Here is a 57,268-nt window from a genome sequence, read left to right as displayed (position 1 = left end):
CCTCGTCCAGCACGATCGACTCCAGGCTCGCCGCCGTCGTGGAGAGGCCGGCGAGCTGCTCGGACAACGCGAGCGCCAGTGCCAGGGAAGCCTGGAAGGTCTCCCCGCCGGAGAGCGTCCGCACCCCGCGCCGCAGGCCGGCGTCGTGGTGGTCGACCACGAAGAACTCACCCTTGTCGTGGACCAGGTCGTACTGCCCGCCGGAGAGTTCCCGCAGGATCCGGGACGCCCCGTCGACCAGCACGTCCAGCGCCTCCGCCAGCAGCCACCGCTCGAAGTTGTTGGCCCGCAGGTGACCGGCGAGCGCCCGGGCCACCCGGGTCTCCCGCTCGTGTCCGGCCCGCTGCTCCCGCAGCTCGGCGGCCTGCTCGCGGCGCTCCACCAGCCGCCGGTGGGCCGCCTCGGCGCGTTCCACCGCGACCGTGGCCGCCCGGACCGGGTCGTCGTCGGGGGGTAACCCGGCGACCGCGAAGATGCCGGCGATCCGGTCCTCCACCGCCTCGGCGGCGGCCTCCGCCGCCGTCACCGACGCCACCAGGTCCACCCGGTCCGCGCGCCGCCGGTCCGCCTCCCCGCCGGCCCAGCCGGCCAGACCCGTCCAGGCGGCGGCGACGTCGTCCCGGTCGGCGGCCGGCGGACCGAACCGGGCCAGCCGGTCCCGTACCGTGTCGAACTCCCGCCACGCGGCCCGCAGCCCCTCCTCGGCGGCCTCGAACGCGCCCCGGGCCCGCCGGGCGGCGTCCCGCCCCGCGCGCACCGCGCCCGCCGCCTCGTCCAGGGCCGTCCGCAGCCGGGCGTGCTCGGCCAGGTCGTGCCGCAGCGCCTCGGCGGTGGCGGCCCCGGCGAGCTGGGCGTCCACCTCGGCCAAGCGGTCCCGCAGCTGGTCGTGCTGGGCCCGGACGCGCACCAGCGCCCGTTCCCGCTCCCGGGCGGCGGTGTCGCACTCCTGCGCCCGCCGCTTCGCCGCGTCGCTGGCGGCCCGCGCGGCCTTCCCGGCGGCCACGGCCCGGGCCACCGCCGAGCCGGCCGGGACCGCCGGCACCCGGGGCACCACCTGCTCGCACACCGGGCAGCACGCCCCGTCGGTCAGCTGCGCCCGCAGCGCCACCGCCTGGTCGGCGGTCTTCGCGTCCTCGTGCGCCCGGAACGCCGCCTCCAGCTCGGTCTCGGCCCGTTCGGTCGCCGCCCGCGCCTCGGCCAGCGCCGCCATCGTCGCCTCGTGCTCCGCCTCGGCCGCGGCCACCGTCGCGGCCACCGACTCGACCTCGCCGGTCAGCCGGTCCCGGTCGGCGTGTGCCTTCAGCAGCAGCCGCAGGGCGCTCTCGTCACCCGCCCCGGCCAGCTCGCCGCGGAGCTTCTCCTCGCGTTCCTCGGCCAGCGCCACCGCCTTCGCGGCCTGGTCGACGCCGGCCCGTGCGCCCGCGACCGCCCGGGCCACCTCGGCCACCCCGGCCGGCGCGCGCACCGCGTCCAGCACCGCCAGGTCGGCGTCGAGGGCGGCCAGCGCCGCGTGTGCCTCCCGCGTCGCCGTCCGGGCCCGCTCCCGCTCCGGTACGGCGGCGGCGACCGCCCCGGCCAGCTCGTGCGCCCGGGTGACGGTGGACTCCGCCTCGGCCAGGGCCGCGTCGTCGACGTCGGTCAGGCCAGCGAGGATCCGGTCGACCTGCTCCAACCGCGCCTCGGCCTTCCCCGCCCGCTCGGTGGCCCGCTTCTGCACCTCCTCGTAGACGCCGAGGCCGAGCAGGTTGACCAGGATCTGCTGCCGGGTGGCCGGCTTGGCGTGCAGGAAGTCCGCGAACTGCCCCTGGGGCAGCACCACGCAGCTGGTGAACTGCTCGTACGGCAGCCCGACCGCCTCCAGGACCGCCGTCTCCATCTCGGCCGGGGTGCCGGCCAGCACCTCGCCGAGATCCTCCGGGCTGAGCCCGGTGTCCAGCTTGGTGACGTCGAAGCCGGGTGGCATGAGCTGCAACCCGGCGTTGGCGGTCTTGACGGTGCCCCGGCCGTCCCGGCGGACCACCCGGGTGGCGACGTAGCGGTCCCCGGCGGACTCGAACACCAGCCGCACCCGGGCCTCGGTGGCGGACGGGGCGAGCGCGTTGGCCAGCCCGCGCGCCCCGCCCCAACGGGGCACCGTGCCGTAGAGGGCGAAGCAGATGGCGTCCAGCACCGTCGACTTGCCCGACCCGGTCGGCCCGACCAGCGCGAAGAAGTCGGCGTCGGTGAAGTCGACCGTGGTCTCCTCGCGGAAGACGGTGAAGCCCGCCATGTCCAGCCGCATCGGGCGCATCAGCGGTCGACCTCCTCGAACAGCTCGTCGAACAGCTCCCGCACCCCGTCGTCGTCGTGCCCGCGACCGGCCAGGTAGTCGGCGAAGAGCTGCTGCGGCGACCGGCCGGCCCGCTGGGCGGTGCGCGCCCCGCCGCCCGGGGCCGGCACCAGCTCCGGGTCGATCCGGATCTCCAGCGCCCGGGGGAGCAGATCCTGGACCTCCTCGCGCAGCCCGGCGCGGGGCTGCTCCCGGACGAACACCCGCAGCCACCCCTCGGGCGGCTCCAGCTCGGCGAGCTGGGCCAGGGTGCCCCGGACGGTGCGCAGCGGCACCGCGGCGGAGACCGGCACCTCGCGGACCTGCGCGGCGGTGCGGGCGCTCACCTCGACCAGCGTCACCGAGCAGACGTTCTCCTGCTCGCCGAAGTCGATGGCGATCGGACTGCCGCTGTAGCGCACCGGGCAGGGCCCGTCGACCCGCTGGGCCCGGTGCAGGTGCCCGAGCGCCACGTAGTGGGCGGTGCCCGGGAAGACCGTGGCGGGGACGGCGTATCCCATGATGGTGTGCGCGTCCCGTTCGCCGCCGCCGGTGCTCGCGCCGACCACGGTCAGGTGCGCGGTGACCAGGTGCACCCGGTCGGGTTCGGCGAAGCCCTCGGTGAGCCGGGCGAGCACCCGCCCCAGGTGGTCGGCGTACGTCTGGGTGGCCTCGGCGGCGGTCAGCTCGTACATCTCCACCGCGCGGACGGCGTACCGGTGGGAGAGGAAGGGCAGCGCGGCGAGCTGCCAGCGCTCGCCGTCCCGGGTCGTCCCGTCGATCACCAGGTCGGCCGGGTTGGTGTCCCGGACGCTGCCGCGCAGCACGATCCCGGCGGCCTCGGCCCACGGGCGCAGCGCGTCCAGGGCCGGGCCGTTGTCGTGGTTGCCGCCGATGGCGACCACGTCCGCGCCGGTGCGGCGCAGCGCCGTCAACGCCCGGGTGACCAGGCGGGTGGCCTCCGGGGTGGGGGAGCCGGTGTCGTAGAGGTCACCGGCGACCACGACCAGGTCGGGCCGCTCCTGCCGGGCGATCTCGATGACCTGGGCGAGGACCTGCTTGTGCTCCTCGGCGCGGGACTGGCCCTTGAGGACCTTGCCGACGTGCCAGTCGGAGGTGTGCAGGATCTTCACGGGTGGTCCCCCTAGAACGGGATGTCGTCGTCGGCGCCACCGGAGCCGACCACGGCGAACGGGTCGGCGGCCTGGGTGATGGACCGGAGTGTCTCCGACGGGGCGTGACCGGCCTCGGAGACCCGGGTGGCCCAGGCCGGGAAGGGGAACTCCAGGCAGAGCGGCACCGGGATGTCCGGCTGGTTGACGAACATCGTGCCCGGCTTGGCCAGCAGCGCCCGCTGCCGCTGGGCCGGTGGGAGGAAGCCGTACTCCGGGCGGGACGCCTCGGCCGGGTCGAGCCGGCCGACCACCCGGATCGCCGAGTTGGTGACGATCCGCCGTTCCACCTCGCTCGCCGTCTGCTGCGCGCCGACCAGGATCACCCCGAGCGAGCGGCCCCGCTCGGCGATGTCGAGCAGCACCTCCTTGATCGGGGAGGAGCCCTCCCGGGGGGCGTACTTGTTCAGCTCGTCGAGGACGACGAAGAGCAGCGGCCGGGCGGTGCCGGCCTTCTCCTTGCGCTCGAACTCGCCGCGCAGCGTCACCCCGACCACGAACCGTTGCGCCCGGTCCGGCAGGTTGTGCAGGTCGACCACGGTGACCTGGGCGCTCTCGGCCGTGTTGATCGAGTGCGGACGGCGGGTGGCGAGGTCGCCGCGGATCAGCCGGCCCAGGTCCTTCTTGCTGCCGATCAGCCGCCGGGCGAAGGCGTTGACGGTGCCGATGCCGACCGCGCTGCCGGTCCAGTCGCTGCGGGTCTCGTCGTCGTTGAGCTGCTCGACGATGTGGTCGACCAGGTCGGTGTAGGAGCCCAGCCGGACGCCGTCGATGCTCACCCCGCCGTCGGCGGGCTGGGCGTACCGGGCCAGGTGGGCGGTGACCGCGTGCACCACCATCGTGTACTGCTGGCGTTCGTCGTCGGCGTCGGCGAAGACGTACGGCAGGAGCCGGTCGGCGCAGAACTCGCTCAGCGTCCAGTAGAAGCTGTCCACGCCGGTGAGCCGGCTGCTGACGTCCGGCGTGCCGGAGGAGTCGCCGACCCGGGGCGGGGCGTGCACGCGCACGTCGGGGAAGGCCCCGGCGGCCAGGCCGAGCTTCGCGTACGCCGCCCGGGTGGCGTCGTCGAGCCGGGTGTTCGGGTGGTCGAGGAAGAGGAGGTCCTCGCCCTTGACGTTGAAGATCAGCGCCTTGGCGTTGACCGCGTCGCCGCCGAGCACGCCGGAGCGGAACACCGAGTAGAGCAGGAAGGTGGCGAAGCTGGTCTTGGTGGCCACCCCGGAGATGCCGGAGATCGACACGTGCGCGCCCCGGCTGCCGTCGAGGAAGTCGGCGTTCAGGTAGACCGGCACCCCGTCGCGGCCCGTCCCCATCGGGATGCGTCGTTCCATCCGGTCGAAGTGCAGCGCCCGGGCCCGGGCGTCGCCCTCGGCGCGGCGCACCACCGCGCCCGGGGTGGGTGGGACGTACAGCTCCGGGTCGACCCGGGTGGTGGTGATCTCGGCGGCCTCCTGCACCTGGGCCGGGAGGGTGCCGTCGGCGATGGCGAAGACGTCCGAGTCGAACTGGGCGCCCTCGTGCCGGGCGCGGACCTGGGTCACCACCCCGGCGATGGTCACCGGCTCCCGGTCGGGCAGTTCGCGCCGGGTCACCACCACGTCGTCGAGCTGGAGGTAGCTGCCGTCGGAGACCGCCGTCCAGAACTGGAGCGGGGTGGCGTCGGCGGTGCCGAGGACCCGCCCCACCTCCTCGCCGGAGCCGTCGAACGCGTCGTCGGTCGTCACCGGGCTGTCGTCGGTCATCGCCGGGCTCCGCTGGTCAGTCGCATTCGCTCAGGGCACACGTGCTGCATCCTGCCCCAGCGGTACGACAGGTTGCCAGTTGCGACCCGGTCAGTCCCGGGCGTGGCGCAGCATCAGCACCCCGTCGTCGGTGGCGAGGACGTGCCGCAGCGGCAGGTCGCGCGCCGGTCCGGCCGCCCCGGCGGTGATCCGGCCCGCGCCCGGGCCGGCGAGCAGCGGCGCGACCGTCAGGCAGACCTCGTCGACCAGGTCGGCGGCGGTGAGCGCGCCGAACAGCTGCGGACCGCCCTCGCAGAGCAGGTGGTCGAGACCACGTCGACGCAGCTCGGCCAGGCCGGCGGCCAGGTCGACCCGGCCGGTCCCGCAGCGGACCAGGTCGGCGACCTCGGTGAGCCCGGCGGGGGCGGTGGCGTCGTCGGTGGTCAGGACGACCGGGCGGACCGGGGCGTCGGCGAGGGCGGCCTGCGCCGGGTCGAGGCGGAGCGAGCCGGAGACCACCACCAGCGTCGGGTACGCGGCCAGCCCGTGCGCCCGCCGCCAGGCCCGCCGGGTCTCGTCGAGGCGTACCGCCCGGTAGCCCTCGTGCCGCAGGGTGCCGGCGGCCACCACGAGCGCGTCGCAGAGCATCCGGAGCAGCCCGAACACCCGCTTGTCCGGCTCTCCGGACAGGCCGGCGGAGTAGTCGTCGAGGGCGACCGCGCCGTCGATGCTGGTCACGAAGTTGACCCGGAGGCGGGGGCGGTCGCCACGACCGTAGAGGGCGGCCAGGGTCTCGTCGTCCAGCGGCCCGGCGACCGGTCCCGGCCAGGCGCGGTGGATCGGAATCCGGACGTTCATTCGCTCGCCGGACCGGTGACCGGAGGGGTCGGCGCGGGGGTACGGTGCTGACAGTCGCACCAGTTCCGGCCCGGGCAGTCACCGTGCCGTTTCGCCCGGCACGCTCGGCAGATCATGCTGGCAGCCTATGCCGAGGGAGGATGGACAGCATGCCGCGTCAGATCTTCCAGTTGCGGATCTCCCTGGCCGGGGTCCGGCCACCGGTCTGGCGGCGGGTGCTGGTGCCCGGTGGGTACACCCTGGACCGACTGCACCGCGTGGTGCAGCACGCCATGGGTTGGCGGGACTGCCACCTGCACAGTTTCGAGATCGACGGGGTGCAGTACGGCACCCCAGACCCGGACGACGGGCTGGCGTTGCGCGACGAACTGGACACCCGGCTGGACACGGCGGTGGGCAAGGGGAGCCGGTTCCACTACACCTACGACTTCGGCGACTGGTGGGAGCACGACCTGGTGGTGGAGGACGTGCTGACCGCCGACCCGGACGGTCGGTACCCGGCCTGCCTGGACGGCGAGCGCGCCTGCCCGCCGGAGGACGTCGGCGGCCCGGCGGGCTACCTGCTGCTGCTCGAAGCCCTGGCCGACCCGGAGCACCCCGAGCACGACGCGATGCGCGACTGGCTGGGCCGGCCGTTCGACGCGTCGGCCTTCGACGCCGGCCGGGCCGGCACCCTGCTGCGCCGGTTCTGCTGACCCCGGCCTGACCCACTCCCCACCCCCGCCGGCCGGCGGGGTTTCCCGGTTGACCGACGCAGGATGCGGCATCCCGGGCTGTCCTGGACCTCGGACGGCCCGGGATGCCGCATCTGGAGTCGATCACCGATTCCGGTAACGATATGGGAACGCTCCCACGATCTATTGACACGTCCGTTACCCGCCGGCAATCTCATGGGAGCGCTCCCGGGCGCCCCCACCACACTCGAAAGCCTCACCGAAAAGAGGGGTCAGGATGAGCCTCACCTTCCGCCGTCGGCGGTTCGCGGCCCTCGCGCTCGCGTCCGTCGCGGCGCTCGCCAGCGTCGCGGCCTGCGGCAGCGACGACTCGGATACCGGCAGCTCCGGCGAGAAGATCACCCTCGTGGTCGACGTCTTCGGCGACCAGGGCTTCGGCTACGACGAGCTCTACAAGCAGTACGAGGCCGCGAACCCGAACGTGAAGATCCAGGAGCGGGGCAAGGGGCTCGGCCTGGGTGACTACAACACCCGACTGACCCAGCAGATCACCGCCGGCTCCGGCGCCGGTGACGTGGTCGCCCTCGAGGAGGGCACCATCGTCCAGTTCTACGCCCAGGCCGACAAGTTCGTGAACCTGGCCGACCACGGCGCGAACGACCTCAAGGGCAACTTCCTGCCGTGGAAGTGGGAGCAGGGCACCACCCCCGACGGCAAGGTGCTGGGCCTCGGCACCGACGTCGGCTCGATGGCGCTGTGCTACCGCAAGGACCTCTTCGAGGCCGCCAAGCTGCCCAGCGACCGGGAGCAGGTCGCCCAGCTCTGGCCCACCTGGGACGCCTTCATCGAGACCGGCAAGAAGTTCGCCGCCGCCGACGCCAAGCACAAGTTCGTCGACTCGGCGACCAACTTCTACAACGTGGTGCTGATGCAGGTTGCCGGCGCCGGCACCGGTTACACCTACTACGACAAGAGCAACAAGCTGGTCATCGGCGAGAACCCGGACGTCCGGACGGCGTACGACCTCACCACCAAGATGATCGACGCCAAGCTGTCGAACAACCTCCAGTCCTTCTCGAACGAGTGGAACGCCGGCTTCAAGAACGGCACCTTCGCCACCATCGCCTGCCCGGCCTGGATGACCGGTGTGATCAAGGGACAGGCCGGCGACGCGGCGGCCGGCAAGTGGGACATCGCCAAGGCTCCGGGCAGCGGCGGCAACTGGGGCGGCTCCTTCCTCGCCGTGCCGAAGTCCAGCAAGAACGCCGCCGAGGCGGCCAAGCTGGTCAAGTTCCTGACCGACGCGAAGGGCCACGTCGAGGCCTTCAAGAAGGTCGGCAACCTGCCGTCGTCCCCGCAGGGTCTGGCCGACCCGGCGGTCGCCGACTCCACCAACCCGTACTTCAGCGACGCCCCGGTCGGCAAGATCTTCGCCGCCGGCGCCTCCGAGCTGAAGCCGGTGTACCTCGGTCCGAAGAACAACGCGGTCCGGACCGCCGTGGAGAACACCCTGCGCGCGGTCGAGCAGGGCAAGTCCGCAGGTGAGCAGTGGCAGGCAGCGCTGAAGAACGGCGCGGCCGCCGGCAAGTGACCCTGGCCGAGCTGCCCGCGGGTGGCGTCGACGGCGGCAACGCCTCGACGCCACCCGCGGTGCCGCCCGACACCGCCGGTGCACGGGCGGTGTCGCCTGACGTGAAGGACCGCTGATGAGCCTCGACCTGCACGCCGAAGCGCCCCCCGACGGACGCCGGCCCCGCCCCGCCCCCGCCGAGCGGGGACGCCTCGCCGCACTGACCCGGCTGGACCTGAAGTACTCGCCCTACCTCTACGTCCTGCCGTTCTTCGTCATCTTCGCCGTCTTCAGCGCGTACCCGATCGGATACACGGTCTGGATCGCGCTCACCGACCGCTCCCCGCTGAACGCCACGATCAGCTTCGTCGGGCTGGACAACTTCGTCGAGCTCTTCACGAACGACCCGCAGTTCTGGAACGCGGTCTACAACACCTTCGGGATGTTCGTCCTCTCCACGGTGCCGCAGCTGCTGATCGCCCTGATGCTGGCGAACGCGCTCAACCGGCGGCTCCCCGCGCAGACGTTCTTCCGGATGGCCATCGCCATGCCGATCATCACCTCGACCGCCGTGGTCGCGCTCATCTTCTCGATGATCTACGCGCGCGAGTTCGGCCTGGTCAACTGGGCGCTCGACCTGGTGGGCATCGACCCGATCGACTGGCGGGCCAACCGGTACGCCTCCTGGTTCGCCATCTCCACCATGGTCGACTGGCGGTGGATCGGCTACAACGCCCTGATCTACCTCGCCGCCATGCAGTCGATCAGCAAGGACATGTACGAGGCGGCGTCCCTGGACGGCGCGTCCCGGCGTCGGCAGTTCTGGTCGATCACCGTTCCGCAGCTCCGCCCGACGATCATCTTCACGCTGATCATCTCGACCATCGGCGGGTTGCAGCTCTTCACCGAGCCGCTGCTGTTCACCAGCGGGTCCGGCGGCATCTCGGGCGGCTCCGAGGGGCAGTTCCAGACCATCACCATGTACCTGCTCGACGTGATGAACACCCGCTTCCGCTGGGGGTACGCCGGCGCGGTCGCGCTCGTGCTGTTCCTGCTGATCGCTCTCATGTCGGTCGTGAACTACCTGCTGGCCCGTCGGATCAGCTCGGACAAGTGAGGGTGCGCAGATGACGACCACGACGCTCCGTCCCCCCGTACGCCAGCCGTCGCCCCGTCGCGAGCGGGCCGGGCACAAGGCCGCCCAGCTCTGGAAGGCCAGCCCGCTCACCTGGGTCGGCCTGGTCCTCGGGGTGATCCTCTCCCTCTTCCCGTTCTACTGGATGATCGTCATCGCGTCCCGCACCAACGACGCGGCGAACTCCTGGCCGCCGCCGTTCCTGCCCGGCGGCAAGCTCGGCGAGAACATCGAGCGGGTGCTCGCCAACGGCGACGCGAACGTGCTCAAGGGTCTGATGAACTCGTTCCTGGTCTCCGGGACGATCACCGTCGCCACGGTCTTCTTCGGCTCGCTCGCCGGGTTCGCCTTCGCCAAGCTGAAGTTCAAGGGCAAGAACGCGCTGCTGCTGGTCATCCTCGCCTCGATGATGGTGCCGATCCAGCTCGGCGTCCTGCCGCTGTACATCCTCATGGCGAAGCTGGAGTGGCTGAACACGATGCCGTCGGTGACGGTGCCGTTCCTGATCGGCGGCTTCGGCATCTTCATGATGCGGCAGTACGCCGAACAGGCCGTGCCGAACGAGCTGATCGAGGCGGCCCGGGTGGACGGCTGCTCCACCTGGCGGATCTACTGGCACGTGGTCGCCCCGGCGCTGCGTCCGGCCGCCGCGGTGCTCGGCCTGCTCACCTTCATGGAGCAGTGGAACCAGTTCTTCTGGCCGTTCGTGGTCCTCGCCGACCCGGCGAACCCGACCGTGCAGATCTCGCTGCGCAGCCTGAACACGGCGTACTTCGCCGACAACTCGCAGATCTTCGCGGGAACGTTGATCGCCACCCTGCCGTTGTTCGTGATGTTCATCCTGTTCGGCCGCCAGATCATCGGCGGCATCATGGAAGGTGCGGTCAAGTCGTGAGCAACCCCGCCACCCCGCCCGGTGTCGACCTGCTGGACCAACGCCCGGAGCTGACCTTCCCGCCGGACTTCCTCTGGGGCGCGGCCACCGCCGCCTACCAGATCGAGGGAGCCGCGACCGAGGGCGGCCGGACCGCCTCGATCTGGGACACCTTCAGCCACACCGAGGGGCGTACGGTCGCTGGCCACACCGGCGACGTGGCCTGCGACCACTACCACCGGATGCCGGCCGACGTGCGGCTGATGGCGGAGCTGGGGCTCAGGTCGTACCGCTTCTCGGTCTCCTGGCCCCGGGTGCAGCCGGGCGGGTCCGGGCCGGCGAACCAGGAGGGCCTGGACTTCTACCGTCGGCTCGTCGACGAGCTGCACGCCCACGGCATCGAGCCCTGGGTGACCCTCTACCACTGGGACCTGCCCCAGGAGCTGGAGGACGCCGGAGGCTGGCCGGCGCGGGACACCGCCAGCCGGTTCGCCGACTACGCCGCGCTCGTGCACGACGCCCTCGGCGACCGGGTGCGGTACTGGACGACGCTGAACGAGCCCTGGTGCTCGGCCTTCCTCGGGTACGGCTCCGGGGCGCACGCCCCGGGTCGCTCGGCCGGCGTTGAGGCGGTCCGCGCCGGGCACCACCTGATGCTCGGGCACGGCCTGGCCACGCAGGCGCTGCGCGCCGGCCGGCACGCCGCCGAGGTGGGGGTGACGCTGAACCTCTACCCGGTCACCCCGGCCAGCGACTCGCCCGACGACGCCGACGCGGCCCGTCGGATCGACGGGTTGGCCAACCGGTTCTTCCTCGACCCGATCCTGCGCGGGCGGTACCCGGACGACCTGGTCGCCGACCTGCGCCTGGTCAGCGACTTCGGGCACGTCCGGGACGAGGACCTGGAGATCATTTCCAGCCCGCTGGACCTGGTCGGCGTCAACTACTACAGCCGGCACGTGGTCGCCGCGCCGGTCGAGGGCACGGCCCCGGAGAAGTACTGGCGCGCTCCGTCCTGCTGGCCGGGAAGCGAGTCGGTGCGCTTCGTCACCCGGGGCGTCCCGGTCACCGACATGGACTGGGAGATCGACGCCCCCGGTCTGGTCGAGACGCTGCGTCGGGTGCACGAGGAGTACACCGACCTGCCGCTGTACGTCACCGAGAACGGGTCGGCCTTCGTCGACGCGGTCGTCGACGGTCGGGTCGACGACCCGGACCGGTTGGCGTACTTCGACGCCCACCTGCGGGCCGCGCACGAGGCGATCAGCGCCGGGGTGCCGCTGCGCGGGTACTTCGCCTGGTCGCTGATGGATAATTTCGAGTGGGCGTGGGGCTTCACCAAGCGCTTCGGCATGGTGTATGTCGACTACGACAGCCAGCTCCGCGTCCCGAAGTCCAGCGCCAGGTGGTACGCCGAGGTGATCCGACGCAACGGTCTGGCCGCACAATAGGCCGCACGGCCAGCCAGTAACGGGCGGCTCCGGCGGTGCCCTCTCCCCGAGGGCCCCGCCGGAGACGTCCGACGTCGGAGGAGCAGACGATGACAACCCAGCGCACCCGCTCGCTCGGGCGCCCGACCCTCGACGCGGTGGCGGCCCGCGCCGGCGTCGGGCGCGGGACGGTCTCCCGCGTGGTCAATGGCTCGCCGCAGGTGAGCCCGGAGGCTCGGGCCGCGGTGCAGCAGGCCATCGCCGAGCTGGGCTACGTGCCGAACCGGGCCGCCCGCGCCCTGGTCACCCAGCGTACCGACTCGGTTGCCCTGGTGGTCTCCGAGTCCGGCGAGCGGGTCTTCACCGAGCCGTTCTTCGCCGGCATCGTCCGGGGGATCAGCTCGGGACTGCTGGAGACCCCGATGCAGCTCTGGCTCGCCATGGCCCAGTCGCCGGTCGAGCGGGAGCGGGTCGAGCACCACCTGACCAACCAGCACGTCGACGGCGTCCTGCTGCTCTCCCTGCACGACGCCGACCCGCTGCCCACGCTGCTGGAGGAGCGCGGCCTGCCTACCGTGCTCGGCGGCCGGCCGGCGCGGATGCTGCGCCCCGGGGCCCAGCCCGCCTACTTCGTGGACGTGGACAACGTCGGCGGTGCCCGGCAGGCGGTGGAGTACCTCGCCGGCAAGGGCCGGCGGCGCATCGCCACCATCGCCGGTCCGCAGGACATGGGCGCTGGCCTGGCCCGGTTGACCGGCTACCGGGAGGCCGTCGCGGCGACCGGCGGCCAGGTCGACCCGGCGATGATCGCGTACGGCGACTTCAGCGAGGGCAGCGGGACGGCCTGCATGCGCCGGCTGCTGGAGTCCTGCCCGGACCTCGACGCCGTCTTCGCCGCCAGTGACCTGATGGCGCACGGCGCGCTGCGGGCGCTGCGGGAGGCCGGCCGACGGGTGCCCGACGACGTGGCGGTCGTCGGGTACGAGGACTCGCCGCTGGCCCGGCAGTCGGACCCGCCGCTGACCACGGTCTTCCAGCCGGTGGAGGAGATGGGGCGGCAGATGGCCCACCTGCTGGTCTCCCGTATCCGCGGCGAGGACCTGCCGGCCCCGTACGTCCTCCTCGACACCCACATGGTGCCCCGCGCCTCCGCCTGACGTGCCCCTGGCTACGCTGCGTGCCTGTTGTTCAGCGGTGGCGGGTTCTCACGCTGGGTGGGTGGTGTGGCGGCGCAGTTCGCGGCGGGCGAGGGAGGCGCGGTGGACCTCGTCCGGGCCGTCCGCGAGACGGAGGGTGCGGGCCTGCGCCCAGAGCGCGGCGAGCGGGGTGTCCTGGCTGACCCCGGCCCCGCCGTGCGCCTGGACGGCCTTGTCGATCACCCACTCCGCCATCGCCGGTGCCGCGATCTTGATGGCCTGGATCTCGGTGTGCGCGCCCTTGTTGCCGACGGTGTCCATCAGCCAGGCGGTCTTGAGCACCAGGAGCCGGGCCTGCTCGATCCGGACCCGGGCCTCGGCGATCCACTCCTGGACCACGCCCTGCTCGGCCAACGGCCGGCCGAACGCCACCCGGTCGAGAACCCGCCGGCACATCAGGTCCAGGGCCCGCTCGGCCATCCCCACCAGCCGCATGCAGTGGTGGATGCGCCCCGGCCCGAGCCGCGCCTGGGCCATGGCGAAGCCGCCCCCCTCCATCCCGACCAGGTTCGCCGCCGGCACCCGGACGTCGGTGAAGTCGATCTCGGCGTGCCCGCCGTGCGCGGCGTCGGTGTACCCGAACACCGTCATGCCCCGGCGGATCGTCACGCCGGGGGTGTCCCGGGGCACCAGGATCATGCTCTGCTGTCGGTACCGCTCGCCGTCCGGGTCGGTCTTCCCCATCACGATCAGCAGCTCGCAGCGCGGGTCCATCGCGCCGGACGACCACCACTTGCGTCCGTCGACGACGTACTCGTCGCCGTCCCGGACGATCCGGGTGGCGATGTTGGTGGCGTCGGACGAGGCGACCGCCGGTTCGGTCATGCAGAACGCCGACCGGATCTCGCCGTCCAACAGCGGACGCAGCCAGCGGTCCTGCTGCTCCCCGGTGCCGAACGCGGCGAGCAACTCCATGTTGCCGGTGTCCGGCGCGGCGCAGTTGAGCGCCTCCGGGGCCAGGTGCGGGCTGCGGCCGGTCAGCTCGGCCAGTGGAGCGTACTGGAGGTTGGTCAGGCCGGCCCCGTGACGCGGATCGGGGAGGAAGAGGTTCCACAGGCCCCGGGCCCGCGCCTCGGCCTTCAGCTCGGCCAGCACCGGCGGGCGCGCCCACGGGTCACCCGCCGCCGCGACCTGTTCCGCGTGCACCGCCTCGGCCGGGTAGATCCGTTCCTCCAGGAACCGCAGCAGCGCCTCGTGCAGCTCGGTGGTGCGGGCGTCGAAACCGAAGTCCATGTGTCCCTCCCCGAGCGGCACGCGGGCCGCCCTCGTGTCCCGTCCGGCGGCACCGGCCGGTTCCCTGCGGCGTGCCGGTCAGCCGTGGCCGCCGGTGGCGGCCAGCCCGTGCGCGACCAGCGGGGCCACCAGCTCGCCGATCTGGTCGAAACCCTCGCCGAGGGTCTGCCCGAGGGTGTGCCGGTAGTGGATCCCCTCGCAGATCACGGCGAGCTTGAAGCAGCCGAGGGCCACGTGCCAGTGCAGCGGGCCCACGTCCACGTCGGCCCGGCCGGCGTACCGCTCGATGAGTTCGGCGCCGGTGGGGAAACCGGCACGGGGCCCGAGCCCGTCGGCCACCGGGTTGCCGGCGGCGAGGTCCGAGTCGCCGAGCACGTCCCAGTAGGTCAGCAGCAGGCCCAGGTCGGCCAGCGGGTCACCGAGGGTGGCCATCTCCCAGTCGAGCACCGCGCGGACGGCGACCGGCTCGACGGTGGCGAGGAGGTTGTCCAGCCGGTAGTCGCCGTGCACGATCCGGCCGTCGTTCGCCCCCTCCGGGACGGTCGTGGCGAGCCGGTCACGCAGTTCGTCGACGCCGGGCAACGGTCGGCTGCGGGAGGACTCCAACTGACCGGCCCAGCGGCGTACCTGGCGGGCGAGGTAGCCCTCCGGCCGGCCGAAGTCGGCGAGCCCCACCTCGGCCGGCGGCACCGAGTGCAGGGTGGCGAGGGTGTCCATCATCGCCATGGCCAGGTCCCGCCGTTGCCCGGCGCTGAGCCGGTCGGTCTGCCGGCGGCTGCGGTAGACCACGCCGTCGACGCGTTCCATGAGGTAGAACGGCGCGCCGATCACCGCCGGGTCGGCGCAGAACAGCAGCGGGGCCGGCACCGGCACCCCGGTCGGGGCGAGCGCGCTGATCACCCGGTGCTCCCGGGCCATGTCGTGCGCGGTGGCCAGCACGTGGCCCAGCGGGGGCCGGCGCAGCACCACCTCCCGGTCGCCGATGGTCAGCAGGTAGGTCAGGTTGGACTTCCCGCCGGCGATCAGCCGGGCCTGCGGCGGGCCGTCGGCCAGGTCGGGTCGGTGGGCGGCCAGGTAACCGGCGAGCCGGTCGAGGTCGAGCCCGCGCGGGGGCGTCCCGGCGGGAGGGGCCGAGCCGGTCCCCGGCCGGAACGCGGCCGGATCGGTCATCCGAATAGTTGATGGCACCTCGGCTCATCGTGTCAAGACGTGTTTTTCGCCGGGGACACCGCGCGGCAACAGGGGCGAAACGCCCGTCGGACACGCTGAGGACCAGCCTGCCGGACGTGTACCGGCCCGCCTGCCGGGAACACGCGCCGGCCGCCGAGCGATGGGGGACAGACATGCTGCTGAGAGTTCGGGTGACCCTGCCGGACCGGCCCGGCACGCTCGGCCAGGTGGCCCGCACCCTGGGGGTCTCCGGCGCCGACATCGTCCAGGTGGTGGTGCTGGAACGGCTCGGTGGCCGCGCGGTCGACGACTTCACCGTGGTCTGGCCGGGCGCCGGCCGGCTGGAGCGGCTGATGGCCGGCCTCGCCGCGATCCCCGGCGTCCAGGTGGACGGGGTGTGGCGGGCGATCGGCGCGCCGACCGCCACCGGGCAGGACGCCGAACTGCTCACCCAGGTGGCGGCGAACCCGGCCGACGGGTTGGCCACCCTGGTCGACGCGGTGCCCGGCCTGCTCGCGGCGGACTGGGCGGTGGCCGCGGTGGTTCCCGTCGACTGGGCCTCCTCGGGCGGCGGCACGGCCACCGTCGGGTACGCGAGCTGGCGTACCCCGACCGGCCCCGCCCTGCCGGAGGTGACGCCGCTGCGCTCCCGCGCGCTGACCGTGCCCGACGGCGGCCACCACGCGGTCGCGCCGTTCGGCCGGGCCGGGCTGGTGCTGGTGGTGACCCGCGGTGCGACGGAGATGTTCTCCCCGGCGGCCTTCCACCGCACCGAGGTGGACCGGCTGGCCCAGTTGGTGCGGGCCAGCGCGGTGATCCTCGGCGACCGGCTCGACCTGGTGGGCGCCCCGGCGTCCCCGACACCCGGGGGGCGGCCGTGACCCTGTGGCGGATCCGGGCCACCGTGGACGACCGGCCCGGCTACCTGTCGGTGCTCACCGCCAGCCTCGCGCTGCGTGGGGTGAACATCCTCGCCGTGCAGGTGCACACCACCGAGGCCGGCGCGGTGGACGACTTCCTCGTCGACGCGCCGGAGACCCTCGGCGAGGCCGACCTGCTCGCCGCCGTCGAGAAGGGGCGGGGCCGCAACTGCTGGGTGGCCCGCAGCGAGGCGCGCGGCCTGGTCGACCAGCCGACCCGGGTGCTCGGGCTGGCCACCCGGCTGGTCCGTGACCCGGACGCGACCGGCGAGGCGCTGCGCGCCCTGCTCGGCGCGGAGACGGTGACCTGGCGGCCGGTGCCGGTCGTCGCGGCCGGTCCGGCCGGTGCCGGCGGCGCGGTGACGGCCGGCGTCGACGGCACCCGGATGCGTCTCGGCGACGGAGCCGGCGGGTCCTTCGACCTGGCCCGCGTCGCGCCGGACTTCACCCCGGCCGAGTACGCCCGGGCGCAGGCGCTGGTCGAACTGGCCGCCACCGTCGTCCAGCGCGCCGCCGAGCAGGTCACCCTGGTGCTCCCCGACGGCTCCGAGGTGGTCGTACGCCCGGCCGGTCCGGACGACCTCCCCGCCGTCCTGGCGTTGCACGAACGGTGCTCGGCGCGGAGCCTGCACCGCCGTTACCTCTCCGGGGCGGGACGACCGTCGCCGGAGCGGGTGCGGCGGCTGCTCGACCCGGCCCGGGGTACGACCCTGGTCGCCGTCGAGACCGACCCTGCCGGTTCGGCGGAGTCGGTGGTCGCGATGGCGAACCTGCTCGGCGAGGGAGACCAGGCCGAGGCGGCGCTGCTGGTCGCCGACGACCGGCAGCGCCGTGGTCTCGGCGGCGCGCTGCTGCGCCGGCTGGTCGCCCGGGCCGACCGGGCCGGGTACGCCGCGCTGGAGCTGCACGTGCACACCGGCAACACGCCGATGCTGCGGACCCTGCACCGGCTCGGCCGTCCGATGCGCCTGGACCGGGACGGCCCCGTGGTGACGGTCACCCTGCCGCTCGACCCCCGGCCCAGCCCGGCCCGCACCTGATCGCGCGGCGGGTCAGCGTCCCTCCGGCTCCCCGCTTCGGGGCACCTGGCCGGAGACGCAGAAGCGGTTGCCCTCGGTGTCGGCGAGCACGACGTACGGTGCGGCGCCCGGTTCGAGTTCCGCCGGGTAGTGCGGCCAGTCGACCCGTTGGGCGCCGCACCCGACGAGCCGCTCCACCTCGTCGTCGAGGTCACGGTCCCCGGCGATGAGGTCCAGGTGGATGCGGGGGAACTCGGCGACCGGACTCTCGCTGAGATCCATCGCGATCGGCATGCCGGGTGCGCCGGGAGGCGGCTCCAGCACGATCCACTCGTCGCCCGGGTAGCGCGGTGGCCGGCGTACGTAGCCCAGCGCGGCGGCCCAGAACCGGCCCGCCCGTTCGCAGTCGGACACCCCGAGAGAGATCTGATCGATGGCGGCCATGGGGTGACCGTACCGCCGGTGGGGTCCGGCCGCCCGGCGACCGGACCCCGCGTGCCGACCGTCAGGTCGCCGGGTAGCTGTTGTAGTCGGGGAAGTTGCCGTAGAGGCGGCCGTCGCCGCCGACCGTGACCGCCTGCACCAGCAGGTCACCACCGACGAACGCGCCCTTCCAGGAAGCGCCCCGGCCGCCGAAGGGCTCATCCCGGTCGCCCCGGGAACGCGGCTTGTTGATGCCGACCTTGAACGCCTGGAGGTCCACTGCCAGCTTCGCCGCCTCTTCCTCGTCGTCGCAGGCGAGGCTGGCGACCAGCGCGCCGTTGGAGGCGTTCATCGCGGCGAGCAGCTCGTCGGTGGTGTCCACGACCACGATCGTGTCGACCGGGCCGAAGGGCTCGGCGTGCATCAGCCGGGACCGACCGGGCGGGGCGAGCAGCACCGACGGGGCCACGTACGCCGAGGTGTCCTGTCCGGTCAGGAACGGCGCGCCGTCGAGCTTGCCCCGGTAGAGCGGGACCGCGCCGCCCCGGACCGCCTCGTCGACCTTGCGGCGCAGCTCGTCGGCCTTGGTCGAGCTGATCAGCGGGCCGAAGTCCAGCTCGGGCAGGGGGTCACCGGCGGTCCAGTCGTCGCCGACGGCGAGCGGGTGACCGAAGCGCACCGAGCGGACCACCGGCAGGTACATGTCGAGGAACTCGTCGACCAGGTCGCGCTGTACGACGAAGCGGGGGTACGCGGTGCAGCGCTGCTTGCCGTACTCGAAGCCCTTCTTCAGGTGCTTGGCGAGCATGTCCCACTGGGAGAAGTTCCAGATGCCCCAGGCGTTGAGGCCCTCCTGCTCGATGAAGTGGCGCTTGTCGGAGTCGAGCAGCGCGGCGGCGACCTTCCCGCCGTTGGAGCGCCCGCCGACGAAGGCCACCGCGCCGATCTCCGGGGCGCGGACGAGCACCTCGGAGAGTTCCTCGCCACCGCCGGAGACGAGGGTGGTGGGCAGTCCCGCGCGGCGCATCAGCGCGTGGGCGACGGTCAGGCAGACCGCGCCGCCCTGCGAGGGGGTCTTGGCGATGACCGCGTTGCCGGCGAGGAGCTGGACCAGTTCGGCGTGGACCAGCACGCTCATCGGGTAGTTCCAGCTGGCGATGTTGCTGACGGGGCCGGGGAGCGGCTCGCGCCCGTCGGCGAGCATCCGGTCGATCTCGTCGACGTACCAGCGGACGCCGTCCAGCGCCCGGTCCACGTCGGCGCAGGCCAGCCGCCAGGGCTTGCCGATCTCCCAGACCAGCAGGAGGGCCAGCAGGTCGCGGTGGGCGCCGAGCGCGTCGAGCGCCTCGTTGACCCGGGCCTTCCGCTCGGCCAGGGGGGTCTCGGCCCAGTCGCGGTGCGCGGCGGCGGCGGAGACCACGGCGGCGCGGGCCGTGGCGGCGTCCAGCCGGGGCAGGTTGACCAGGACCGTGTTGTCGACCGGGGTGCGCACCGGGCTGGGCGTGCCGGCCGAGGCCCAGTCGCCCTCGATCAGGTTGCGCAGCGTGGTGGTGCCGTCGGGGCCGGCGGGGTCGAACGCCTCGGGGGCGGTCTGGACGGCCCGGGCCAGTGTCTCGGACCAGGCGGTGCCGTCGGCGAGTCGTAGAGCCATCGCGATCTCCTCAGGGTCTTCCAGTGGAGCGGCGGCATCGACGGCACCGCTTGGCCGTACTGTCCCGTGCCCGGATCACCGGCGGCAACAGTACGTTCGTATGCCAGGACGGCCGTCCACCGTGGCGGGCCGGGGAATCCGACCCTTCTCCCGCAGCCTTCCGCGCTGAGCTGCGGTTACGGGAGACACTACATCGTTTGGCGTCGATGATGTGATTCAGACCGGCTTGACGGGAAAGGGCTTTCCTGGCAGCGCCTGGCCGCACTCGCCCGCCGGGGCACGGATTCGGGCTGGTGGTCGGCGTGGGCGGGGTGTCGGGGGTGCCCGGCGGTCCGACGCTCTTCACAAACAGGTGAGACGACCGTTACATTGTCGCGTATCCATGGGAGCGCTTCCACGTACGGATGGAAGGCGCTTCCGGACCCTTCACCACCACCACCACCGCCCGGCGGCGTCGCACCACCACCCGCCGTCCCGCCGACGTCGCCGGGCGCCCTACCGGACAGGAGCACCGGTATGCGTCTCCGCACCGCCCGCGGTCGGTCCGAACCGCCCTGGTACCGGCGTCTCGTCGCGGCCGGCGCCGCGCTGACCACCGGACTCACCCTCGCCGTCACCGGCGTCGCGCCGACCCCCGCCACGGCCGCCCCCGCCTTCAACTACGCCGAGGCCCTCCAGAAGTCCCTCTTCTTCTACGAGGCCCAGCAGTCCGGTGACCTGCCCGACTGGAACCGGGTCTCCTGGCGGGGCGACTCCGCGCTGCGCGACGGCGCGGACGTCGGCCTCGACCTGACCGGCGGCTGGTACGACGCCGGCGACCACGTGAAGTTCGGCTTCCCGATGGCGTTCAGCACCACCATGCTCGCCTGGGGAGCGGTCGAGTACCGGACCGGCTACGCCGCCTCCGGCCAACTGCCGCACCTGCTCAACAACCTGCGCTTCGTCAACGACTACTTCATCAAGGCGCACCCCGCCCCGAACGTCCTCTACGGACAGGTCGGCAAGGGCGACGACGACCACAAGTGGTGGGGCCCGGCCGAGGTGATGCCGATGGCGCGACCGGCGTACAAGATCGACGCGAGCTGTGGCGGCGCGGACCTGGCCGGTGAGACGGCGGCGGCGATGGCCGCCTCGTCGATGGTGTTCCGACCCACCGACCCAACCTACGCGAACACCCTGCTCACCCACGCCCGGCAGCTCTACACCTTCGCCGACACGGTGCGGAAGAACTACCACGAGTGCATCACCGACGCGACCAGCTTCTACCGCTCCTGGAGCGGCTACCAGGACGAGCTGGTCTGGGGCGCGATCTGGCTGCACCGGGCCACCGGTGAGGCGAGCTACCTGGCCAAGGCGGAGGCCGAGTACGACAAGCTCGGCAACGAGAACCAGTCGACCACCAAGTCCTACAAGTGGACGATCGCCTGGGACAACAAGCAGTTCGGCGCGTACGTGCTGCTCGCCGCGCTGACCGGCAAGCAGAAGTACCTCGACGACGCCAACCGGTGGCTCGACTACTGGACCGTCGGCGTCAACGGCCAGCGGGTGCCCTACTCGCCCGGCGGGATGGCGGTGCTCGACTCCTGGGGCGCGCTGCGCTACGCCGCGAACACCGCGTTCGTCGCGCTGCTGCACAGTGACAAGATCACCGACGCGACCCGCAAGGCGCGCTACCACGACTTCGGCGTCCGGCAGATCAACTACGCGCTCGGCGACAACCCCCGCAACTCCAGCTACCAGATCGGCTTCGGGGCGAACTCACCGAAGAACCCGCACCACCGCACCGCGCACGGCTCCTGGTGGGACAGCCAGACCGTGCCCACCGAGACCCGGCACGTGCTGCACGGCGCGCTGGTCGGCGGTCCGTCCGCGGCCAACGACGCGTACACCGACAGCCGCTCGGACTACGTCATGAACGAGGTCGCCACCGACTACAACGCCGGCTTCAGCTCCGCGCTGGCCGCCCTGACCGCGAAGTACGGCGGCACCCCGCTGGCCGGCTTCCCGGTCGCCGAGCAGCCGGACATCGACGAGCTGACCGTGGAGACCACGGTCATGCAGAACGAGCCACGTTCGGTCGGGCTCAAGGTCATGGTCTACAACAAGTCCGCCTTCCCGGCCCGCGCGCTCACCGACGCGAGGTACCGGTACTACTTCCGCACCGACGGCACCACGCCGGTGCAGGTCACCCCCGGCTACACCCAGGGCTGCCCGGCCCCGTCGACCGCCCGCCAGGTCGAGGGCGACCTCTGGTACGTCGAGGTCGACTGCACCGGACACACCATCGCCCCGGCCGGTCAGTCCCAGCACCGGATGGAGGTGCAGTTCAAGATCGGGGTGCCGGAGGGTGGCACCTGGGACCCGACCAACGACCCGTCCTGGCAGCCCACCGCCGGCCCGAACCCGAAGGTGCCGCTCTACTCCGGCGGCCGGCGGGTCTGGGGCGAGGAGCCGACCGGCACCACCCCGGACACCACCCCGCCGACCGTGCCCGGCACCCCGGTCGCGTCCGGGCTCACCGCCACCGGAGTCACCCTGACCTGGACCGCCTCCACCGACGCCGGCAGCGGCGTGGCCGGCTACGAGATCACCCAGGAGACGGTCGGCAGCGACGCCCTGGTCCTGCACCGGGCCAGCACCAACACGCTGACCCTCACCTCGCTCGCCCCGGCCCGCAACTACCGGTTCTGGGTGTCCGCCCGGGACCGGGCCGGCAACTCGTCGCGCTCCTCGGCGGTGGTCGCGGTGACCACCCCGGCCGGCGACGGCCCGGACACCAGCGCTCCCACCCCGCCCGGCACCCCCACCGCCTCGGCGGTCGGTCCGACCGGACTCACCCTGACCTGGGGGCCGTCCACCGACAACGTCGGCGTCACCGGCTACCGGGTGTACCGCAAGGACTGGCCGGTGGACACCCTGGTCGCCACGGTCACCGGCACCACCCACCCGGTGACCGGGCTGACCCCGGCGACCGCGTACGCGTTCTACGTGGTCGCGGTGGACGCCGCCGGCAACCCGTCCGCCCCGTCGCCCACGGTCACGGTGACCACCGCCCCGGCCACGCCGGGCGCGTCCTGCCGGGTCGGCTACACCACCAGTGACTGGAGCAACGGGTTCACCGCCACGGTGACCGTCACCAACACCGGCACCACCACGCTGACCGGGTGGAGCCTCGGCTTCAGCTTCCCGGCCGGCCAGCAACTCGTCCAGGCGTGGTCGGCGAACGCCACCCAGTCCGGGGCGGCGGTGACCGCGACGAACCTGGCGTACAACGGCACCCTCGCGCCGGGGGCGTCGACCAGCTTCGGCTTCAACGGCACCCACACCGGCAGCAACCCGAAGCCGGCCGCCTTCACCCTCAACGGCTCACCCTGCACCGTCTCCTGACCCGCCCTTCACTGATCTTGGACAGTTACCGTCGTATCCAGACGGTAACTGTCCAAGATCCGTTTCGGCGCTCGGCGCTCGGCTTTTGGCGGTGGGCGGTGGGCGGTGGGCGGGGGACGGTGGGGCGGGGGGGGGGGGTGACAGCCGGTGGCGGTTCGGGGCGTTCTACGCGGCGGGGCGCCAGCCGGCGGCGGTCAGGGCGCGGCGAAGGTCGGCGGCGACCTCCGCCGGGCGGGCGCGGACCAGCCAGGCGGGGAAGCGCAGGATCCGGTCACCCGCCGTCCACACATCGTTCTGTCGTCGCATGTCGGCCGCCCACTGGCGTACGTCCATGTGGTGCGCGCCGTCGATTTCCACGTGCAGCCGGTGCGCCGGCCAGTACGCGTCCAGCCACCGGGTTCGCCCCGCCGCGTCGGTGCGCCGTCGTTGGAGATCCGGCCGGGGCAGCCCGTACCGCCGGCCGAGGCGGACGAAGTCGATCTCCGAGAGTGCTTCCGCGCCGCCCGCGAGATCCTCGATCGTCTGCCGGATGAGCTGCCGACGGGGAGCCCGGGGCAGGGCGCTCACCATCGTCCGGAGTTCCTCGGGCAGCACCCGGCGCTGCTGGCAACCGGCGGCCAGCACCTCCTGCGCGTACGCCTCGTCGCGTGCCCAGCCGGCCGCGTCCACCAGGGCACGGGCGGTGGTGGTGCGGGGCGGCCGGCCGAGCTGGACGTGCTCCGGCGGGAGCACGGAGGTGCGGTGCACGCGTACGGCCGGCATGTCGATCGGCAGCCGGCGCAGTGTCGTCCGGGCGGCCCGGCGCGCGGCGGGAACCAGGACGTGCAGTGGTTCCCCGGGCAGCCCACGGACGCCCGCCTCGGTGGCTGCCGTGGTCCCCGCCAGCACGGCACCCTCCCCGGCGACCAGCACCGCCACCCACAACTGCTGGTCACGGGTCAGCCGGCCGTTGCCGGTCAGCAGGACGCCCCGACAGACCGACCGCCAGCGCCCGGTGCGGACCCGGCTGCGCACCAGTCCCTCGGTCAGGAGACCGGTCGCCTGTGCCGTGGTGAGGACGCCGGACTGCTCGAACGTCAACCAGTCCAGGGCCGCCGCGTCGTCGCGGGGAAACTCGGCGTACATCCCGCCGAGTCTGACTGCCCCTCACCCGACCACGCCGCCGGATCTTGGACACTTACCGTTCTATTTGGACGGTAAGTGTCCAAGATTGCCGGCGGGGTGCCGCGCGCGGGGCGGCACGCCCCGGGCGACGCGGGGCCGGGGGCGTGCGCGCGGCGCGGGGCGGGCGGGGCGACGCGGGGTGGGCTGGGACAGCGCGCGGCGTAGTGCGCCGGGTGGCGTCGGGCAGGGCGCGCGGCGTGGCCCGGGGCGCGGTGGCGCGGGGTGGCGTCGGGCAGGGCGCGCGGCGTGGCCCGGGGCGCGGTGGCGCGGGGTGGACTGGGACAGGGCGCGGCGCGGCGTGGGGCGGTGTGGTGAGGCGGTGTGGTGAGGTGGGGAGCGCCGGCCCGGGTGGGCTCAGCTCGTGAGCGCGCCGTGTTCGACGCAGGTCGCCCGCCAGCCGGTCGGCAACACTTGCACCTTCATCCGGCGCCGGCAGGACGGGCAGTACCGGGGCGGTTCGAGCGCGCGGGCGGCCCGGCACGGCTCGTGCACTCTCGCCCCGGCGGGCTCACCGCACCGGTCGCACCACCCGCCGTTCGCCGGGCCGGTCGGGGCCGTGCCGTCGGTCCGCGTCACCGCGTCCCCCACCGTCATCCTGTCGCCCACCGTCACAGCGTCACCCGCTGTCGCAGCGTCGCCCACCGTCACCGCGTCGCCCACCGTCACCGCGTCGCCCGCTGTCACAGCGTGGCGGAGAGCGCCTTGACCGGCATCTTCAGGTCCTCGAGCAGCTTGAGGTCGTCGGTGGCCGGCCGTCCCAGGGTGGTCAGGTAGTTGCCGACGATCACCGCGTTGATGCCGCCGAGGAGACCGTCCCGGGTGCCCAGGTCGCCGAGGGTGAGCTCGCGTCCGCCGGCGTACCGGAGGATGGTGCGCGGCATGGCCAGCCGGAACGCGGCGATGGCCCGCAGCGCGTCCTTCCCCTCGACCACCGGCCGGTCGCCGAGTGGCGTGCCGGGACGGGGGTTGAGGAAGTTCAGCGGGACCTCGTGCGGGTCCAGTTCGGCGAGCTGCGCGGCGAACTCGGCCCGCTGCTCGACCGTCTCGCCGAGGCCGAGGATGCCGCCGCAGCAGACCTCCATGCCCGACTCGCGGACCATCCGCAGGGTCTCCCAGCGCTCCTCCCAGGAGTGCGTGGTGACCACGTTCGGGAAGTAGGAGCGGCAGGTCTCCAGGTTGTGGTTGTACCGGTGCACACCCATGTCGACCAGTTCGTCGACCTGTTCCTGGCTGAGCATGCCCAGCGACGCGGCGACCTGGATGTCGACCGCCGCCCGGATCGCGGCCACGCCCTCACGCATCTGCTTCATCAGCTTCGCGTCCGGCCCGCGCACGGCGGCCACGATGCAGAACTCGGTCGCCCCGGTGGCCGCGGTCTGCTTCGCCGCCTCGACCAGCGACGGGATGTCCAGCCAGACCGAGCGGACCGGCGAGGCGAAGAGACCGGACTGGGAGCAGAAGTGGCAGTCCTCCGGGCAGCCGCCGGTCTTGAGCGAGACGATGCCCTCCACCTCGACCTCCGGGCCGCACCAGCGCATCCGCACCTCGTGGGCGAGCTGGAGCGCTGCGGTCAGGTGCTCGTCGGGCAGGTTCAGCACGGCGAGGACACCGGCCTCGTCGAGGCCGACGCCGTTCTCCAGCACCTGGGTCCGAGCCTGGTCGAGGATCTCTGGCATGGCTCGTACCCTACAAGGCCGCGAGGGCGGGACGTGTGCCTGCTTCTCCCGGCTCCAGCCGCCCCCGAGCCGCCCCCGGCGGGGGCCCGGGAGGCGCTCCGGCGGGGGCCGAGCCGCGCCACGCCGGTGGCTCGGGTCCGGATGGTAACTTCGCCCGGCGGAACGGTCGCCGGGCGCGGCGGCCGAGGTCGGGCGGTGAGCAGGGGAGTGACGGTGGCGGATTGGCTGGCGGCGCTCGAACGCCGTGCCGAGCTGCGGGCGAAGGCCGGGCTGACCCGGCGTCTGCGACCCCGGGGCGCGGACGACACCGTGGTCGACCTGGCCGGCAACGACTACCTCGGCCTCGCCACCCACCCCGAGGTCACCGCCGCCGCGGAGGCCGCCCTGCGGGCGTACGGGCTCGGCGCGACCGGCTCCCGGCTGGTGCGCGGCTCCACCGACGTGCACCACGACCTGGAGGACGCCCTCGCCGACTGGCTCGGCGCGGAACGCGCCCTCGTCTTCTCCTCCGGCTACCTGGCCAACCTCGGCGCGCTGCGGGCCCTCGTCCAGCCCCGCACCCTGCTGGTCTCGGACGCGCACAACCACGCCTCCCTGATCGACGGCTGCCGGATCTCCGGGGCGGAGACCGTGGTCACCCCGCATGCCGACGTGGCCGCCGTGCAGGCCGCCCTCGCCGCTGCCCCCGGTCGGCCGGCGGTGGTGGTCACCGAGTCGGTCTTCTCCGTCGACGGGGACCTTGCCCCGCTCGCCCGGCTGCACAAGGTGGCCCGTCGGTTCGGCGCGCTGCTGCTCGTCGACGACGCGCACGCGCTCGGGGTGACCGGACCGGCCGGTGCCGGCGCGGTGGTCGCCGCCGGGCTCGCCGGAGCGCCGGACGTGGTGGTCACCGCGACCCTCTCGAAGTCCCTCGGCGGTGTGGGTGGGGTGGTGGCCGGCCCCGCCCCGTTCGTCCGGCACCTGGTGGAGACCGGCCGGACCTTCATCTTCGACACCGCGCTCCCGCCGGCGGTGGCCGCCGGGGTGCGGGCCGCCGTCGACCTGGCCCGCTCCCGGGACGACCTGCGCGCCGAACTCGTCGACCGGGCCGCCCTGACGGTACGCCGGCTGCGGGCCGCCGGCCTGACCGTCTCCACGCCCACCGCCGGGGTGGTGTCGGTGACCGCACCGGGCGCGGAGGCCGCCACGGGCTGGGCCGAGGCGTGCCGGGACCGGGGGGTGGCGGTCGGTTGCTTCCGTCCGCCGTCCACCCCCGATCCCCGGTCCCGGCTGCGGCTGACCCTCAACGCGGGGGTGCCCCGGGGCGACTTCGCGCGGGCGCTGGACGTCGTCGTGGAGTGCGCGCCCGAGGGGGCGCGGGGGCTGCGGGACGGGGTGGCCGCGTGACCGCCCCGTGGCAGGGGGCGGTGCTGGTCACCGGCACCGACACCGGGGTCGGCAAGACGGTGGTGACCGCGGCCGTGACCGCCGCCGCGCAGGCCGCCGGGCTGCGGGTCGCGGTGGTCAAGCCCGGCCAGACCGGTACGGCCACCGGCGAGCCCTCCGACGTCGACAGCGTGACCCGGCTGGCCGCCCCGCTGACCGGCCGGACGCTGGCCAGCTTCCCCGATCCGCTCGCCCCGCTGACCGCCGCCCGGGTGGCGGAACTGGAACCGCTGGAGCTGTACACCGTCGTCGACGCGGTCCGCGAGGAGGCGGACAAGCACGACCTGGTGCTCGTCGAGGGGGCCGGTGGGTTGCTCGTCCCGATGGGGCTGCGCCCCTCCGGCGAGGCGTGGACCGTCGCCGACCTGGCCGTGGCGCTCGGCGCGCCGGCGGTGGTGGTGGCCCGGGCCGGGCTGGGCACCCTGAACCACACCGCGCTCACCCTGGAGGCGCTGGACCGCCGGGCGGTGCCGGCCGGGGTGGTGATCGGCGCCTGGCCGGCCGAGCCGGAGCTGGTGCACTGGGCGAACCTCGGCGAGCTGGTGCCGAAGTTGCTCGGGGCGCTGCCGACCGGGGCCGGGGCGATGGATCCGGGGGTGTTCCGCCGGTCCGCCCCGGGCTGGCTCACCCCGGCCCTGTACGGGGTGCTCGACGACTGGCGGGCCTGGGCCGAGGAGATCTGACCCCACCCACTTTCGGCAGTGTCGACCGGTCCTGCCGGTGGGTAGCCTCCGAGGGCGTGCGGATACTCGGACGGCGGATCGACGGTGGCCGGCGGCGGCTGGGGGACGTGCTGCTCGGCGTGCTGCTCGCCGCGCCGATCACGTACCCCCGGCTGACCCCGCCGTACTCCGGTCGGAGCGTGTTGTTGCTGGTCGGTGGGCTGCTGGTGCTCGGCGCGGCGGTGGTGCTGGCCTGGCGGCGTCCCCTGCCGGCGCTGGTGCTGGTGGTGCTCGGCTCGGCCGTCGACGGGAACTTCGTCTTCGCCCTGCCGGTGTTCAGCTACCTGGTCGGCCGGCGCGAGGCCCGGGCCACCCCCGCCGCAGTGGTCTTCGCGGTGCTCGCGGTCGGGGGGACCCTGCTCAACCTGGAGCTGTTCGGTGCCCGACCACGGACCTGGTTCCTGCTCGCCACCGTGCTGATCTTCGGCGGGGTGTTCCCGTGGCTGGTCGGCCGCTACCTCCGTCAGCAGCACGCGCTGTTGCTGGCCGGCTGGGAGCAGGCCGAGTCGGTGCGCCGGGAGCAGCACGGCGCGGCCGAGCGGGTCCGGCTGCGGGAGCGGGCCCGGATCGCCCGGGACATGCACGACTCGCTCGGCCACGACCTGAGCCTGATCGCCCTGCGGGCCGGTGTCCTGGAGTTGGCCGGCGACCTCGACCCCCGGCACCGGGCGGCGGTGGGGGAGCTGCGCGCCAGCGTGACCGCCGCGACCGCGCGGTTGGGTGAAATCGTCCGGGTGCTCCGCACGGACGCGGGGCCGTCCCCGCTGGACCCGGTCGACGACGTGGCCGCGCTGGTGGCCGGGGCGCGGGCGGCGGGCATGGAGGTCACGCTCCGTGGCGACCCGGCCGACGCCGACCTGCCCGCGCTGACCGGGGTGGCCGTGCGTGGACTGGTCCGGGAGGCGCTCACCAACGCCGCCCGGTACGCGCCCGGCACTCCGGTCACCGTGTCGGTGCGGCGTGACTCCGACGACGTCGAGGTGTCGGTGCGCAACGCCCCGCCGCCGGTGCCGCCGCCGGCCTCGGTGTCGGCCGGCACCGGGCTGCTGGCGCTGCGCGAACGGGTCCGGCTCGCCGGGGGCACGCTCGACGCCGGTCCCCGCGACGGCGGGTTCGTGGTGGCGGCCCGTCTTCCCGGCACCCCGGGCGCGGCCGGGGCAGCCCTCGCGGCGGAAGCAGCCACCGCACCGGAAGTAGCCACCGCACCGGAGGCAGGCACCGCGCCGGAGCCGGCCACCGGGCCGGGAGCCGTTACCGCGCCGGAGCCGACCGCACCCCCGGGCGGGGGGACCGTGCTGCCGGGGCGGCTCGGCGACGCCCGTCGGCGGGTGCGCCGCAGCCTGCTCGTCGCGGTCGGGGCGCCGATCGCCCTGGCCGGGCTGCTCGCGTTCGTCTACCACCCGTTCGTCACCGCCGACGCGGTGCTGGAGTCGGGGGCGTACGAGCGGATGCGGCCCGGTCAGCTCCGTTCCGAGCTGGTGGGGCTGCCCCGCCGGCAGGTCGAGGGTCCCGCCGACGCGCCGACCGGCTGCGAGTACTACACCGACGGGAACTTCCCGCTGGCCCAGCCGGCCTACCGGCTCTGCTTCGCGCAGGGCCGGCTGGTCGAGAAGGAACGGATGCCATGACCATCTCCGTACTGCTCGCCGACGACGAGGGCATGATCCGGGCCGGCGTCCGGGCCATCCTCGCCACCGACCCGGGGATCGAGGTGGTCGCCGAGGCCGCCGACGGCCGGGCCGCCGTGGAACTGGCCCGCGCGCACCGACCCCGGGTGGCGCTGCTGGACATCCGGATGCCCCGGCTGGACGGGCTGGCCGCCGCCGCCGAGATCCGTCGGCTGGTGCCCGGCACGGCGGTGGCCGTGCTGACCACGTTCGGCGACGACGACCACGTCGCCCGGGCGCTCGGCGACGGGGCCACCGGTTTCCTGCTGAAGGCGGGCGATCCTCGGGAACTGCTGACCGGCGTGCGGGCGGTGGCCGACGGCGGGGCGTACCTGTCGCCCCGGGTGGCCCGCCGGGTCATCGAGCTGAGCGGGACGCGGATGGCCCGCCGGCCGGCGGCCCGGGACCGCGCGGCGGTGCTCACCGACCGGGAACGCGACGTGCTCGCCCTGGTGGGAGCGGGGCTGTCCAACGCCGAGATCGCCCGTCGGCTGCACCTGGTGGAGGGCACCGTCAAGGGTTACCTGTCCAGCGTCTTCATCCGGCTGGGGGTGCGCAACCGGGTGCAGGCGGCGATCCTCGCGTACGAGGCGGGGCTGGTCGACCCGGACGACTGAGCCGGCTCCGCCGGGCGGTGCGCCCGCCCGGCGGAGGTGGGCTCAGCGGAAGGTCACCTCCGGGTACGCGGGGTCGGGACCGTCGAGCAGGGGCGCGGGACGGGCCCGCAGGTGCCGGTCGACGAAGGCCGCCACGTACTCCCGGGTGATCAGCATCTGCCGTTCCGCCGGGATCGCCCCCGGGTCCTGACCGAGCTGCGCGCCGAGCACCGGCCGGTCGGTGAAGGACATGTGCCCGCTGCCGGTCACCGTCAGCCAGCGCTTCCAGCCGCCCAGGTCCGGCCAGTCCCGCACCCAGCTGTGGTCCTGCGGCCGCTCGGCGCCGACCAGCATGACCGGCCGCACGGTCGGGCCGACCGGGGTGAACAGCGTCCCGTCCAGGTCGGCGGCGGCGTCCACCCGGGCGTCGGTGACCAGCGTCCGGACCGCCGACGCGCCCCCGATGGAGTGACCGACCATGGCGACGCGCTGCCGGTCGACGAACCCGCGCCAGACCGGTCGCGGCCCGGTGAGCCGGTCCAGCAGGAACGACACGTCGGCGGTCCGTCCGGCGATCACCTTCTGCGCCGTGCCGTCGCCCCACTCGTCGCAGGCCCGGCAGTCGACGACGCGGCCGTCAGGGAACTCGACGCCGTACGCCTCGTACGGGTGGTCGATCCCGGCGACCACGTACCCCCGGCTGGCCAGGTCCTCGGCGAGCCCGGTGAGCGACTCCCGGCTGAGCGAGAAGCCGGGGGAGAGCAGCACCAGCGGCCAGCCGTGCCGGTTCGGCCGCACCGGGGCGTCCCGGCGGGCGTGGGTGCGGACGGTGGTGAGCACGTCCGGCGGGAGCGGCAGTCCGGTGCCGGCGACGACCCGGGCGGAGACCGCCGCCGTGGTGTAGGGCGCGGGCGCGCCGACCGGGGCCGCCGCCGGGTACCACATCGACACCATCAGCTCGCGGGACTGCTCGGGCGCCCACGGGTCGGGCCGGTCGTGGTCGGTCAGGTGCAGCCAGGTGGTGCCGACCGGGTGCGGGCCGGTCGGCGCGGGCAGGGTCAGCGCGGGCGTGGCGGGTGCTCCGGCGGCGACCGCGCCGCCGGGTGCCAGCGCCGCAGCCAGGGCCAGGAGTACGGCGACCGCCCGGCCGCCGTGACGTAGCGTCATCATGACCGGACGCTATCGACGGCGGGCCGTCCGCCTCCACTGCCGACGGACCTGGTCGACCACTGATCTTCGTCAGGGTCGGCGGTCGGCCTTCGTCAGGGTCGAGGGCCGGCCCGGCGCACCAGGAAGGTGTCCGGCATCCGGAAGGTCAGGTTGTCCGGGCACCACGGTGGACGGACCACCTCCACCCCGGTCAGCAGTTCCGCCGTGCGGGCCACCACCACGGCCGCCTCCATCCGCGCCAGGTGCGCCCCGACGCAGCGGTGGGTGCCCGCGCCGAACGCCAGGTGGCGGCGGGAGCCGCGTTGACCGGGGCGGAAGCGCGACGGCTCGGCCACCACGGCCGGGTCGCGTCCGGCCCGGGCCAGCCAGAGCACCACGCTGGTGCCCCGCCGCACCGGTGTCCCGCCCAGCGTGGTGTCCGCGGTGGCGACCCGACGCCAGGTGACGATCGGTGGCTCCAGCCGCAGTCCCTCCTCCACCACGTCGGTCACCGGCACCGTGCCGGCGCGCAGTCCGGCCAGCACCGCCGGTTCGCCGGTGAGCCGGTGCAGCAGCAGGGTGAGGAACTGGGAGGTGGTCTCCTGTCCCGCCACCAGCAGGAAGAACAGCGCGCCGACCACCACGTCCGGCGGGTGGCCGGCGGCCCGCAGCCGGGCGGCCAGCCCACCGCCGGTGGCGGCGAACTGCCGCAGCACCCGGTGGAAGCGGCCCACCTCGACGGCGAGGGCCTGTTGCCGGTCGGCGTCGAGCGGAGCCCAGAAGAGTTCCAGCGCGGCCCGGGCGAAGTCCTTGACCGCGCCGACCGGGGCGTCCGGCAGCTCGACCAGGCGGGCCAGCACCAGCAGCGGCAGGTCGGCGGCGAGCCCGGCGTGGAGGTCCACGGTCGCCCCGCCGTCCAGTCCGGCGGCGAGCCGGCCGACCCGCTCGTCGACCAGCCCGGCCAGCCAGGGCCGCTGGGCGGCGACCCGCTCCGGGTGCAGCGCCTCGGCGACCAGCGCCCGGATGCCCGGGTGGCTCGGGCCGGAGTTGTTGGCCAGGGTCGGCGGCAGCCGGAACCGGTGGCCGGCGAGGACCCGCAGCGCGGCGACCGGGATCGGGGTGACCGCGTCCAGCGCGTTGTCGGGTCGCCAGGTCACCGGGTCGGCGAGCACCTGCCGGACCAGCGCGTGCCGGGTGACCAGCAGGTGCGCGACGCCGAGATGGTCGGCGACGGTCACCGTGTCGGGCGTCTCGGCGTCCAGTGCCGGGCCCCAGCCACGGAACAGCACGTCGGACACGTCAACCGTCGGCACGGGGACGACCCGGCTTCAGTTCCCAGACGGTGGTGTGCCGGACCCGGACGCTCTCCAGCGCCGGGGGCACCGGCACGTCGTACGCGGCCAGTTCGGTGAACCGCTCGCGGGGGAGGAACGCGCGGTCCGGGTCACCGACCAGCACCCGCGCCCCGGCCCGGGTGGCGCGCAGCAGGAAACGCAGCATCCGGTTGGCCATCGCCTCGCTGTAGAAGACGTCCCCGGCGAGCACCACGTCGGCCGTCCCGGCGTCGGGATCGTCGAGGACGTCGCCCAGTTCCGCGTCGACGCATACCCCGTTGGCCCCGGCGTTGAGCGCGACGGCGGCGACCGCCCGTTCGTCGATCTCCACCGCGCGGACCGTGGCGGCCCCGGCGCGGGCGGCGGCGACCGCGACCAGGCCGGAGCCGGACGCGAGGTCGAGCACCCGCCGCCCGGCGACGGTCTCCGGGTGGTCGAGCACGTACCGGGCCAGGGCCTGGCCACCGGCCCAGGCGAAGGCCCAGAACGGCGGCGGCTGCGCGCTGCGGAACTCGCCCTCGGTCAGCTCCCAGAGCCCGATCGGTTCGTCGGCCTGGTGCAGTCGCACCTCGGGGACGAAGGCGACGGGGGAGAGCCGCGCGTGCAGCCGGACGAAGGCCGCGGAGATCTCGGACACCCGGTGATTCTGCCCGGTGGGCGACGCCGGGTGTCGGCGTGGGTCGCTCCGTCCTTCGATCGATGTTTTACAAAATCTGCCATCTTGTAAAGCGGCGTGTCCCCTGTCACAGTCGGGGTAAGCGCTGATCGGAGGTTGGCATGGCCGACGGATTCGATCCGACTCCGCCGCCGACCGCCTGGCGGGACCCGCGCCGCCCGTTCTGGCCGCTGGCCCTGCTGGTGCCGGGGCTGCCGTTCCTGAGCTGGCTGGTGTGGGACGCCACCGGCGGGTGGTGGGCCTGGTGGCTCGCCCCGCTGCTGGTCTTCGGCGCGATCCCGGTGGTCGACCTGCTCGTCGGGGACGACCACGAGAACCCGCCGGAGGCGGCGGTGCCCCGGCTGGCCAACGACCGCTACTACCGCTGGTTGACCTACCTCTACCTGCCCGCCCAGTACGCCGGACTGGTGCTCGGCTGCGCGGTCTGGGTCCGCGACGAGCCCGGTGCGGTGGCCGGCGCCGGGGTGGCCCTCACCCTCGGCATCGTCAACGGCATCGCCATCAACACCGCGCACGAGCTGGGGCACAAGCGGGAGCGGACGGAACGCTGGCTGGCCAAGATCGCGCTGGCCCCGACCGGGTACGGGCACTTCCAGGTGGAGCACAACCGGGGGCACCACGTCCGGGTGGCCACCCCGCAGGACCCGGCCAGCGCACGCCTCGGGGAGAGTTTTTGGGCGTTCTGGCCGCGTACCGTCGTCGGCAGCCTGCGCTCGGCCTGGCGGCTGGAGACCGCCCGGTTCCGGCTGCGCGGACGCACCCCGTGGACGTGGCGCAACGAGGTGCTGCACGCCTGGGCCATGACGGTGCTCCTGGTCGCCCTCCTGGTGGCGGCCCTCGGCCCGGCGGTGCTTCCCCTGCTGGCGGCGCAGGCGGTGGTCGGGTTCTCGCTCCTGGAGGCGGTCAACTACCTGGAGCACTACGGGCTGGCCCGGCAGCGCACCGGCACCGGCCGCTACGAAAAGGTCGACCCCCGGCACAGCTGGAACAGCGACCGTACGGTCACCAACGTCTTCCTCTTCCAGCTCCAGCGGCACAGCGACCACCACGCCCACCCGCTGCGCCGCTACCAGACGCTGCGCAGCTTCGACTCCGCACCGCAACTGCCCGCCGGGTACGCCACCATGATCCTCGCCGCCCTGGTGCCGCCCCTGTGGCAACGGGTGATGGACCACCGGGTCCTCGCCCACTACGGCGGCGATCTGTCGCGGGCCAACGTCCACCCGCCGGCCCGCCGCCGGCTCTCCGGGCCGCCGGCAGGCGGCACGCCCCAGCCGTCGTCCCCCGGCAGGTGACCGGTCGGCGACCACCGCCGGCGGTACGCGGGCGACCGTCGTGCCGGGGGGGCGTCCCCATGGATTTCGTCAAGCGGGGACGGGTGCCGTTGGGCGGGTCGGCTGCCCGGCGTCCGTGCCCGGGAAGCGGGTCGGCCTCACGGCGTCCAGGCCGGATCACGGCCGAACAGGGCGAGCAGCCGGTCCTGTTCGTCGGCCTCGGCGGGCACGTCGACTCCGGGGCGGACCAGGTTGCCCGCCTGGTAGTCGGCGACTCGTCCGGTGAACCACCGGGCGCACTCGCGCACGGCCTCCCGGTCCAGCCGGGGGTCCGCGCCGACCGCCACGGCCAGGTCCCACCCGTGGATCAGGTGTTCGGCGACGAGTTGGTGCAGGTACTCCCGGGCCGGCGTCGGGCCGGCCGAGAGGTGGACGGTCCGTTCCGTCGTGCCCGGGGCGGTGGCGGCCCGTTCGGCCTCCCGGGCCGCGTCCCGGGCCGCCCCGACCGGATCGTCGCCGAGCTGGTCGCCGGTGAACCGGTCACCGACGGACTCGATGGTCGCGCCCTCCAGCAGGGGCACCGACCACCGGTCCTCGGTGACCACGTGGCCGACCAGGGCACGGACGTCCCACTCCGGGCAGGGCGTCGGTGCCGACCACCGTCCCGGGTCGACCCGGCCGACCCGGCCGGTGAACTCCGCCAGGCTGCGCCGGTACGTCTCCAGCAGATCCATGCCGCGATTGTCCCGTTCGGCCGTCCCGGTCGGGTGGGTTTCCCGGTGCGGACGGCGCGGACGCGGCGGCGGGCGTCGACGGATCAGTCGAGGTCGGCCGGGTCGAGTCCCAGCTCCCGCGCGGTGACCAGGCGGATCCAGTCGGCGAACTGGCGTCGGGTGATCACCCGGTGGTGCACCGCGAGCTGCACCGCGAGCCCGTCCATCACCGCGTTGATCCGCCAGGCCGCGCCGGCCGGGTCGGCGCACTCGAAGGTGCCGTCCTCGACGCCGGCCGCGATGACCGCGGCGAGATCCTGCCGCCAGCGCAGGTCGAGGCGGCGGCAGACCTTCTCCAGTTCCGGGGTGCGTAACGACTCGGACCAGCCGTCGATCCAGAGCGACCAGGAGGTGGAGCGCCCGGACGGTGTGTAGAGCCGCAGGATCTTCTTGAGCTTGGCCAACGGGGTGGCGGAGGAGCGGACCACCGCGTCCAGGCGGGCCAGGTCCTGCTCGACCGCGTACGCGAACGCCTGCTCCAGCAGACGATCCTTGGTGGCGAAGTGGTAGAAGACCAGCGCCTGGCTGACCCCGGCGGCCTGCGCCACGTCGGCGGTGCGGGTGTTGGCCAGGCCACGTTCCACGATCACGTCACACGCCGTGCGCAGCAGGGCATCCAGGCGGATCTCAGCGGCACGTCTCGTCACGCGGCTACCGTAGCCCATCAGCCCGCTCACGAGGAGTTACCGCTCCGGCCTGCCGTCGATGAGCGAAGAGCGTGTTGCTGCGCCGTCCCCGGCCGGCGACTGTCGCCGCCCGGGGAGGGCCGGCCAAACCGGAGGGATGCGAGCCAGGCTCCTAGGAAGCTTGCCGGTCGTGGCCGGCGCCTCCCCCGCTATCGTCCCGCCCCCGTCCCACCTGCCCACGGAACCCGCCCAGGGCAGCCGGAACGCGCCGGATGTCCCCCCGATTTGGCAAGCGTTCCCGGCCTCGGCTAAAGTTCTCATCCGTCACCGGGAAACACCGGGGGCGTGCGGACGTAGCGCAGCTGGTAGCGCATCACCTTGCCAAGGTGAGGGTCGCGGGTTCGAATCCCGTCGTCCGCTCGGAGAGATGCCACCACGCATGCGGGGGCAACCTCGGTGGAGTGGCCGAGAGGCGAGGCAACGGCCTGCAAAGCCGTGTACACGGGTTCAAATCCCGTCTCCACCTCGGCATTAGGCGAGGGCGATTGGCGCAGTGGGAGCGCGCTTCCTTGACACGGAAGAGGTCACTGGTTCAAACCCAGTATCGCCCACCAGTGGGAGAAGCCCGGTACCGATCATCGGTGCCGGGCTTCTCCCGTTCGACCCTCTGCTCTCCGGTCAGCGGGTCACCCGGCCGGAACCTCCGCACGTCTCGCACATCGTGGGCGGGTTCTCCACGTCCGCGAAGCCGGTGCCGGTGAAGGTCAGGGTCCGTTCCCGCCGGTCGATCCACCCCCGGCCCTGGCAGGCGAGGCAGATGAGGGTGACCTCCTCCGGCACCACCGGACGCCGGGGCTCCCCGGGCCGGCGCAGCCAGCGGGCGGACCGCAGCCGCCAGCGCTCCGGCAGGGACGGCTTGTCCCGCCCCGGGCGTGCGTCCATTCCGGCCGGTTCGGACGCCTTCGCCCCGGTCCGTCGCCGCCAGCGGGAGAAGGCGGTCGAGACCCCGACCGCCAGCAGCAGCAGGAGGACGGCCACGATGGCACTCGTCATGATGCTCCTCGGGCCGGTGACGGGGACCGGACAACTCTAGGCCGCGTACCGCGCGGTTGCGGACGGTGGTCTTCTCGATTCGGCAGGTGCCTGGTTAACTGCGAATTCGATCGTGGATCGTGCCAGTGTGGAAGGCGGCTCCCTGCCCCATGACCGAGATCGCGCACCGAGACAACCCGCTGCCCCGGCTCGCCGTACCCGGTGAGCGGTTCGGCTGGATCTACCAGGACCCCAGCCTCTACCGGCGGCGGTTCCCCGAGCCGCCGCCGGTGCCCGGGGTCGTCCCGCCGGAGCTGGTCACCCGGGCCGCCGCGGCGAAAGAACGGGCGATGCGCCGGATGGGGGTGGCGCTGGGGGTCGGCCTCGGACTGGCGGTGCTGTTCGGCTGCTGCCAGCGGTTCGGTGCCGCCCTCGGTGAGCCGGTCGGCGCGCTGGTGATGTTCCTGATGATCCTCTCCGCGTTCGGCGGACTCGGTGGCGCGGCGGTCGTCTGGCTGCTCAAACGGCAGGCCGAGCGGGACCTGGCCACCGCCCAGGAGCAGGTCCGCACCACGTACGAGCAGGCCAGGGCCGGGTGGGACGCGCGCTGCGCGGCCTTCGAGCACCAGCAGCAGCAGGCGTTGGCGCAGATGTACGAGTGGGGCGCGGCGACCCCGTCCCCGGGCACCCGCCGGATCGACGTGGTCGGCGGCACCAGCTACGGCTGGGAGGCGCTGCTGACCGTCTTCGGGGGCTCGTTGCTCAGCACCCGGGGGCCGATGACGTTGGTGGACTTCACCGGTGAGGCGCTCTGCGGCGAGCTGATGACCCTGGCCGAGCAGACCGGCCGGTCGGTGCGGGTCACCGGGTTCCCGTCCGGCCTGCGCGACCTGGACCTGCTCGCCGGCCTCTCCTCGCGCGAACTGGTCGACCTGCTGGTCGAGTCGATGTACGGCGAGGGCACCGGCGGTGACCGTGCCGACCGGCACCGGGACACGATGCTGCTGGGCGAGCTCTGCGAGGTGCTCGGCGAGGACGTGAGCATCGCGCGGCTGGTCGCCGGCCTGCGGGTGCTGACCGACCGGCCGGGCCAGCCGGCGCTCAGCGAGATCGAGTGCGCGCTGGTGGCGGGGCTGATGCCGGAGGAGGCCCGCCGGCAGGCCCACCAGCACGTACGCCGGCTGGAGAGCTTCCTGCGTCCGCTGACGGGGTTGGGGCAGGCCGCCGGGGGGCCGCCCACCGCCGAGCTGTCCTGCCTGGTGGCCGACCGGGACGGCCGCAGCGCCCAGCACGACCTGCTCAAGGACCTGCTGGTGCAGTGGCTGATCCGGCGGGTGAGCCGGGAGGCGATCAGCGGCGGGTCGATCGTGCTGGTCGGCGCGGACGACCTGCACCACCGGCAGATCGAGCGGTTGGGCACGCTCTGCGAGCGGCGCGGGATCCGGCTGGTGCTCTTCTTCGCGCACCTGCGGGAGCAGTCGCTGCACGCCCTCGGCGGCGGCGAGGTGGCGTTCATGCGGTTGGGCAACCACCGGGAGGCACAGCAGGCGGCGGAGTTCATCGGCCGGCAGCACCGGTTCGTGCTCAGCGGACTGACCCGCACCCTGGGCGGGGACCAGACGCACACGTTGGCCAACTCCGAGGGCGGGTCGGAGACCGAGGGGGGCAGCGAGGGGTCCCGGGGCGAGGGGAAGTCACTGATCAAGCAGCGGAGCCGCAACTGGAGCCGGAGCCGGACCTGGAGTCAGACGCAGTCGGTGGCGAGCGGGGCGAACTGGAGCGACGCCGCCTCCGCGCAGCGGGTGTACGAGTACGCCGTCGAGCCCCGCGTGTTGCAGGACCTGCCGGACTACGCCCTGCTCCTGGTGAAGGGGGAGGGGCGTGGTTCGGTGGTGCAGGCGGTGGAGTGCAACCCGGAGATCGTCACCCTGCCCCGGATGACGATGGACCCGTTGCCGGCGGTGCCGCTGCCACCTGCCGGGGAGGCGGCGCATCCGGTCTCCGGGGTGCCGGGTCAGGTCACGCTCTCGCAGCCGGCGCCGATCGTCTCGCAGCCGACCTCGCCGGACCAGGCCGCCGCCGGTGTGCTGCCGGGGTGGGGCGCGGGCGGTCCGGTGCCGCACCAGCAACCGGTGCCCCGGCCCGGGGCGCCGTCCGGGCCGCCGCCGCAGCAACCGCCGCAGCCGCCCCGACAGCGGCAGCAGCCGGAGCCGCCGCAGGGACCGGGGTGGGGCCAGGGCTGAGTCCGTCGGGGATACCCGGTGTCGGGCTGATCTTGTGTTCGGGTAGAGTTCATCCCGTCACCGGGACACACCGGGGACGTGCGGACGTAGCGCAGCTGGTAGCGCATCACCTTGCCAAGGTGAGGGTCGCGGGTTCGAATCCCGTCGTCCGCTCGCGGCCCGCCTCTGGGGCTTGGGCGATTGGCGCAGTGGGAGCGCGCTTCCTTGACACGGAAGAGGTCACTGGTTCAAACCCAGTATCGCCCACCAGTAATTCTGTGAAACAGAGTCGGCTCGTCATCCAACGTGCGGTGGCGGGCCGATCTTGTTCGCCCCGCACCGGTGCGGCGGTGGTCGGCTACCTCTCCGCGACGCGCGCCATCGGCAGGTCGAGCACCTCGTCGACGCTCCGGCGGGCGGTGGGGCGTCCGGGTTGGCCGTACCCGATCCGCATCACCATCTGTGGGGTGCCGAACCGGCCCACGGACAGGCGCAGCCGCTCGCGTGCCCCGGGCACCTCGATCGGCTGGGAGAGCATCGACACGGCCAGGCCGGCGTCGGTGGTGGTCAGCAGCACCCGTTGCAGGGCCTGCCCGGCGACGATCTGGTCGGTGGCGGTGTTGCCGGCCGCGACGAGCACGGCCACCAGGGGCTCCGGCTCGAAGTCCCGTCCGGGCGCCCGGTGGAGGGCGCCGAAGCCGCGTTGCGGGAGCAGGTCCTGCGGTTCGCTCCGCGGGCCGCCGGCCGTGGCCGGCACGCCGTCGGGTGCCGGCTCGGCGCGGGTCCACTCGACCCGCTCGGCCCGGTAGGCCGGGTCCCGTTCCAGTACGCGGTGCGCGCTGTGGGCGAGTTCGCCGAGGGCGTTGACCGCGCTGGTGCCGATGACCAGTTCGAGCCAGCACTGCTCGGCCCGGGCCGCCTCGCCGAGCCGCCAACGGAGGTCGGCCGGCACCGGGTCCGGCCGGAACGGCCGGCGGTTGCTGAACCGGCGCGGGATGGCGGCGTGCAGGCTCTGCTCGGTCGGGGTGGGGCGGCGGGGCAGGTCCGGCACCAGCCGGGCCACCACATCCGGTTCGCCCGGGTACGGCCGCAGCCGCACCGACGCCGGCGTGCCGGCCGCCGCCAGGGAGACCCGCAGGTTGTACAGGGCCGCCCCGCAGGCGATCCGGGTTCCCCAGCCGCTGGGGTCGGTGGCGGGCAGCCGGCGGGCCGGGTCGACGACGACCTCGATGCCCCCCTCGTGCAGCCGGAACCGCCACGGCTGGGTGTTGTGCAGCGACGGTGCCCGGACGGCGTCCGCCGCCGCGGCGCGCAGCTGCTCGACGGTGTAGCCGACGTCCATGGCGTTGGTCCCTTCGGGCGGTCGTGCGGTGGCTGTTCCAGGTTCGTCTCCACGGTGCGTCGTCGACGGGGTCACCGGGCAGGGCCGGACGTCCCCACCCGTCGGGACCAGCTACCCGCCGGCGGGCTCGGTGTTCGGGACCTTCGGCCCGTGTGCGCGTCCCGCCCGACGGGGTACAAACGAGGGATGATCCGGGTGTTTCTCCTCGACGACCACGAGGTCGTCCGTCGTGGCCTCGCCGACCTGCTCACCAACAGCGGTGACATCGAGGTGGTCGGCGAGTCCGGCTCCGCCCAGGAGGCGGCCCGCCGGATTCCCGCGCTCCGTCCGGACGTGGCGATCCTCGACGCCCGGCTGCCCGACGGCAACGGCATCGACGTCTGTCGGGACGTCCGGGCCGTCGACTCGTCGATCAAGGGCCTGATCCTCACCTCGTACGAGGACGACGAGGCGCTGTTCGCGGCGATCATGGCGGGAGCCGCCGGCTACGTGCTCAAGCAGATCCGGGGCACCGACCTGGTGGACGCGGTCCGCCGGGTGGCGGCCGGGCAGTCCCTGCTCGACCCGGCGATCACCACCCGGGTGCTGGACCGCATCCGCAGCGGGGTGGAACAGCCCCGCGAGCTCCAGTCCCTCACCGAGCAGGAGCGGCGGATCCTGGAGTACGTCGCCGAGGGACTGACCAACCGGGAGATCGCCGGCAAGATGTTCCTCGCCGAGAAGACCGTGAAGAACTACGTCTCCAGCGTGCTGGCCAAGCTCGGCCTGGAACGGCGCACCCAGGCGGCGGTGCTGGCCACCCGACTGCTCGGCCAGCGGAACTGAGCGACCGGGCGGCACCGGACCGGCCGCCCCGGTGTGCCGCCGCGTCGAGCCCGAAGCGATCACGTGTGTGGTCCGGCCGGGGCAGGGACTGACCTCGGTCACACTGTCGAGCTGCCCCGCCGGTGCGCCCAGTCGTCGTCACCCGGTCATCGTCCCCCGATCGCCGTCGTCATCCGGTCGCCGTCGTCATCCGGCGGGCGTGTCTGCCCCGTCTGTGCGGGCAGCTCCACAGCGTCCGGAGGGGATGGCCCGCCGACCCGGTGGGCTCGCCAGGCCAGGCCAGGCCGGGCAAGGCAGGCCGGGCAAGGCAAGCAAGCCGGGCAAGGCAGGCCGGGTAGCGGAGGGAACCTGGGCGGGCCGTGGCCCAATGGCGGGACCGACGGTCCTGGCCCGAGCGGGACCGGCCGGGCGGAGCGGGACCGGCCAGGCGGAGCGGGACCGGCCAGGCCCAGCGGGGCCGGGCGGGCCGGGCGGGGCCGGGCGGGCCGGGCGGGCGGCGGGAACCCGGGAGGAGAGCCGGCGGGGCGGGTCAGTCGCCGAGCGGGACGCTCCAGCACAGTTCGGTGCCGTGTGGATCCACCCGACGGACGACGAACTCGCCGCCAAGCCGTTCGGCCCGCTCCCGCAGGTTGACCAGCCCGCTGCGCGCGGCGGACGGATCCGCGCCGACGCCGTCGTCGGTGACGGTCACCGTCACGCGGCCCGCGTCGACCCGTACCCGGACGCCGACGCGGTCGGCCCGCGCGTGGCGTACCGCGTTGGAGAGGCCCTCGCGCAGGACGGCCAGCAGGTCCGGGCGGACCGACTCGGGCACCGCGCTGTCGATCGGCCCGACCAGGTCCAGTCCGGGACGGAACCCGAGGGACTCGGCGGCCGCCTCGATCGCCTCGCGGATGTCGGTGCGCAGCGCTGCGCTCATCGGCGTCCGTAGCTCGAAGATGGTGCGCCGGATGTCCCGGATGGTGGCGTCGAGGTCGTCCACGGCGGCGTTGATCCGCTTGGCGACGTCCGGGCGGGAGGACATCGGCGCGGCGCTCTGCAACTGCAACCCGGTGGCGAACAACCGTTGGATCACCACGTCGTGCAGGTCCCGGGCGATCCGCTCCCGGTCCTCCAGGACCACCAGCAGTTCCCGTTCCTCCTGCCCCCGGGCACGTTCCATGGCCAGCGCGGCCTGACCGGCGAAGCTGCGCAGCAGCGCCACGTCGTCGTCGGTGGTGCCGTCCCGGTCCGGCAGGTGTGCCGTGACCAGCACACCGTGCAAGGTGTCCCCGGCGGCCAGCGGGGACACCACCGCCGGTCCGGCGGTCACCGGCGCGGGCCAGGGGGCGGCCTCGGCGAGGTTCTCCACCAGCTCGTGCCGGTGCTCGGTGACCGATCCGCGGAACGTGGTCTCCCGGGCCGGGAGGACCGCCCCGAGCAGTTCCCGCACCCGGTCGCCGGTGCCGTCGACGACCTCGACGGTGAACTGGTCGCCGTCCTCGTCGTAGAGGAGCACCAGCGCCAGTTCCGCCTCGGCGACCTCGCGGGCCCGGCGGGCCACCAGGGCCAGCGCGTCGGTCCGGCGTACCTCGCCGAGGAGCACCGAGGTGATCTCGGCGGTCGCGGCGAGCCAGCGTTCCCGACGGTGGGCCAGCGCGTAGAGGCGGGCGTTCTCGATCGCCACGCCGGCCGCCGCGGCGAGCGCCACCACGATCTCCTCGTCGTCCTCGGTGAACTCCGTCCCGCCCTGCTTCTCGGCGAGGTAGAGGTTGCCGAAGGCCTGGTCGCGGATGCGGACCGGGACGCCGAGGAAGGTGTGCATCGGCGGGTGGTTCGGCGGGAAGCCGTACGACCTCGGGTGCTGGGTGATGTCGGGCATGCGCAGCGGACGCGGGTCGTCGATGAGCAGCCCCAGCACGCCCCGGCCGTGGGGCAGGTCGCCGATCCGGGCGTGCACCTCGGGGGAGATGCCGTGCACGATGAAGTCGTGCAGCATCCGGTCCGGCCCGATCACGCCGAGCGCGCCGTAGCGGGCGCCGACCAGCTCACACGCCGACCGTACGATCCGTTCCAGGGTGCTGTGCAGGTCGAGGTCGGTGCTGATGCCGACGACCGCGTCGAGCAGCGCGCGGAGCCGTTCCCGGCTGGCGACCACGTCGCCGACCCGGTCGAGCATCTCCTGGAGCAGTTCGTCGAGGCGGACCCGGGAGAGCGGGCTCAGCCCCAACGACGGGACGCCCTGCTGCGGATCGGGAGACGGGTTCGGGACGGGTGCGGCCACCGACGGATGCTACCGCCCGGTGACCGTGGCGGACGACCCCGTGAGCGCGCCGTGACCGCCCCCACGACCGCGCCGGGACGCGACCGGCCCGGTCAGGGGCGCCCTCCGACGGCGGAAGTGTCCACCACCTGGGCGGTGGGCAGCCGGGGGGTGTGCGGCGGACCGGCGTGCGCCGGGTCGGCGAGGCCCAGTCGCAGGACCAGGTACGGGAAACCCATCCCGGCCAGCAGTTGGCGCAGGGTCTGGCGGGTGCCGGCCACCTCCACCACACCGCTCAACGGCACCACGGACACCCCGAGCCGGGTCGCGGCCAACCATGCCGCGGAGAGCGCCTCGCCGGCCCGCAGCCAGCTGTCCGGCTCGTCCTCGTCACCGTAGAGCAGCGCGTACACGGCGGCCCGGTCGTGGCCGGGACCGATCGGCAGGGTCCCGGCCCGGCCGAAGTCCCGGGCCGGGACCGTGGTCTGCGGCGCCTGCTCGGGCAGCACTTCCGGCGGCAGGCCGAGGCCGCTGTCCGCGCGGCTGGTCCAGTACGCCAGTTCCTCGCGTACCTGCGGGTCCTCCGCCTCGACGGCCTCGGCGTGCGACGCGGCGGCGGCCAGCTCCAGCACCTGGTCGCGGTCGAGGAGCTGCATCCGCCCGCCCGCCGTGTTCGCGGCCCGGGTGATCTCGCCGATCGCGGCGGTGGGCACCTGCTCCTCGCTGACCGGACGGCGGTCGGTGTGCCGGACCTGCATGCACTGCACCAACCGCATCGCCTCCGGTTCCGGCTCCGTCCGGCGGGTGCCGGTGATCCGGGCCAGCAGTTCCGGGTCGGTCGGGTCGGGCAGGTGTTCCACCGCCGGTGCCCAGCCCTCGGCGGTGAGCGCCACCCGGGCGTGGTGCAGGGCGGCGCCGCAGCTCAGGGCGAGCAGGCGTCCCTCCGGGTCGGTGGCGGCGAGCCGTCGCTCCGGTGCCACCCGCAGTTCCAACGTGTCGGGCAGCACCCGCCAGCTCCAGGGCTGGGTGTTGTGCACCGAGGGGGCGTAGCCGGCGGTGGCGGCGGCCTCCGCGTACGCGGTGGTCAGCGAGCGTGCCGGCGTCTCGTGGCTCATGTTGCGACCTTTCGTCTCCACCCCATCGTGCCGTACCCGGGTGGTGCTCCGGGTGAGCTTGCGGCTCCATCCTGCGCCACGGCGACCGGTTCCGCACGGTGCCACCGGTCCCGGGGCCGGGGGTCCTTCGGCCCGGTCGAACAGTGGCGGAACCCGGGTCCGCCACCGGCCGCGGTTGAGACGATCCACGGGTGGCGGACAGTGAGTGCGTCCCGGAGCGGCCGGTCGGCGCGGCCCGACAGCGGCGCTGGCGGGAGTGGCTGCCGCTGGCCGGTCTCACCCTCGTGGTGCTGGTCGGCGCGGGTCTCTGGCTGGCCGGGCGGCGGGAGGCCGCCGGCCTGCTGTGGGCCGCGGCGACCGTACTGACCCTGGTGCCGGCTGCCGGGTCGATGCTGCGGCAGCTGTGGCACCGGCGGTTCGGCGTCGACGTGGTCGCCGTGCTCGCGCTGGCCGGGGCGCTCGTCGTCGGGGAGTACCTGGCCGGCGCGGTGGTGGCGTTGATGCTGGCGACCGGGCGGTCGTTGGAGACGTACGCCCAGCACCGGGCGACCCGGGACCTGCGCGCGTTGCTCGCTCACGCCCCCCGGTCGGCCCGGCGCCGCCGGCCCGGTGGCGGGATCGAGCAGGTGCCGTTGGACGTGGTGGCGGCGGGTGACCGGCTGCTGGTCGGCCCGGGGGACGTGGTGCCGGTCGACGGCACGGTGGAGGAGCCGGCCACCCTCGACGAGTCGGTGGTGACCGGGGAGTCCCGGCTGGTGCAGCGGACGGCGGGGGAGCGCGTGCCCAGCGGGGTGGTCAACGCCGGGGCGGGCTTCGGGCTGCGGGCGACCCGGAACGCGGCGGGCAGCACGTACGCGGGGATCGTCCGCCTGGCCGAGCAGGCGACCGCCCGGAAGGCGCCGATGGTGCGCCTGGCCGACCGGTACGCGGCGGCGTTCGTGCCGTTCACCCTGATCCTGGCCGGGCTGGCCGGGCTCCTCGCCGGTGACCTGGTCCGCGCGGTGGCGGTGCTGGTGGTGGCGACGCCGTGTCCGCTGCTGCTGGCCACGCCGATCGCGATCGTCTCCGGACTGTCCCGGGCGGCCCGGCGCGGGGTGCTGGTCCGCGACGGCGGCTCGCTGGAACTGCTCGGCCGGGCTCGTACCCTGCTGCTGGACAAGACCGGGACGCTCACCGCCGGCCGGCCCCGGGCGGCCGAGACGGTCACCGCGCCCGGCGGTGACCCCGACGAGGTGCTGCGGCTGGCCGCCTCGGTGGAGCAGCTCTCCCCGCACGTGCTGGCGGCGGCCCTGGTCCGGCAGGCCCGGGAGCGAGGGCTGGCGTTGGCCGAGCCGACCGAGGTGACCGAGGAACCGGGGCGCGGGGTCCGGGGTCGGGTGGACGGCCGGGTGGTCCGGGTCGGCCAGCTCGCCGAGGAGCTGCCCGACTGGGCGCGTCAGGTGAGCCAGGAGGCCGAACGGACGGGCCGCTCCACGGTCTGGATCAGCGGCGAGCAGGGGCCGCTCGGCGTGGTCCTGCTGGAGGACCCGGTCCGACCGGACGCTCCGCACACCGTGCGGCGGCTGCGGCGGGCCGGGCTGACCCGGCTGGTGATGCTCACCGGTGACCGGCCGCGCACCGCCGAACAGGTCGCCCGGGTGGTCGGGGTGGACGACGTGGTCGCCCAGTGCCCGCCGGGGGAGAAGGCCGACCGGGTCCGTCAGGAGGCCCGGCGGGCGGTGACGGTGATGGTCGGCGACGGGGTGAACGACGCCCCCGCGCTGGCCGAGGCGCACGTCGGGGTGGCGATGGGCGCCACCGGGGCGCGGGCCTCCGCCGACGTCGCCGACGCGGTGCTGACCGTGGACCGGTTGGACCGGCTCGCCGACGCGGTCGAGATCGCCCGGCGCGCCCGCCGGATCGCGGTGCAGAGCGCCACCGTCGGGATGGCGCTGGCGGTGGTGGCGATGTTCGTGGCGGCGGCGGGTCGGCTGCCGCCGGTGGCGGGGGCGTTCCTCCAGGAGGGCATCGACGTGGTGGTGATCCTCAACGCGCTGCGGGCGCTCGGCGGCGGCGCGCACCCGGACCGGGACGGATCGGACGGGGACGTCCCCGCCCGATCCGACGACGGCGCTACCGGCCCGGGGTGAGCCGACCGTGGGCGCACCGGCCGGTGCGACCCGGGCACGCGGTCGCCGGTCACCGCTGGCGGATCACCGCCACCGGGCAGTGCGCGTGCTGGAGCACCTGCTGGCTGACCGACCCGAGCAGCGCCCCGCGCAGACCGCCCCGGCCCCGGGTGCCGATCACCACGAGCTGCGCGTCCCGGCTCGCCTCCACCAGCGTCGACGCGGCGTTGCCGGAGAGCACCTCGGTGGTCACCGGGACGTCCGGGAAACTCTCCCGCCACTGCCGCAGGGACTCCTCCAGGCTGGCCCGCTCGGTCGCCTGGGCCTCGTCCGGGTCGAAGCCCTGGGCCCGCCACTGCGTCGGAGCCCAGGCCCGCACCGCGTGCAGCGGGGCGTTGCGCCCGGCGGCCCGTTCCACCGCGAAGCCGAGCGCGACCAGGGACGTCTCCGAACCGTCCACCCCGACCACGACCCGCTTCCCGGTGGCGGTCGGGGTGTCCCGGCGGACCACCACGACCGGGCAGTGCGCGTGAGCGGTCACCGACACGGCGGTCGAGCCGGTCAGCAGGCCGGTGAAGCCGCCGTGGCCCCGGCTGCCCAGCACCAGCAGGGCCGCCTCGGCGGAGCGTTCCTGGAGCACCAGCGCGGGCGGCCCGTCGAACACCTCGCCGTGCACGGTCAGCCCCGGGTTGGCCGTGGCGGCGTCGGTGACCGCCTGCTGCACGAGCTGCTCCACCTGCTGCCGGGCGGCGGCGTCCGGCCACGCGCCGGGGGCGATGCCGGGGCCGATCCATCCCCCCACGGTCAACCACTCGAACACGTACGCCAGCCGCACCGGCTGCCCGGTCCGTCCGGCCTCCTCCAGCGCCCAGGCCAGGGCGGCCGCCGCGTCGGGGGAGCCGTCGTAGCCGACCACAATCTCCTCGTCGCTCATGATGCCTCCCTCTCGTTCGTGGTCACTACCGGTTCGTCGGGTCGGTCTCACGGACCCAGCGCCACTCCGCCACCCGGGGGTCGTCCTCGCCGAAGCGCCGGGTGTGGTCGCGGCACTCCTGCCGGGCGTCGACCATCTCCTGCCGCAGATGCGCGGCCCGGGCGGCCAGCCCCGGCACCCGGTCGATCACGTCGATGACCAGGTGGAAGCGGTCCAGGTCGTTGAGCATCACCATGTCGAAGGGCGTGGTGGTGGTGCCCTCCTCCTTGTAACCGCGTACGTGCAGGTTGCCGTGGTTGGTCCGGCGGTAGGTGAGCCGGTGGATCAGCCACGGGTAGCCGTGGTAGGCGAAGATGATCGGCTTGTCCCGGGTGAAGATGGTGTCGAACTCGTTGTCCGGCAGCCCGTGCGGGTGCTCCGACGGCGGCTGGAGCCGCATCAGGTCGACCACGTTGACCACCCGGACCTTCAGCTCGGGCAGCCGCTGGCGGATCAGGTCGGCGGCGGCGAGGGTCTCCAGCGTCGGCACGTCCCCGGCGCAGGCGAGCACCACGTCCGGTTCGCTGCCCTCGTCGGTGCTGGCCCAGTCCCAGATGCCCAGGCCTCGCCGGCAGTGCTGGACGGCCTCGTCGATGGTCAGCCAGTTCGGCGCGGGCTGCTTGCCGGCGACCACCACGTTGATGTAGTGCCGGCTGAGCAGGCAGTGGTCCATCGTGGAGAGCAGGGTGTTCGCGTCCGGTGGGAGGTAGACCCGGACCACCTCGGCCTTCTTGTTGACCACGTGGTCGATGAAGCCCGGGTCCTGGTGCGAGAAGCCGTTGTGGTCCTGCCGCCACACGTGGCTGGAGAGCAGGTAGTTCAGCGAGGCGAGCGGCATCCGCCAGGGGATGTTCCGGGTCACCTTCAGCCACTTGGCGTGCTGGTTGACCATCGAGTCGACGATGTGGATGAACGCCTCGTAGCTGGTGAAGACGCCGTGCCGCCCGGTGAGCAGGTAGCCCTCCAGCCAGCCCTGGCACAGGTGCTCGGAGAGGACCTCCATCACCCTTCCGTCGGCGGAGAGGTGGTCGTCGTCGGGGTCGGTGTCGGCCACGAACACCCGGTCGGTGACCTCGAAGGCCGCGCCGAGCCGGTTCGAGGCGACCTCGTCCGGGCCGAACAGGCGGAACGTCTGCGGGTTGGCGGTGATCACGTCGCGTACCCAGGGGCCGAGGGCGCCGGTCGCGCCGCCGCCGGGCGCGCCCGGTTCGGGTACGTCGACCGCGTACTTCCGGAAGTCCGGCAGGACCAGGTCCCGCAGCACCTGCCCGCCGTTGGCGACCGGGTTGGCGCTCATCCGCCGGTCCCCGGTCGGTGGCAGCGCGGTCAGCTCGGCCACCGGCGCGCCGGTGGCGTCGAAGAGCTCCTCCGGCCGGTACGACCGCAGCCAGCGCTCCAGCGCGGCCAGGTGCTCGGCGCTGTCCCGGATGTTCGACAGCGGCACCTGGTGGGCCCGGTAGGTCCCCTCGACCTGCTTGCCGTCGACCACGTCCGGGCCGGTCCAGCCCTTCGGGGTGCGCAGGACGACCATCGGCCAGCGGGGCCGGCCGACCGTCTCCCCGGAGCGGGCCCGCCGCTGGATGGCGGCGATCTCGTCGACCGCCCGGTCCAGGGTGGCGGCCAGCGCCTGGTGCACCCGCGCCGGATCGTCCCCCTCGACCACGTACGGCTCGTGGCCGAAGCCGCGCAGCATGGCGAGCAGGTCGTCGGTGGGGATCCGGGCCAGCACCGCCGGGTTGGCGATCTTGTAGCCGTTGAGGTGCAGGATCGGCAGGACCGCGCCGTCGCGGGCCGGGTTGAGGAAGACGTTGGACAGCCAGCTGCCGGCCAGCGGGCCGGTCTCCGCTTCGCCGTCGCCGATCACGCAGGCGACCAGCAGGTCGGGGTTGTCGAACGCGGCGCCGTAGGCGTGGCTGAGGGCGTACCCCAGCTCGCCGCCCTCGTGGATGGAGCCGGGCACCTCCGGGGCCACGTGGCTGGGAATGCCACCGGGGAAGGAGAACTGGCGGAACAGCCGGGCCATGCCGGCCTCGTCCCGCCCGACCGAGTGGTACCGCTCGCTGTAGGTGCCCTCCAGCCAGGTGTTCGCCACCAGGGCCGGGCCGCCGTGACCGGGGCCGGTGACGAAGACGGCGTTCAGGTCACGGTCGACGATCAACCGGTTGAGGTGCGCGTAGAGCAGGTTCAGGCCGGGGCTGGTGCCCCAGTGGCCGAGCAGCCGGGGTTTGACGTGCTCGACGCGCAGCGGCTCCCGCAGCAGGGGATTGTCCAGCAGGTAGATCTGGCCGACCGTCAGGTAGTTGGCCGCCCGCCAGTAGGCGTCCAGCCGGCGAAGCGCGTCGTCGGTCAGCGGCGCGGGCAGCTCCAGAGCGGTGTCCATCTGCGCAAGCCTCTCGCGGGTCGGGGGATCCTGCATCCGGAACGGCGGATTCGTCCGGCGGATCCAGCCTCGCCCGCCCGCCGCCGTGGAAGCAGGGTCGTTGGTCCCGGAACCACCGGGCGGGACGACCCGTCGGTCACGGCGTCTCCAGGGGGACGTCGGTGACCCCACGGATGAACACCACCGGGGCAGGCGCGTGGTACAGCAGCGACTGGCTGACCGCGCCGAGCAGGCCCCGCCACGGCTGGTCACCCCGGGCCCCGACCACCACCAGCCGGGCCGAACGGGACTGGTCGATCAGCACCTGGCCGGGATCGCCGCGCAGCACCGCCGGCTCGGCGGTGACCGCCGGGTGCCGCGATCCCCGCTGGGCGAGCAGGTCGGCGACCTCCCGCTCGGTTCGCGTCCCGTCGCCGTTCGGCTCGACCACCCGGACCGCGCGGAGCCGGCCGTCGTGCCGGGCGGCGCAGTCGAGGGCGAAGTCCAGCGCGAACCGGGAGGTGGCCGAGCCGTCCAGTCCGACCACGACCGGCCCCGTCGGAGGCGGGTCGAGGCGGGCCACCAGGGTCGGGCAGCCGGCCCGGGAGGCCACCTGCACGGCCGCCGCCTCGGGCGACACGCAGTCCCGGGTGGTCATGCCGCCGTCACCGACGACGACGAGGAAGGCCGACTCGGACTGCCGCAGCAGCACCGCCACCGCCGCGCCCTCGACGACGTGCGCGTCCACCGGCAGGTCGGCGTCCACCTCCCTGGCCGCCCCGACGGCCCGGTCGATCGCCCCTTCCGCCTCGGTCCGGGCCCCGGCGAGACTCGGCGCGGCCAGGGCCGCCTCCCAGTTGAAGGCGTGCAGCACGGAGAGCCGCCGCCCGTGCTCGGCCGCCTCCCGGGCGGCCAGCCGTACCACCGGCAGGCTCTCGTCCGACCCGCTCACCCCGACCACCACGGGCGCGTCGGCGGCTGCGCTCATGGTCGCGTCACCTCCCGGCCGTCACCGCGTCATCGCCGACAGTAGTGGCGCGGTCGCCGCCGGCAGGGCGAGTCGGCGGAACCGGAGCCACCGACCGGGGCGTATGCCGGGATGCGCTGGGGCGTGCCGGGGTGTGTGCAGGAGGGTGCCGGGGCAGTGCTGGGGTGTGTGCAGGGGTCCCCTGCTCGGCAAAAAGCGGTAACAGGGGACCCCTCCTACCACCCGGCGGGGTGGTGACTGCTCAGCCGCGGAGGCAGGGCAGGCCGTCGAGGGAGAACGCGGACGGGTGCGTGTTGGCCGTGGACCAGCTGCCGAGGAAGCCGACCTCGACCGTCCCGCCGCCCGGCAGGGTGCCGTTCCACGAGGCGGGCGAGACCGTCACGTCGGCGCCGGACTGCTGGTGGGTGCCGTTCCAGAGCTGGGTGACCCGCTGCCCGTCCGGGAAGCTCCACCGCAGCGTCCAGCCGGTGCGGGCCTGCGTGCCCGTGTTGCTGACCCGGACGGTCGCCTGGAAGCCGCCCGACCACTGGTTGGTGACGGCGTACGTGACCCGGCAGGAGTCCACCCCGCCGGTCGGGTCCGGGGTGGGCGTGCCCGTGGGGGAGGGGCTCACCGTGGGCGACGGGGTCGGGTTGATCCGGGTCGGGTCGACGATCCCCCAGTAGGCCGGTTTGGCCTGGAGTTCGGTGTCGAAGAGCAGCGGCGCGTCCTTGCGGGCCACCGGGAAGGTGTCCAGCCAGGTGTCGTCGTCGGCCAGCCCCCACAGGGTCACCGAGGTCAGCTCGTCGGCGTACCGGCGGTAAAGGGCGAACAGGTCCCGGTACTTGTACGCCTGGGTGAGCAGCCGGTCGGCCGGCGGGGTGGGGAAGGACTCGTCGTTGTTGGTGTAGATGCTGATGTCCATCTCGGTGACCTGCTGTTCCACCCCGAGGGGCACGAACGCCTGGAGCATCGCCTCGGTCTCGGCGACCGACGGCCACTGGATGTTGACGTGCATCTGGTGCCCGACCCCGTCGACCGGCACGCCCTCGGCGCGCAGTTGGCTCACCAGGTTCCGCAGCTTGTCCCGTTTGGCGGGCACGTTGGTGTTGTAGTCGTTGAGGTAGAGCTTCGCGGTCGGCGCGACCTCGCGGGCCACCCGGAAGGCGGTGCGCAGGTAGTCCAGGCCGGTGATCTCGTACCACCGGCTGCGGCGCAGGCCGTCGGCCTGGTTCTCGTCGATCACCTCGTTGGCGACGTCCCAGACGCCGATCGCGTCGCCGTACCGGCCGACGACGGTCCGGATGTGGGTCTCCAGCCGGTCCAGCAGCAGGGCCTTGTCGGCCGGGTCGGAGGTCAGCGGGGTGCCGTCGGTGTCGGTGAACACCCAGGCCGGGGTCTGCTGGTGCCAGACCAGGGTGTGTCCCCGGACGGCCAGGCCGTTGGCGGTGGCGAAGTCGACCTGCGCGTCGGCGTCGGCCCACCGGAAGGTGCCCTCCGCCGGCTGGGTGGCGTCCCACTTGAGCGCGTTGCCGGGCGTCACGGTGGAGAAGTGGCGGCGCAGCAGGGTGGCCTGGTCGCCGATGATCTGCCGGTTGCTGATCGCCGCCCCGATCGGGAAGTCGTCGGCGAGGACGTCGCGCAGCGCGGGGATGTCGGTCTGCACCGGCTTGGTGGGCTGGTACGACAGGGTGAAGTCGTCGACGTGCAGGTCGGCGGTGCCGCTGGCGGTCTCCACGTACGCGGACAGGCCGTCCACGTTGTGGGCGAGGACGTAGGTGCCGCGCAGCCGGACCCAGGCGTCGGCGGTGACCGCCGTGTTGCCGACGACCTGGTCGTAGGCGGAGGTGCCGTCGGCGTCGCGTTGCACGCTGAGCCGGACCTGGGCGGGGGACTGGCCGGCGGCGAGCCGGACCCAGACCGACAGTTCGTAGCGCCTGCCCTGTTCCATCTTGTCGATCAGGTCGAGGGTGGGGCCCTGCCAACTCGCGGTCCGCGCGGAGGTGAGCAGGCTGCGGGTGCCGCCGTGGGCGGCGGCGGTGCTGACCGCGACGGTCTCCCCGCCCCGGGCCCGGAAGCCCTGGGTGGTGCCGTCCTCGAAGGTGGCGTCGACCACCACGACAGGGTCGGCGGCGTGGGCGGGCGGACCGGTCAGCGGCACGGTGGCGAGGGCGGCGGTGGCGAGGGCGACCAGGGCCAGCAGGCCCGGCAGCGTCCGACGGTGGCGCGTCCTGACAGCGCGCATGGGGGTGTCCTTCCAGTGGTTCGCGGTGGGTGCGCGCGGGGGCGTCGGTGCGAGGTGGACGCGGGGACCGCACGCCGGTCGACCGGCATGAGCCCGCATGCCGGTGGGGTGGTCCCGCTCCGCGGCGGCACCCGTGCCGGGATGCCGCTGACGGCTTTCGATCGTACGGACTGCGCGTTCGCAGAGGAAGTGATCCGTGACGCCCGACCGACCGGGAGTGGCCCCGTCCGTGGATCACGGCAGGAGCGACGGTTCTCCCGGTCAGGAACCGTCGCGGGTGGTGCCACCGGTTCCGGACAGGAGTTGGGCGAAGGCGAGATCGGCGTCGGACACCGCCTCGGGATGGACGTCGGAGGCGGTCCGGCCGTCGGCGAGTTTCCGCCAGTTGGTCCGGGCGAGCACCCGTTGGACCGCGAGTACCTGGGCGGCCCGCAGTCGCGCCTCGATGCCCGGGCCGAGGGCGTCCGCCAGCGCCTCCTCGTCGTCGAGCATGTACCGCGTGAGCCGTCCGGCCAGGCTCGGCGTGGTGAACACCAGCCGGTGGAACGCGAGCACCTCGGGATGATCGTTGAGGCCGGTGACGGGATCGTGCCGGTCGAGACCGGCCCGGAAGTGCCGGTGCAGCGCGGTCAACGGTGGTACGCCGGGCTGGCGGTCACGGACGACCCGCGCGGCCTCGCCGTTGTGGTCCGCGAACCGGTGCAGCACCAGGTCTTCCTTGGTGGCGAAATACCGGAAGAGGGTGGGCTTGGAAACCTCGGCCGTCGCGGCGACGTCGTTGACCGAGACCTGGTCGAAGCCGTGCGCCAGGAACAGGGAGATCGCCGCGTCGGCGATCGCGTCACGGGTTCGTGCCCGCTTCCGGGCCCGTAGCCCTGTCGGCTCGGTCATCTGACCAGCGTAACGTTAGTAACCGGGTTGCTTTTTTAACTCGGTAACGTTTTGATGGGCGCATGGCCCCGGTAGACGTTCTCGTGGTGGGTGCCGGCCCGACCGGCTTGACGCTCGCGTGTGACCTTGCCCGGCGCGGCGTCGCGGTGCGCATCGTCGATCGGGCGCCGGAGTTCCCGCGCGGTTCCCGTGGCAAGGGCCTGAGCCCCCGCAGCCTGGAGGTCTTCGACGACCTCGCGGTGGTCGACCGGATCCTGGCCTCCGGGGCCACCCACATGCCGCACCGCAAGTACCGGGGGGCGGAGGTGGTCGACGAGATCGACCCCGAGGCCGGACGGGTGCCCACCCCGGACGTGCCGTACCCGGTCGGCCTGATGATCCCCCAGTGGCGGGTGGAGCAGATCCTGCGCGAGCGGCTGGACGACCTCGGCGTCGCCGTCGAACGCGACGCCGAACTGCGCGGCTTCCACCAACACGCCGACGGCGTGACGGCCACCGTCGGCGGGACCGAGATCCGGGCCCGCTACCTGGTCGGTTGCGATGGCGGCCGGAGCGCCGTCCGCAAGGCGCTCGGCCTGGGTCTGCGCGGCCGGACGCCGGACGTCCAACTGATGGCCGTCGGCGACGTCGAGGTCGACGGGCTCGGCCGTGACGCCTGGCACCAGTGGTTCACCGCCGATGGTGCGATCATGCTGTGTCCGCTCCCCGGCGCCGACGCCTTCCAGGTGCAGGCGTCCCATGAACTCGACCGGGACGGTTCGCCCCTGGAACCGACGTTGGAACGGTTCCAGCGGACCTTCGACCGGGTCGCCGGCATCCCGACCGTGCGGCTGCGCAACCTGTCGTGGCGCTCGACCTACCGGGTCAACGTCCGTATGGTCGACCAGCTCCGGGTGGGCCGGGTGTTCCTCGCCGGAGACGCCGCGCACGTCCACCCGATCGCGGGGGGCCTGGGCATGAACAGCGGCATCCAGGACGCCTACAACCTCGGCTGGAAGCTGGGCCTCGTGCTGGCGGGTACGGCGGGTGCGGAGTTGCTCGACACGTACGAGGAGGAACGGCTGCCGATCGCGAGCTGGCTGCTCGACATCACGTCGGAACGGCTCGACGCCGTACTCGCCGCAATCAGGGAGACGGGCGGTGGCGTGGACGCCGTGGCCTCGCCCGAACTCACCCAACTCATGCTCCGCTATCCGTGGAGCCGACTCTCCCGCCACGCCCCGGGCCGGACCGTCGGGCCCGTACCGGGTGACCGGGCGCCGGACGCGCCGCTGCGCGACGGCGTCACCGGCGCGTCGACCCGTCTCTTCGACCTCTTCCGTGGACCGCATTTCACCCTGCTCGGCCTCGGCGAACGCTGCGCCGGGGTGCTTGGGGAGGTCGCCACCGACACCGTCCGGTCGTACCTGGTCGGGCCGGGTGGCTTCCTGGACGACGGAGCCGTGGCAGATGCCTACGGCACCGACGCCCTGGTCCTCGTCCGCCCGGACGGACACGTCGGGCTGGTCGCCGACCCGACGCAGGCGGGAGCGGTCGCCGATTACCTCCGCTGTCTGTGAGGACGTTCGGGATGCCGCCCGAACGGGTGGCGATTGTCAACTGAGGTTGACAATCGCCGAGCTGTCAACGTAGATTGACGGCATGAGTCAGGCGACGGAACTCGCGGCCGCGGCCGGCAGCGCCGACCCCCGGGTCGGGCTGCGGGCCGTGCTCGCCCTGCGCCGGCTGCTGGAGCGGTTGGAGGTGGTCCAGGTGGACAACGCCCGACGGGCGGGCTGGTCCTGGCAGGAGATCGCCGACGCGCTCGAGGTCAGCCGGCAGGCGGTCCACAAGAAGCACGCCGGACGTCCGGCGGTCGAGCACTCCTGGGAGGCGTGATGTTCGAACGGTTCACCGTCCGGGCCCGCGAGGTGGTCCGGCGGGCCCGGGACGAGGCTGGCCCGCAGCCGGTCGACACCCAGCACCTGCTCCTGGCCCTGCTCGCCGACCCCGACGCGCTGGCCACCCAGGTGCTCGCCGACCTCGGTCTCCCGGCCGACGACCTGCGCGCGCGGATCGTCGCGCAGGTCGACCGGGGCGCGGTGCTCGGCGAGGCGGACGCCGACGCGCTGCGGGAGATCGGGATCGACCTGGCTGCCATCGAGGCGCGGATCGAGGAGACCTTCGGACCGGGCGCGCTGCGTGGCCCCACCCCGCCGTCGCGCCGCCGGGGCTGGTGGCGGCGCTCGGAGGGTGGCACCTTCTCGCCCCGGGCCAAGAAGGTGCTGGAACTGGCCCTACGCGAAGCGCTGCACCTGCGGCACCGGCACATCGGCACCGAGCACATCCTGCTCGGCCTGCGGCACGAACGTGCCGGCCTGGCCGGTCAGGTGCTCGTCGAGGCCGGTGTCGACCTGCGCGACCTGCGCCACCGCGTCGACGTGGCGGTGCGGGCGGTGGCCTGACGAGACCTGGCGGCGGCGCAGCGCCGCCGCCAGGTCTCGTCGCGGCTCCTGACCACCGGGCACCCGCCGGAAACCTTTTTGTGGTGTGCCCGACGACGGACACCGCCGGGTCGCTGCCGCCGCCGCATTGCTGCACACTGACGCCGTGGATGCTGGAAAGGGTGGACGGCGCGGGGCGGACCGGCGCGGGCTGCGGTCCGCCGTGGTGGTCAACCCGGTCAAGGTCGCCGATCTCGACGAGCTGCGGCGCGTCGTCGACGAGACCCTGACCGCCGCCGGCTGGTCCGAGCCGCTCTGGTACGAGACCACCGTCGAGGACCCGGGACGCGGCCAGACCGAGAAGGCCGTCGCGGCCGGCGTGGACGTCGTCTTCGCCTGCGGCGGTGACGGCACCGTGATGTCCTGCGTGAGCGGGTTGGTCGGCACCGAGGTGGCCCTGGCCGTGCTGCCGCAGGGCACCGGCAACCTGCTCGCGGCGAACCTCGGTCTCTCCGGCGACCTCGCCGCCGGACTGGAGGTGGCCGTCGAGCAGGGACGCCGCCGACTCGACGTGGGGGCCGTCGACGGGCACCACTTCGTGGTGATGGCCGGGATGGGCTTCGACGCCCAGATGCTCGCCGACACCTCCGAGACCACCAAGGCGCGCATCGGCTGGCCGGCGTACGTGGTGGGTGCCGCCC

45 protein-coding genes, 5 tRNA genes and 2 pseudogenes (2 of these 52 only partly in view) are annotated in these 57,268 nt (G+C 73.8%); 27 read left to right on the top strand and 25 right to left on the bottom strand.

The window, feature by feature from the left end:
• From GA0070618_RS01520 to GA0070618_RS01505, 4 genes are all read right to left on the bottom strand, one after another.
• On the bottom strand, positions 1-2,290 hold the 5' portion of the coding sequence (locus GA0070618_RS01520; protein ID WP_088980019.1) for an AAA family ATPase. Its footprint begins 185 nt before the window's first position; the window shows 2,290 of its 2,475 coding nt (coding positions 1-2,290); the start codon lies at positions 2,288-2,290; its stop codon lies off the left edge, out of view.
• Complete coding sequence (locus tag GA0070618_RS01515; RefSeq protein WP_088980018.1) at positions 2,290-3,441, bottom strand: exonuclease SbcCD subunit D; 1,152 nt, start codon at positions 3,439-3,441, stop codon at positions 2,290-2,292. Before GA0070618_RS01515 ends, GA0070618_RS01520 begins: the two co-directional genes overlap by 1 nt.
• An 11-nt stretch (positions 3,442-3,452) precedes the next feature.
• Complete coding sequence (locus GA0070618_RS01510; protein WP_088980017.1) at positions 3,453-5,222, bottom strand: ATP-binding protein; 1,770 nt, start codon at positions 5,220-5,222, stop codon at positions 3,453-3,455.
• Between the two features lie 90 nt (positions 5,223-5,312).
• The gene (locus tag GA0070618_RS01505; protein WP_088980016.1) at positions 5,313-6,059 is read right to left on the bottom strand and encodes a pyrimidine reductase family protein; all 747 of its coding nucleotides are present in this window, start codon (positions 6,057-6,059) and stop codon (positions 5,313-5,315) included.
• Between the two features lie 149 nt (positions 6,060-6,208).
• Between GA0070618_RS01505 and GA0070618_RS01500 the strand changes: the two genes are divergently transcribed.
• The 6 genes from GA0070618_RS01500 (at position 6,209) to GA0070618_RS01475 (ending at position 12,899) form a co-directional block, all read left to right on the top strand.
• The gene (locus GA0070618_RS01500) at positions 6,209-6,754 is read left to right on the top strand and encodes a plasmid pRiA4b ORF-3 family protein (protein WP_088985204.1); all 546 of its coding nucleotides are present in this window, start codon (positions 6,209-6,211) and stop codon (positions 6,752-6,754) included.
• Positions 6,755-7,010: 256 nt separating this feature from the next.
• On the top strand, positions 7,011-8,324 hold the full coding sequence (locus tag GA0070618_RS01495) for an ABC transporter substrate-binding protein (protein ID WP_088980015.1): 1,314 nt from the start codon (positions 7,011-7,013) through the stop codon (positions 8,322-8,324).
• Positions 8,325-8,439: 115 nt separating this feature from the next.
• On the top strand, positions 8,440-9,420 hold the full coding sequence (locus GA0070618_RS01490) for a carbohydrate ABC transporter permease (RefSeq protein ID WP_088980014.1): 981 nt from the start codon (positions 8,440-8,442) through the stop codon (positions 9,418-9,420).
• A gap of 10 nt (positions 9,421-9,430) precedes the next feature.
• Positions 9,431-10,333: a carbohydrate ABC transporter permease gene (locus GA0070618_RS01485; protein WP_088980013.1), complete on the top strand. Its 903-nt coding sequence runs from the start codon at positions 9,431-9,433 to the stop codon at positions 10,331-10,333.
• The gene (locus GA0070618_RS01480) at positions 10,330-11,763 is read left to right on the top strand and encodes a GH1 family beta-glucosidase (protein WP_088980012.1); all 1,434 of its coding nucleotides are present in this window, start codon (positions 10,330-10,332) and stop codon (positions 11,761-11,763) included. Before GA0070618_RS01485 ends, GA0070618_RS01480 begins: the two co-directional genes overlap by 4 nt.
• An 89-nt stretch (positions 11,764-11,852) precedes the next feature.
• On the top strand, positions 11,853-12,899 hold the full coding sequence (locus tag GA0070618_RS01475; protein WP_088980011.1) for a LacI family DNA-binding transcriptional regulator: 1,047 nt from the start codon (positions 11,853-11,855) through the stop codon (positions 12,897-12,899).
• 48 nt (positions 12,900-12,947) lie between these two features.
• Here the strand turns inward: GA0070618_RS01475 and GA0070618_RS01470 are convergent, their stop codons facing one another.
• Both GA0070618_RS01470 and GA0070618_RS01465 read right to left on the bottom strand, forming a co-directional pair.
• Positions 12,948-14,171, bottom strand: coding sequence for an acyl-CoA dehydrogenase family protein (locus GA0070618_RS01470; RefSeq protein WP_088980010.1), 1,224 nt, complete (start codon positions 14,169-14,171; stop codon positions 12,948-12,950).
• A gap of 78 nt (positions 14,172-14,249) precedes the next feature.
• The gene (locus GA0070618_RS01465) at positions 14,250-15,341 is read right to left on the bottom strand and encodes a phosphotransferase family protein (protein ID WP_088980009.1); all 1,092 of its coding nucleotides are present in this window, start codon (positions 15,339-15,341) and stop codon (positions 14,250-14,252) included.
• 173 nt (positions 15,342-15,514) lie between these two features.
• Between GA0070618_RS01465 and GA0070618_RS01460 the strand changes: the two genes are divergently transcribed.
• The gene (locus tag GA0070618_RS01460) at positions 15,515-16,222 is read left to right on the top strand and encodes an ACT domain-containing protein (RefSeq protein ID WP_088980008.1); all 708 of its coding nucleotides are present in this window, start codon (positions 15,515-15,517) and stop codon (positions 16,220-16,222) included.
• Entirely contained in the window at positions 16,219-17,301 is a 1,083-nt protein-coding gene (locus GA0070618_RS01455) for a GNAT family N-acetyltransferase (protein WP_088980007.1), read from the top strand. Before GA0070618_RS01460 ends, GA0070618_RS01455 begins: the two co-directional genes overlap by 4 nt.
• A 12-nt stretch (positions 17,302-17,313) precedes the next feature.
• On the opposite strand, the gene GA0070618_RS01450 is transcribed toward GA0070618_RS01455, so the two are convergent.
• Positions 17,314-17,724 (bottom strand): VOC family protein, encoded by a 411-nt coding sequence (locus tag GA0070618_RS01450; protein WP_088980006.1) that lies wholly within the window; start codon positions 17,722-17,724, stop codon positions 17,314-17,316.
• 61 nt (positions 17,725-17,785) lie between these two features.
• Positions 17,786-19,354, bottom strand: a complete 1,569-nt coding sequence (locus GA0070618_RS01445) for an aldehyde dehydrogenase family protein (protein ID WP_088980005.1) — start codon at positions 19,352-19,354, stop codon at positions 17,786-17,788.
• A gap of 516 nt (positions 19,355-19,870) precedes the next feature.
• Here GA0070618_RS01445 and GA0070618_RS01440 point away from each other — a divergent pair.
• A complete protein-coding gene (locus GA0070618_RS01440; RefSeq protein ID WP_088980004.1) occupies positions 19,871-22,741 on the top strand; it encodes a glycoside hydrolase family 9 protein in 2,871 nt (956 codons plus the stop codon).
• 165 nt (positions 22,742-22,906) lie between these two features.
• Here GA0070618_RS01440 and GA0070618_RS01435 read toward each other — a convergent pair whose 3' ends face one another.
• The 3 genes from GA0070618_RS01435 to bioB form a co-directional block, all read right to left on the bottom strand.
• Entirely contained in the window at positions 22,907-23,866 is a 960-nt protein-coding gene (locus GA0070618_RS01435) for an endonuclease domain-containing protein (protein WP_088980003.1), read from the bottom strand.
• A 393-nt stretch (positions 23,867-24,259) separates the two neighbouring features.
• Entirely contained in the window at positions 24,260-24,511 is a 252-nt protein-coding gene (gene bsaP, locus GA0070618_RS01430; protein WP_231931563.1) for a biotin synthase auxiliary protein BsaP, read from the bottom strand.
• Positions 24,512-24,585: 74 nt separating this feature from the next.
• Entirely contained in the window at positions 24,586-25,581 is a 996-nt protein-coding gene (gene bioB, locus GA0070618_RS01425; protein WP_088980001.1) for a biotin synthase BioB, read from the bottom strand.
• Between the two features lie 213 nt (positions 25,582-25,794).
• Between bioB and GA0070618_RS01420 the strand changes: the two genes are divergently transcribed.
• From GA0070618_RS01420 to GA0070618_RS01405, 4 genes are read left to right on the top strand one after another with little or no spacing between them, the layout of a single operon-like run.
• The gene (locus GA0070618_RS01420; protein ID WP_088985203.1) at positions 25,795-26,967 is read left to right on the top strand and encodes an 8-amino-7-oxononanoate synthase; all 1,173 of its coding nucleotides are present in this window, start codon (positions 25,795-25,797) and stop codon (positions 26,965-26,967) included.
• Positions 26,968-26,987: 20 nt separating this feature from the next.
• Complete coding sequence (bioD, locus tag GA0070618_RS01415) at positions 26,988-27,689, top strand: dethiobiotin synthase (protein ID WP_088985202.1); 702 nt, start codon at positions 26,988-26,990, stop codon at positions 27,687-27,689.
• 56 nt (positions 27,690-27,745) lie between these two features.
• Positions 27,746-29,356, top strand: coding sequence for a sensor histidine kinase (locus GA0070618_RS01410; protein ID WP_088980000.1), 1,611 nt, complete (start codon positions 27,746-27,748; stop codon positions 29,354-29,356).
• Positions 29,353-30,012 carry a response regulator transcription factor gene (locus tag GA0070618_RS01405; RefSeq protein ID WP_088979999.1) on the top strand — a complete coding sequence of 220 codons (660 nt, stop codon included), beginning with the start codon at positions 29,353-29,355 and terminating at the stop codon, positions 30,010-30,012. Before GA0070618_RS01410 ends, GA0070618_RS01405 begins: the two co-directional genes overlap by 4 nt.
• Positions 30,013-30,054: 42 nt before the next feature.
• Here GA0070618_RS01405 and GA0070618_RS01400 read toward each other — a convergent pair whose 3' ends face one another.
• The 3 genes from GA0070618_RS01400 to GA0070618_RS01390 form a co-directional block, all read right to left on the bottom strand.
• A complete protein-coding gene (locus tag GA0070618_RS01400; RefSeq protein WP_197701710.1) occupies positions 30,055-31,161 on the bottom strand; it encodes an alpha/beta hydrolase family protein in 1,107 nt (368 codons plus the stop codon).
• Between the two features lie 92 nt (positions 31,162-31,253).
• On the bottom strand, positions 31,254-32,438 hold the full coding sequence (locus GA0070618_RS01395) for a cytochrome P450 (protein ID WP_414467593.1): 1,185 nt from the start codon (positions 32,436-32,438) through the stop codon (positions 31,254-31,256).
• 1 nt (position 32,439) lies between these two features.
• Positions 32,440-33,111 carry a class I SAM-dependent methyltransferase gene (locus GA0070618_RS01390; protein ID WP_088979998.1) on the bottom strand — a complete coding sequence of 224 codons (672 nt, stop codon included), beginning with the start codon at positions 33,109-33,111 and terminating at the stop codon, positions 32,440-32,442.
• A gap of 140 nt (positions 33,112-33,251) precedes the next feature.
• Here GA0070618_RS01390 and GA0070618_RS01385 point away from each other — a divergent pair, with 140 nt between their 5' ends.
• On the top strand, positions 33,252-34,445 hold the full coding sequence (locus GA0070618_RS01385; protein ID WP_088979997.1) for an alkane 1-monooxygenase: 1,194 nt from the start codon (positions 33,252-33,254) through the stop codon (positions 34,443-34,445).
• Positions 34,446-34,582: 137 nt separating this feature from the next.
• Here the strand turns inward: GA0070618_RS01385 and GA0070618_RS01380 are convergent, their stop codons facing one another.
• Entirely contained in the window at positions 34,583-35,158 is a 576-nt protein-coding gene (locus tag GA0070618_RS01380) for a TIGR03086 family metal-binding protein (RefSeq protein WP_088979996.1), read from the bottom strand.
• Positions 35,159-35,241: 83 nt separating this feature from the next.
• Positions 35,242-35,844, bottom strand: a complete 603-nt coding sequence (locus GA0070618_RS01375) for a TetR/AcrR family transcriptional regulator (protein ID WP_088985199.1) — start codon at positions 35,842-35,844, stop codon at positions 35,242-35,244.
• 326 nt (positions 35,845-36,170) lie between these two features.
• Here GA0070618_RS01375 and GA0070618_RS01370 point away from each other — a divergent pair.
• From GA0070618_RS01370 to GA0070618_RS01360, 3 genes are all read left to right on the top strand, one after another.
• Positions 36,171-36,243: transfer RNA gene (locus GA0070618_RS01370), tRNA-Gly, on the top strand.
• 35 nt (positions 36,244-36,278) lie between these two features.
• Positions 36,279-36,349: transfer RNA gene (locus tag GA0070618_RS01365), tRNA-Cys, on the top strand.
• Positions 36,350-36,362: 13 nt separating this feature from the next.
• Positions 36,363-36,437: transfer RNA gene (locus GA0070618_RS01360), tRNA-Val, on the top strand.
• Positions 36,438-36,501: 64 nt separating this feature from the next.
• Here GA0070618_RS01360 and GA0070618_RS01355 read toward each other — a convergent pair.
• A complete protein-coding gene (locus tag GA0070618_RS01355) occupies positions 36,502-36,876 on the bottom strand; it encodes a hypothetical protein (protein WP_088979995.1) in 375 nt (124 codons plus the stop codon).
• Between the two features lie 149 nt (positions 36,877-37,025).
• On the opposite strand from GA0070618_RS01355, the gene GA0070618_RS01350 reads away from it, so the two are divergent.
• The 3 genes from GA0070618_RS01350 to GA0070618_RS01340 all read left to right on the top strand — a co-directional run bounded on the left by GA0070618_RS01350 (position 37,026) and on the right by GA0070618_RS01340 (position 39,347).
• Positions 37,026-39,098: a hypothetical protein gene (locus tag GA0070618_RS01350; RefSeq protein ID WP_088979994.1), complete on the top strand. Its 2,073-nt coding sequence runs from the start codon at positions 37,026-37,028 to the stop codon at positions 39,096-39,098.
• Positions 39,099-39,178: 80 nt separating this feature from the next.
• Positions 39,179-39,251: transfer RNA gene (locus tag GA0070618_RS01345), tRNA-Gly, on the top strand.
• A gap of 21 nt (positions 39,252-39,272) precedes the next feature.
• Positions 39,273-39,347 (top strand) — tRNA-Val (locus GA0070618_RS01340).
• 88 nt (positions 39,348-39,435) lie between these two features.
• Here GA0070618_RS01340 and GA0070618_RS01335 read toward each other — a convergent pair.
• Positions 39,436-40,419, bottom strand: coding sequence for an Acg family FMN-binding oxidoreductase (locus GA0070618_RS01335; protein WP_088979993.1), 984 nt, complete (start codon positions 40,417-40,419; stop codon positions 39,436-39,438).
• 186 nt (positions 40,420-40,605) lie between these two features.
• Here GA0070618_RS01335 and GA0070618_RS01330 point away from each other — a divergent pair, with 186 nt between their 5' ends.
• On the top strand, positions 40,606-41,244 hold the full coding sequence (locus tag GA0070618_RS01330; protein WP_088979992.1) for a response regulator: 639 nt from the start codon (positions 40,606-40,608) through the stop codon (positions 41,242-41,244).
• Positions 41,245-41,773: 529 nt separating this feature from the next.
• On the opposite strand, the gene GA0070618_RS01325 is transcribed toward GA0070618_RS01330, so the two are convergent.
• Complete coding sequence (locus GA0070618_RS01325) at positions 41,774-43,402, bottom strand: sensor histidine kinase (RefSeq protein ID WP_088985198.1); 1,629 nt, start codon at positions 43,400-43,402, stop codon at positions 41,774-41,776.
• A 197-nt stretch (positions 43,403-43,599) separates the two neighbouring features.
• A complete protein-coding gene (locus GA0070618_RS01320; protein WP_088979991.1) occupies positions 43,600-44,601 on the bottom strand; it encodes an Acg family FMN-binding oxidoreductase in 1,002 nt (333 codons plus the stop codon).
• A 191-nt stretch (positions 44,602-44,792) separates the two neighbouring features.
• On the opposite strand from GA0070618_RS01320, the gene GA0070618_RS01315 reads away from it, so the two are divergent.
• The gene (locus GA0070618_RS01315; protein WP_088979990.1) at positions 44,793-46,730 is read left to right on the top strand and encodes a heavy metal translocating P-type ATPase; all 1,938 of its coding nucleotides are present in this window, start codon (positions 44,793-44,795) and stop codon (positions 46,728-46,730) included.
• Positions 46,731-46,779: 49 nt separating this feature from the next.
• Here the strand turns inward: GA0070618_RS01315 and GA0070618_RS01310 are convergent, their stop codons facing one another.
• The 5 genes from GA0070618_RS01310 to GA0070618_RS01290 form a co-directional block, all read right to left on the bottom strand.
• Positions 46,780-47,643, bottom strand: a complete 864-nt coding sequence (locus tag GA0070618_RS01310) for a universal stress protein (RefSeq protein ID WP_088979989.1) — start codon at positions 47,641-47,643, stop codon at positions 46,780-46,782.
• A gap of 25 nt (positions 47,644-47,668) precedes the next feature.
• The gene (locus GA0070618_RS01305; RefSeq protein WP_088979988.1) at positions 47,669-50,062 is read right to left on the bottom strand and encodes a phosphoketolase family protein; all 2,394 of its coding nucleotides are present in this window, start codon (positions 50,060-50,062) and stop codon (positions 47,669-47,671) included.
• A gap of 136 nt (positions 50,063-50,198) precedes the next feature.
• Positions 50,199-51,029 (bottom strand): universal stress protein, encoded by an 831-nt coding sequence (locus GA0070618_RS01300; RefSeq protein WP_088979987.1) that lies wholly within the window; start codon positions 51,027-51,029, stop codon positions 50,199-50,201.
• A gap of 241 nt (positions 51,030-51,270) precedes the next feature.
• Positions 51,271-53,253 carry an endo-1,4-beta-xylanase gene (locus GA0070618_RS01295; RefSeq protein ID WP_088979986.1) on the bottom strand — a complete coding sequence of 661 codons (1,983 nt, stop codon included), beginning with the start codon at positions 53,251-53,253 and terminating at the stop codon, positions 51,271-51,273.
• 261 nt (positions 53,254-53,514) lie between these two features.
• A complete protein-coding gene (locus tag GA0070618_RS01290; protein WP_088979985.1) occupies positions 53,515-54,144 on the bottom strand; it encodes a TetR/AcrR family transcriptional regulator in 630 nt (209 codons plus the stop codon).
• A 62-nt stretch (positions 54,145-54,206) separates the two neighbouring features.
• On the opposite strand from GA0070618_RS01290, the gene GA0070618_RS01285 reads away from it, so the two are divergent.
• The 5 genes and pseudogenes from GA0070618_RS01285 to GA0070618_RS01270 form a co-directional block, all read left to right on the top strand.
• Positions 54,207-55,703: an FAD-dependent oxidoreductase gene (locus GA0070618_RS01285; RefSeq protein ID WP_088979984.1), complete on the top strand. Its 1,497-nt coding sequence runs from the start codon at positions 54,207-54,209 to the stop codon at positions 55,701-55,703.
• An 82-nt stretch (positions 55,704-55,785) separates the two neighbouring features.
• A complete protein-coding gene (locus GA0070618_RS01280; protein ID WP_088979983.1) occupies positions 55,786-56,022 on the top strand; it encodes an HTH domain-containing protein in 237 nt (78 codons plus the stop codon).
• Positions 56,022-56,192: pseudogene (locus GA0070618_RS35630) on the top strand (Clp protease N-terminal domain-containing protein); the annotation flags it as partial. The gene GA0070618_RS01280 and the pseudogene GA0070618_RS35630, both read left to right, overlap by 1 nt.
• 192 nt (positions 56,193-56,384) lie before the next feature.
• Positions 56,385-56,561, top strand: a pseudogene (locus GA0070618_RS35625) (Clp protease N-terminal domain-containing protein); the annotation flags it as partial.
• Positions 56,562-56,733: 172 nt separating this feature from the next.
• On the top strand, positions 56,734-57,268 hold the 5' portion of the coding sequence (locus GA0070618_RS01270) for a diacylglycerol/lipid kinase family protein (protein ID WP_088985197.1). It continues 470 nt past the right edge of the window; only the first 535 of its 1,005 coding nucleotides appear in the window; the start codon lies at positions 56,734-56,736; the stop codon falls past the right edge of the window.

The organism is Micromonospora echinospora, assembly GCF_900091495.1.
GTDB classification, from domain to species: domain Bacteria; phylum Actinomycetota; class Actinomycetes; order Mycobacteriales; family Micromonosporaceae; genus Micromonospora; species Micromonospora echinospora.
The sequence above is the reverse complement of the archived record's forward strand: the minus strand, read 5'-3'. Positions and strand labels throughout refer to the sequence as shown.

Coding starts and splice junctions, on each gene's coding strand:
- GA0070618_RS01510 (WP_088980017.1), bottom strand. CDS start 5,222: ATGACCGACGACAGCCCGGTGACGACCGACGACGCGTTCGACGGCTCC.
- GA0070618_RS01505 (WP_088980016.1), bottom strand. CDS start 6,059: ATGAACGTCCGGATTCCGATCCACCGCGCCTGGCCGGGACCGGTCGCC.
- GA0070618_RS01500 (WP_088985204.1), top strand. CDS start 6,209: ATGCCGCGTCAGATCTTCCAGTTGCGGATCTCCCTGGCCGGGGTCCGG.
- GA0070618_RS01495 (WP_088980015.1), top strand. CDS start 7,011: ATGAGCCTCACCTTCCGCCGTCGGCGGTTCGCGGCCCTCGCGCTCGCG.
- GA0070618_RS01490 (WP_088980014.1), top strand. CDS start 8,440: ATGAGCCTCGACCTGCACGCCGAAGCGCCCCCCGACGGACGCCGGCCC.
- GA0070618_RS01485 (WP_088980013.1), top strand. CDS start 9,431: ATGACGACCACGACGCTCCGTCCCCCCGTACGCCAGCCGTCGCCCCGT.
- GA0070618_RS01475 (WP_088980011.1), top strand. CDS start 11,853: ATGACAACCCAGCGCACCCGCTCGCTCGGGCGCCCGACCCTCGACGCG.
- GA0070618_RS01470 (WP_088980010.1), bottom strand. CDS start 14,171: ATGGACTTCGGTTTCGACGCCCGCACCACCGAGCTGCACGAGGCGCTG.
- GA0070618_RS01465 (WP_088980009.1), bottom strand. CDS start 15,341: ATGACCGATCCGGCCGCGTTCCGGCCGGGGACCGGCTCGGCCCCTCCC.
- GA0070618_RS01460 (WP_088980008.1), top strand. CDS start 15,515: ATGCTGCTGAGAGTTCGGGTGACCCTGCCGGACCGGCCCGGCACGCTC.
- GA0070618_RS01450 (WP_088980006.1), bottom strand. CDS start 17,724: ATGGCCGCCATCGATCAGATCTCTCTCGGGGTGTCCGACTGCGAACGG.
- GA0070618_RS01445 (WP_088980005.1), bottom strand. CDS start 19,354: ATGGCTCTACGACTCGCCGACGGCACCGCCTGGTCCGAGACACTGGCC.
- GA0070618_RS01440 (WP_088980004.1), top strand. CDS start 19,871: ATGCGTCTCCGCACCGCCCGCGGTCGGTCCGAACCGCCCTGGTACCGG.
- GA0070618_RS01435 (WP_088980003.1), bottom strand. CDS start 23,866: ATGTACGCCGAGTTTCCCCGCGACGACGCGGCGGCCCTGGACTGGTTG.
- bioB (WP_088980001.1), bottom strand. CDS start 25,581: ATGCCAGAGATCCTCGACCAGGCTCGGACCCAGGTGCTGGAGAACGGC.
- GA0070618_RS01405 (WP_088979999.1), top strand. CDS start 29,353: ATGACCATCTCCGTACTGCTCGCCGACGACGAGGGCATGATCCGGGCC.
- GA0070618_RS01400 (WP_197701710.1), bottom strand. CDS start 31,161: ATGATGACGCTACGTCACGGCGGCCGGGCGGTCGCCGTACTCCTGGCC.
- GA0070618_RS01385 (WP_088979997.1), top strand. CDS start 33,252: ATGGCCGACGGATTCGATCCGACTCCGCCGCCGACCGCCTGGCGGGAC.
- GA0070618_RS01380 (WP_088979996.1), bottom strand. CDS start 35,158: ATGGATCTGCTGGAGACGTACCGGCGCAGCCTGGCGGAGTTCACCGGC.
- GA0070618_RS01355 (WP_088979995.1), bottom strand. CDS start 36,876: ATGACGAGTGCCATCGTGGCCGTCCTCCTGCTGCTGCTGGCGGTCGGG.
- GA0070618_RS01350 (WP_088979994.1), top strand. CDS start 37,026: ATGACCGAGATCGCGCACCGAGACAACCCGCTGCCCCGGCTCGCCGTA.
- GA0070618_RS01335 (WP_088979993.1), bottom strand. CDS start 40,419: ATGGACGTCGGCTACACCGTCGAGCAGCTGCGCGCCGCGGCGGCGGAC.
- GA0070618_RS01330 (WP_088979992.1), top strand. CDS start 40,606: ATGATCCGGGTGTTTCTCCTCGACGACCACGAGGTCGTCCGTCGTGGC.
- GA0070618_RS01325 (WP_088985198.1), bottom strand. CDS start 43,402: ATGCTCGACCGGGTCGGCGACGTGGTCGCCAGCCGGGAACGGCTCCGC.
- GA0070618_RS01320 (WP_088979991.1), bottom strand. CDS start 44,601: ATGAGCCACGAGACGCCGGCACGCTCGCTGACCACCGCGTACGCGGAG.
- GA0070618_RS01310 (WP_088979989.1), bottom strand. CDS start 47,643: ATGAGCGACGAGGAGATTGTGGTCGGCTACGACGGCTCCCCCGACGCG.
- GA0070618_RS01305 (WP_088979988.1), bottom strand. CDS start 50,062: ATGGACACCGCTCTGGAGCTGCCCGCGCCGCTGACCGACGACGCGCTT.
- GA0070618_RS01300 (WP_088979987.1), bottom strand. CDS start 51,029: ATGAGCGCAGCCGCCGACGCGCCCGTGGTGGTCGGGGTGAGCGGGTCG.
- GA0070618_RS01295 (WP_088979986.1), bottom strand. CDS start 53,253: ATGCGCGCTGTCAGGACGCGCCACCGTCGGACGCTGCCGGGCCTGCTG.
- GA0070618_RS01290 (WP_088979985.1), bottom strand. CDS start 54,144: ATGACCGAGCCGACAGGGCTACGGGCCCGGAAGCGGGCACGAACCCGT.
- GA0070618_RS01285 (WP_088979984.1), top strand. CDS start 54,207: ATGGCCCCGGTAGACGTTCTCGTGGTGGGTGCCGGCCCGACCGGCTTG.
- GA0070618_RS01280 (WP_088979983.1), top strand. CDS start 55,786: ATGAGTCAGGCGACGGAACTCGCGGCCGCGGCCGGCAGCGCCGACCCC.